Origin of the sequence: Streptomyces lydicus, assembly GCF_000717345.1 — a bacterium.
Taxonomy (GTDB): domain Bacteria; phylum Actinomycetota; class Actinomycetes; order Streptomycetales; family Streptomycetaceae; genus Streptomyces; species Streptomyces lydicus.
The window spans coordinates 1-57,671 of the sequence record NZ_JNZA01000037.1; the positions used below are offsets into that span (position 1 = coordinate 1).

The 57,671-nt window shown below is 73.5% G+C and carries 35 protein-coding genes and 1 pseudogene (1 of these 36 running past the window's edge); 8 read left to right on the forward strand and 28 right to left on the reverse strand.

Annotated elements, in window-relative coordinates; translation table 11 throughout:
* The first annotated feature begins 140 nt into the window (after positions 1–140).
* The gene (locus tag OO62_RS28940) at positions 141–1,469 is read left to right on the forward strand and encodes a cation diffusion facilitator family transporter (RefSeq protein WP_228332499.1); all 1,329 of its coding nucleotides are present in this window, start codon (positions 141–143) and stop codon (positions 1,467–1,469) included.
* 109 nt (positions 1,470–1,578) lie between these two features.
* Here OO62_RS28940 and OO62_RS28945 read toward each other — a convergent pair whose 3' ends face one another.
* Complete coding sequence (locus OO62_RS28945; RefSeq protein ID WP_398741614.1) at positions 1,579–3,513, reverse strand: S9 family peptidase; 1,935 nt, start codon at positions 3,511–3,513, stop codon at positions 1,579–1,581.
* A 69-nt stretch (positions 3,514–3,582) separates the two neighbouring features.
* Between OO62_RS28945 and OO62_RS28950 the strand changes: the two genes are divergently transcribed.
* Positions 3,583–4,416 (forward strand): class I SAM-dependent methyltransferase, encoded by an 834-nt coding sequence (locus OO62_RS28950; protein WP_033270590.1) that lies wholly within the window; start codon positions 3,583–3,585, stop codon positions 4,414–4,416.
* Between the two features lie 165 nt (positions 4,417–4,581).
* Complete coding sequence (locus OO62_RS28955; RefSeq protein ID WP_051733689.1) at positions 4,582–5,649, forward strand: hypothetical protein; 1,068 nt, start codon at positions 4,582–4,584, stop codon at positions 5,647–5,649.
* 79 nt (positions 5,650–5,728) lie between these two features.
* Here OO62_RS28955 and OO62_RS28960 read toward each other — a convergent pair whose 3' ends face one another.
* The 25 genes and pseudogenes from OO62_RS28960 to OO62_RS29080 form a co-directional block, all read right to left on the reverse strand.
* Positions 5,729–7,021, reverse strand: coding sequence for a cytochrome P450 family protein (locus OO62_RS28960; protein ID WP_033270591.1), 1,293 nt, complete (start codon positions 7,019–7,021; stop codon positions 5,729–5,731).
* Positions 7,022–7,113: 92 nt separating this feature from the next.
* Entirely contained in the window at positions 7,114–7,818 is a 705-nt protein-coding gene (locus OO62_RS28965; RefSeq protein WP_033270592.1) for a TetR/AcrR family transcriptional regulator, read from the reverse strand.
* Positions 7,819–7,992: 174 nt separating this feature from the next.
* Positions 7,993–9,345 (reverse strand): SGNH/GDSL hydrolase family protein, encoded by a 1,353-nt coding sequence (locus OO62_RS28970; protein WP_033270593.1) that lies wholly within the window; start codon positions 9,343–9,345, stop codon positions 7,993–7,995.
* A 79-nt stretch (positions 9,346–9,424) separates the two neighbouring features.
* On the reverse strand, positions 9,425–9,658 hold the full coding sequence (locus OO62_RS28975) for a hypothetical protein (RefSeq protein ID WP_033270594.1): 234 nt from the start codon (positions 9,656–9,658) through the stop codon (positions 9,425–9,427).
* Between the two features lie 86 nt (positions 9,659–9,744).
* Complete coding sequence (locus OO62_RS28980) at positions 9,745–11,352, reverse strand: ABC transporter permease (RefSeq protein ID WP_033270595.1); 1,608 nt, start codon at positions 11,350–11,352, stop codon at positions 9,745–9,747.
* Between the two features lie 4 nt (positions 11,353–11,356).
* Positions 11,357–12,277, reverse strand: coding sequence for an ABC transporter ATP-binding protein (locus OO62_RS28985; protein WP_033270596.1), 921 nt, complete (start codon positions 12,275–12,277; stop codon positions 11,357–11,359).
* A 2-nt stretch (positions 12,278–12,279) separates the two neighbouring features.
* Positions 12,280–12,717 carry a hypothetical protein gene (locus OO62_RS28990; protein WP_228332500.1) on the reverse strand — a complete coding sequence of 146 codons (438 nt, stop codon included), beginning with the start codon at positions 12,715–12,717 and terminating at the stop codon, positions 12,280–12,282.
* Between the two features lie 46 nt (positions 12,718–12,763).
* Complete coding sequence (locus tag OO62_RS28995; protein ID WP_033270597.1) at positions 12,764–13,933, reverse strand: sensor histidine kinase; 1,170 nt, start codon at positions 13,931–13,933, stop codon at positions 12,764–12,766.
* A gap of 138 nt (positions 13,934–14,071) precedes the next feature.
* Positions 14,072–14,746, reverse strand: coding sequence for a response regulator (locus OO62_RS29000; protein WP_033270598.1), 675 nt, complete (start codon positions 14,744–14,746; stop codon positions 14,072–14,074).
* Positions 14,747–14,850: 104 nt separating this feature from the next.
* Positions 14,851–15,078: an MbtH family protein gene (locus tag OO62_RS29005; RefSeq protein WP_129322997.1), complete on the reverse strand. Its 228-nt coding sequence runs from the start codon at positions 15,076–15,078 to the stop codon at positions 14,851–14,853.
* A gap of 69 nt (positions 15,079–15,147) precedes the next feature.
* Entirely contained in the window at positions 15,148–16,092 is a 945-nt protein-coding gene (locus tag OO62_RS29010; RefSeq protein ID WP_051733690.1) for an ArsR/SmtB family transcription factor, read from the reverse strand.
* Positions 16,093–16,111: 19 nt separating this feature from the next.
* Positions 16,112–17,017, reverse strand: coding sequence for an enduracididine biosynthesis enzyme MppR (gene mppR, locus OO62_RS29015; protein WP_033270621.1), 906 nt, complete (start codon positions 17,015–17,017; stop codon positions 16,112–16,114).
* Positions 17,014–18,261 carry an enduracididine biosynthesis enzyme MppQ gene (gene mppQ, locus OO62_RS37145; protein WP_051733691.1) on the reverse strand — a complete coding sequence of 416 codons (1,248 nt, stop codon included), beginning with the start codon at positions 18,259–18,261 and terminating at the stop codon, positions 17,014–17,016. The genes mppR and mppQ overlap by 4 nt, the downstream gene beginning before the upstream one ends.
* A complete protein-coding gene (gene mppP / locus OO62_RS29025; protein WP_033270600.1) occupies positions 18,261–19,391 on the reverse strand; it encodes an enduracididine biosynthesis enzyme MppP in 1,131 nt (376 codons plus the stop codon). The genes mppQ and mppP overlap by 1 nt, the downstream gene beginning before the upstream one ends.
* 202 nt (positions 19,392–19,593) lie before the next feature.
* A complete protein-coding gene (gene gntD / locus OO62_RS29030) occupies positions 19,594–20,643 on the reverse strand; it encodes a guanitoxin biosynthesis L-enduracididine beta-hydroxylase GntD (protein WP_318533619.1) in 1,050 nt (349 codons plus the stop codon).
* A gap of 88 nt (positions 20,644–20,731) precedes the next feature.
* Positions 20,732–21,907: an acyltransferase family protein gene (locus OO62_RS29035; RefSeq protein WP_051733692.1), complete on the reverse strand. Its 1,176-nt coding sequence runs from the start codon at positions 21,905–21,907 to the stop codon at positions 20,732–20,734.
* A gap of 217 nt (positions 21,908–22,124) precedes the next feature.
* On the reverse strand, positions 22,125–23,309 hold the full coding sequence (locus OO62_RS29040) for an acyltransferase family protein (protein ID WP_051733693.1): 1,185 nt from the start codon (positions 23,307–23,309) through the stop codon (positions 22,125–22,127).
* A 210-nt stretch (positions 23,310–23,519) separates the two neighbouring features.
* Positions 23,520–24,857, reverse strand: coding sequence for an MFS transporter (locus tag OO62_RS29045; protein ID WP_051733694.1), 1,338 nt, complete (start codon positions 24,855–24,857; stop codon positions 23,520–23,522).
* An 18-nt stretch (positions 24,858–24,875) separates the two neighbouring features.
* Positions 24,876–26,201: a serine hydrolase domain-containing protein gene (locus OO62_RS29050; RefSeq protein WP_033270602.1), complete on the reverse strand. Its 1,326-nt coding sequence runs from the start codon at positions 26,199–26,201 to the stop codon at positions 24,876–24,878.
* 15 nt (positions 26,202–26,216) lie between these two features.
* Positions 26,217–37,169, reverse strand: a complete 10,953-nt coding sequence (locus OO62_RS29055) for a non-ribosomal peptide synthetase (protein WP_051733695.1) — start codon at positions 37,167–37,169, stop codon at positions 26,217–26,219.
* Positions 37,166–45,418 (reverse strand): annotated as a pseudogene (locus OO62_RS29060) (amino acid adenylation domain-containing protein); the annotation flags it as partial. The pseudogene OO62_RS29060 and the gene OO62_RS29055, both read right to left, overlap by 4 nt.
* Before the next feature lie 74 nt (positions 45,419–45,492).
* Positions 45,493–46,512 carry a phenylpyruvate C(3)-methyltransferase gene (gene mppJ, locus OO62_RS29065; RefSeq protein ID WP_033270603.1) on the reverse strand — a complete coding sequence of 340 codons (1,020 nt, stop codon included), beginning with the start codon at positions 46,510–46,512 and terminating at the stop codon, positions 45,493–45,495.
* Between the two features lie 200 nt (positions 46,513–46,712).
* A complete protein-coding gene (locus tag OO62_RS29070; RefSeq protein WP_051733697.1) occupies positions 46,713–48,248 on the reverse strand; it encodes a glycosyltransferase family 39 protein in 1,536 nt (511 codons plus the stop codon).
* A 54-nt stretch (positions 48,249–48,302) separates the two neighbouring features.
* Positions 48,303–49,802 (reverse strand): ArnT family glycosyltransferase, encoded by a 1,500-nt coding sequence (locus tag OO62_RS29075; RefSeq protein ID WP_051733698.1) that lies wholly within the window; start codon positions 49,800–49,802, stop codon positions 48,303–48,305.
* Positions 49,803–49,939: 137 nt separating this feature from the next.
* Entirely contained in the window at positions 49,940–51,139 is a 1,200-nt protein-coding gene (locus OO62_RS29080) for a glycosyltransferase (protein WP_051733699.1), read from the reverse strand.
* Between the two features lie 264 nt (positions 51,140–51,403).
* Here OO62_RS29080 and OO62_RS29085 point away from each other — a divergent pair, with 264 nt between their 5' ends.
* The 4 genes from OO62_RS29085 (at position 51,404) to OO62_RS29100 (ending at position 54,993) form a co-directional block, all read left to right on the forward strand.
* The gene (locus OO62_RS29085) at positions 51,404–52,309 is read left to right on the forward strand and encodes a hypothetical protein (protein WP_033270604.1); all 906 of its coding nucleotides are present in this window, start codon (positions 51,404–51,406) and stop codon (positions 52,307–52,309) included.
* A gap of 71 nt (positions 52,310–52,380) precedes the next feature.
* Complete coding sequence (locus OO62_RS29090) at positions 52,381–53,457, forward strand: hypothetical protein (protein ID WP_129322842.1); 1,077 nt, start codon at positions 52,381–52,383, stop codon at positions 53,455–53,457.
* 38 nt (positions 53,458–53,495) lie between these two features.
* Positions 53,496–53,876 carry an effector-associated constant component EACC1 gene (locus tag OO62_RS29095; protein ID WP_051733700.1) on the forward strand — a complete coding sequence of 127 codons (381 nt, stop codon included), beginning with the start codon at positions 53,496–53,498 and terminating at the stop codon, positions 53,874–53,876.
* Positions 53,863–54,993 (forward strand): caspase, EACC1-associated type, encoded by a 1,131-nt coding sequence (locus tag OO62_RS29100; RefSeq protein WP_129322843.1) that lies wholly within the window; start codon positions 53,863–53,865, stop codon positions 54,991–54,993. Before OO62_RS29095 ends, OO62_RS29100 begins: the two co-directional genes overlap by 14 nt.
* A 42-nt stretch (positions 54,994–55,035) precedes the next feature.
* Here the strand turns inward: OO62_RS29100 and OO62_RS29105 are convergent, their stop codons facing one another.
* Positions 55,036–55,485: a DoxX family membrane protein gene (locus OO62_RS29105; protein WP_033270607.1), complete on the reverse strand. Its 450-nt coding sequence runs from the start codon at positions 55,483–55,485 to the stop codon at positions 55,036–55,038.
* Positions 55,486–55,677: 192 nt separating this feature from the next.
* Between OO62_RS29105 and OO62_RS29110 the strand changes: the two genes are divergently transcribed.
* Positions 55,678–56,913: an amidohydrolase family protein gene (locus OO62_RS29110; RefSeq protein WP_033270608.1), complete on the forward strand. Its 1,236-nt coding sequence runs from the start codon at positions 55,678–55,680 to the stop codon at positions 56,911–56,913.
* Positions 56,914–57,020: 107 nt separating this feature from the next.
* Here the strand turns inward: OO62_RS29110 and OO62_RS29115 are convergent, their stop codons facing one another.
* Positions 57,021–57,671: the 3' portion of a GntR family transcriptional regulator gene (locus OO62_RS29115; RefSeq protein WP_033270609.1), read on the reverse strand. 138 nt of this gene lie beyond the right edge of the window; 651 of the gene's 789 nt are visible here — the last part of the coding sequence; its start codon lies beyond the right edge, outside the window — the gene reads right to left on this strand; its stop codon occupies positions 57,021–57,023.

Consider the following 57,671-nt stretch of genomic DNA (forward strand, 5'->3'; position numbering starts at 1 on the left):
GACCACCGAGATCTACACAGAGTAGATCGTCGGCAGCGTCAGATGTGTATAAGAGACAGCTCTTGCGACGGTGTCGCACCTGGTCATCGGGCGTATGACCGTTGTAGCCGCAATGCGATCGGCGTGCCACGGTAGGCCGTATGGCAGGCAACCACCCGCATCCGCACGGCCCTGATCGCCACGCCCCCCTCGCCGCCGGCGCCCCCGACGGGCACGACGGCTACGGAGACCCCGCCGGTCACGACAGCCGCCACGAGCACCTCACCGCCGGTGGCCACGCCAATCACGGCCCCGCCGGCCACGGCAGCCACCACGAGCCCCCCGCCGCCGGTGGCCACGCCGACCACGGCCCCGCCGGCCACGGCAGCCACCACGCTCCCGGCGCCGGCCACCCGCACGGTGCGGCGCACGGGGGACCGGAGGAGGCGCATCCGCATCCGCATCCGCGTCCCCATTCGCATGCGCACGGGCGTGGCGGGTGGTGGGCCCGGGTGTGGCATCGGGTCGGGCATGTGGTCGTTCCGCACAGTCACGAGACCGTGGACAAGGTCGATGCGGCGATGGAGACCTCACGCGAGGGCATGCGCACGCTGTGGCTGTCGCTCGGTGTGCTGGGGCTGACCTGTGCGGTGCAGGCGGTGATCGTCGCGGTGTCCGGGTCCGTGGCGCTGCTCGGTGACACCCTCCACAACGGTGCCGACGCCCTCACCGCGGTGCCCCTGGGCATCGCCTTCGTCCTCGGCCGCCGGGCCGCGAACCGCCGCTACACCTACGGCTACGGCCGTGCCGAGGACCTCGCGGGTATCGCCATCGTGCTGACCATCGCGGTCTCCTCTCTCCTTGCCGCCTACGAGGCGGTCGACCGTCTGCTGCACCCCCGTGAGGTGACGCACCTGTGGGCGGTGGCCCTCGCCGCCGTGGCCGGGTTCGTCGGCAACGAGTGGGTGGCCCGCTACCGCATCCGCACCGGCCGCCGGATCGGCTCCGCCGCGCTGGTCGCCGACGGGCTGCACGCCCGGACCGACGGCTTCACCTCCCTCGCCGTGCTCCTCGGCGCCGGCGGCGCCGCCCTCGGCTGGCGCCTGGCCGACCCGCTCATCGGTCTGCTCATCACCGCGGCCCTCCTCGTGGTGCTGCGGGACGCGGCCCGCGAGGTCTACCGGCGCCTGATGGACTCCGTCGATCCCGCGCTCCTCGACACCGCGGAGCGCACCCTGCGCGCCGTGGACGGCGTGCGCGGCATCGGGCAGGTCCGCATGCGGTGGATCGGGCACAGCCTGCGTGCCGAGGCCGAGATCGTCGTCGACTCCACCCTGACGGTGGTCCAGGCACACGCCCTCGCCGTCGCCGCGGAACACGCCCTGATCCACGCGGTGCCGCGGCTCACGGCCGCGACCGTGCACACCGACCACACCGCCGCCGCGGGCACGGACCCGCACGCCGCCCTCGCCCATCACAGCGCCGCCTGAGCGAGGGCTTGTTCTTCTCCTCCCGGGGTGTCCGGTTCTGCTGTCGGGCTTTCCTGTGCTGCGTGTCCTCCGTGTCCTCCGTGCCCTCCGTGGGCCGGTGGGCCCTGGGTCAGGGCTGCTGGGCCGCGGGGGGCTCGTGGTGCTCCGTCTTGGGCTTGAGGTGGCGTTGGGCGAAGTCGAGTTCCAGGCGGACCTGCTTGATGCGCTCCTCCACCACGAGGGAGCCATGACCGGCGTCATAGCGGTAGACCTCGTGCGGGTGGCCGCGCTGCTCCAGCCGCTTGACGTAGTTCTCGACCTGCCGGATCGGGCAGCGGGGGTCGTTGACGCCCGCGGAGATGTAGACCGGGGCCCGGACCGCCTCGACGTACGTCAGCGGGGACGACGCCTCGAAGCGCTCGGGGACCTCCTCGGGCGTGCCGCCGAGGAGGGTGCGGTCCATCGCCTTGAGGGCCTCCATCTCGTCGTTGTACGCCGTGACGTAGTCCGCGACCGGGACCGCCGCCAGGCCCACGGCCCACGCGTCCGGCTGCGTGCCGAGGCCCAGGAGCGTGAGATAGCCGCCCCAGGAGCCGCCGGCCAGTACCAGGCGCTCGGGATCCGCCAGGCCGGACGAGACCGCCCACGCGCGCACCGCGGCGATGTCCTCCAGCTCGATCAGGCCCACGCGGTGCTTGAGGGCGTCCGTCCAGGCCCGGCCGTAGCCCGTCGAGCCGCGGTAGTTGACGCGGACGACGGCGAAGCCGTGGTCCACCCAGGCCGCCGGGGACGAGGCGAAGGCATCGCTGTCGTGCCAGGTCGGGCCGCCATGGATGTCGAAGACCGTCGGGAAGGGCCCGTCGCCGGACGGCTGCTGGACCAGGGCGTGGATCCGGCCGCCGGGGCCCTCCACCCACACGTCCCGCACCGCCACCGAGGCGGGCGCCGCCGCGCCGGGCGGGTCCAGGACGACCTTGCCGCTGGTCGAGCGGACCTCCGGGGGCTGGGCGGCCGACGACCAGAGGAACTCGACGGTGCCGTCCGGCCGCGCCGTCGCGCCCGCGACCGTGCCGGCCGGGGTCTCGACCCGGGTCAGGGGCGGGCCGGCCGCGCCGGACAGGTCGAAGCGCCACAGTTCGCTGCGCGCCTGGTATTCGTGCTCCACCAGCAGTGCGGAGCCGTCCGGATACCAGTCGGCGCCCACATCGCCGGGGAGGTCGATCTCCAGCGGCGTCTCCACGCCCGTCAGCGGGTCCCAGATCATGGGCTCCCAGCGGCCCCGCCGCTGATGTCCCACCAGCAGCCGGGAGTCACCGTCCACCGGCGCGAAGCCCATCACCGACAGGCCCAGCTCCTCGGTCCCGCCGTTGGTGTCGTCCAGCTCCGCGACCGTGGAGCCGTCGGGGCGCACCACACGGATCGCGGAGTGCATCGCGTCGCCGTGCTCGGTGTGCTCCAGGGCGATCAGCGAGCCGTCGTGCGAGAGGTCGCCGACGCCCGCCGACTCACGGTGGCGGTAGATCTCCACCGGCGGCTGTCCCGGCCGGACGAGGTGGACCGTCGAGCCGTCCTCGTCGGTCGAGCGCCCGACGACCGCCGTGCCGTCCCGGCCGATCGCCAGGCCGCCCGGGTACGAGGGGTCGAGGCCCGGGGTGGCGGGCTCGTCCGGGCCGCCGGCGAACGGCTGCCGCATCCAGACGCCGAACTCGTCCCCGTCGGTGTCCGAGAACCACCAGATCCACTCGCCGTCCGGCGACAGGGTGCCGTCCGTCGTGCCGTTCGGCCGGTCCGTGACCTGGCGCTGCCCGCCGGTCGCCCGGTCCCAGGCGTACAGCTCGAAGGTGCCGGTGGCGTTCGAGACGAACAAGGAGCGGTCCGGGGCGTCCTCGGCCCAGTCCGGCAGGCCGATCCGCGGGGCGCGGAAGCGCTTCTCCCAGTCCGGCACGGCGTCGCCCGCTATCGGGGCGGCCTGGCCCGACACCGTCACGGAGGAGCGGCCGGCTTCGGTCGTCGGAGGGTTCGGCTCGGTGGAGTGGTCGGGGCCCGCGGTCGTCTCGTCAGTCATGGGCCCATTCTGCGCCCGGCAGCCCAAATGCGTTGGCGAGGGCCCCAAGCCTGTGGATAACTTCGTGATATGCGAAGACACAACGGCCCCGACGACTGGCGAGAGGCCAATCGCGCCAGGTGGGACGAGCGGGTCGCCCTCCACACCGCGAGCGATTTTTATGACCAGGACCGGTTCCGCCGGGTCCGGGATGTGCTCAGGGCATTCGAGACCGCCGAGGTCGGTGACGTCACCGGCCGGTCCCTGCTGCACCTGCAGTGCCACTTCGGCCAGGACACCCTCTCGTGGGCGCACCGCGGCGCCGCCCGCGTCGTCGGCCTGGACTTCTCCGAACCGGCCGTCGAGGCCGCCCGCGAACTGGCCGCCGAGCTCGGCTACGGCCCGGACCGCGCGGCGTTCGTCGCCGCCGACGTCTACGACGCCGCCGAGGCCGTCCCGGACGACGCCTACGACATCGTCTACACCGGCATCGGCGCCCTGAACTGGCTCCCGGACCTGGAGCGGTGGGCCGACACCGCCGCCTCGCTCGTGGCCCCCGGCGGCTTCCTCTACCTCGCCGAGTTCCACCCGCTGTGCGACGCCCTGGACGACGAGACCGGCTCGCGCATCGTCCACGACTACTTCAGCCGCGACGCCTGGGTCGACGAAGTGCCCGGCAGCTACACGGACTTCGACGCGCAGACGGTCAACAACCGCAGCGTGGAATGGCAGCACCCGATCGGCGAGGTCGTCTCCGCCCTGGCCGGCGCCGGCCTGCACCTGGAATTCCTGCACGAGCACGACATGACGATGTTCCAGCGTTTCGGCACGCTGCGGCGAGCCGACGACGGCTTCTACCGGTTCCCCGGCGACCGCCCCCGCGTCCCGCTGATGTACTCGCTGCGGGCCCGCCGCCCGCGCTGACACCCGCCGGGGGCACCACAGGTCGGCCCCGCACGGGGCGGCTAATCTGTCCGCCCGGCGCTGCCGCGCGTCGTCACGGGCGGCGGTCGCCGGTCGGACAGGGAAGAGCCAACGCCGTGCGGCCGGGCGCCGCACGGAACGGAACAACGGGGGTCAGTTGTGCGGATGCCGATACGTCTCGCGGGTGCCGCGGGCATGGGCGCGCTCCTGCTGCTGGCGGTGGGATGCGCGGGCGGTGACACCGGCCGGAAGCCGGGAGCGGCGGAATCCGTCACGCCCGCCCAGCCGCTGCCGATGAAGCCCACGCCGCGCCGGGCCACCTGGACCGGCTCCGACCACACGGCGCATCCCCTGCGGCTCACGCCCACCCGGCTGGCCCGCGGCTCGGACTCCGACCTGTCGCACATCCGCCTGGACGACGACCTCAAGGGGATGGTGCCGTACTACCTCACCTTCTCCTACACCAACACCGGCAAGGCCACGGTGAAGAACCTGTCCCCGGAGCGGAACTTCTCCGTCAACAGCTCGGACGGCCAGGCCGCCCAGGCCGTCTCGCTGTTCCGGACCGACCCGCTCGCCACCGGCTCCGGGCTGCCGCCCGAGTGCCGTGAGAGCGGCACGTCCGAGCTGGCGGCCGGTGCCACCTCCGCGATCTGCCAGATCTTCATGCTGCCCAAGAGCCGGCCGCCGGCCACCGTCTCCTACAAGGACGACGGCGGTGACACCCTCATGTGGCAGGTCGGCGGCGCCAAGGGCGGCTCCAATGGGCTGCTGGCCCCGGACGTGCCCGCCGACGGCATCACCACGGACAGCCGCGACCGCCCCGTGTCGCTGCGCATCACGCCCAAGGGCGTGCGGACCGGCTCGCTGGCCGACCTGAGCCGCTTCGACCTGGACGCGGACCAGAAGAAGATGATCCCGTTCTACGTCACGATGCAGTACCGCAACAGCGGCAAGTACGACGTGCTGCCGAGCATGAGCGACGGGGTGACGCTGCGGACCGCCGGCGGCCGGACCGTGCGGAAGATGACGCTGCTCGACATCGGCGGCCCCGGGGTCGCCAAGTGCCCCGAGGCCGTCCCCTACAAGATGGTGAAGCCGAACGGCGTGGTCACCGAGTGCTCCGTCCATCTGCTGCCGAAGGGCGACGCCCCGGCCGCCGTCGTCTTCACCGGTGCGGGCGCGGGCTCCCCGTCGGTCACCTGGCGGGCGCAGGTCGACGGCGGGGAGTAGGCGACGGCGGCGGCAAGTCGGCTGCGGTGGGCCGCAGTTGACCGTGCGGGGCGGTGCGTGGCGCCGATCCGGTGGCGGCTCAGCGCAGACGCAGCGGCAGCGCATTCAGCCGCCAGCTGCCCGGTACCGGTGTGCGCTCCAGGGCGTCCGGCGCGACGGCCAGCGACAGCTCGGGGAAGTGCCTGAGCAGGGCGCCGAGGGCGACCTCGCCCTCCTGCTTGGCGAGCGTGGCGCCCAGACAGTAGTGCGCCCCGTGGCCGAACCCCACATGGTTCTCGGCGTGGCCGGCGGGGTGCCGGGTCAGGTCCAGACGGTCGGGTTCGGTGTAGTGGCGCGGATCGCGGTTCGCCGACACCAGGATGAGCTGGACGGCGTCCCCCTTGCGGATCCGGACGCCCGCCAGCTCGACGTCCTCGGCGGCGTAGCGCAGCTGGGTCATGTGCACCGGGCCGCACCAGCGCATCAACTCGTGCACCGCGCGCGGCAGCAGCGCCGGGTCGTCCTTGAGCAGCCGCAGCTGGTCGGGGTGGGTGAGCAGGGCCGCCGTGCCGTTGCCGATGAGGTGCGCGGTGGTCTCGTGGCCGGCCAGGACGACGGTGAGGACCATGGTGACCATCTCGACGTCGCTGAGCCGGCTGCCGTCGTCGTCATGGGTTCGGATCAGCTCGCTGAGCAGGTCGTCGGTGAGCGCCCGGCGCCGCGCCGCGATCAGCTCGTGGATGTGGTCGATCATCGCCGGGAAGGACCGGCTCATCCGGTCCGGCTGCAGCGAGACCAGGTCGGCGCCCCAGGTGCGCCACTGCGGGCGGTCCTCCTCGGGGATGCCGACCAGTTCGCAGATGACGGTGATCGGCAGGGGATAGGCGAAGTGCTGGATCAGGTCGACGACGCCGTCCTCGGCGTGCTCCGGCAGCCGGGCCAGCAGCTCGTCGGCTATCTGTGCGACGCGCGGCCGCAGATCGGTGATCTTCCGCGCGGTGAAGGCCCGGGAGACCAGGCGGCGCAGCCGGGTGTGGTCGGGGGCGTCGTTGTTGAGGATCGAGCCGAGCAGATAGACGCGCAGGTGCTCGGGGAAACCCATCATGTCCATCAGCCGGGACAGCGGGGTGTCCTCGGGGTCCGCGTCCGGCGCCGAGGAGACCGGATTGTTCCGGAACCGCTGGTCCCGCAGGACCTCGCGGACCTCCTCGAAGCGGGTCACGAACCACACGGGGGAGTCGTCCACGAACCGCCCCCGCACGACCGGGCCCTGCTCGCGCAGCGCGCCGTAACCGGCGAACGGATCACCGATCAGCGCCGGATCCATCACGTTCGGTTCGCCCGGGTGCTTGCCGACGTGCTCGGTGAACGTGTTGCTGGGTAATGCCGACATCGTTCGTTCTCCTCGGGTTGGGAGTGGCGGTGTGGCGGGGCGGACCCGGCGCGGTGCCGTTGTGCGGGCGGGCGGCCGGGGAACGGCCGGGGTCAGCGGCGCAGTTGCCGGCGCATCTCCTGCTCGCTCAGCTCGGTCAGCTCCTCGTAGAGGGCGATGACGTCCGGAGCGGCGGCTGCGGCGGCGCGCTGCCGGCCGGCGCCGGCGGGGGTCTCCAGCGCGCAGTGGACGGCCCGGGCGAGGAGCTCGGTACGCACCTCCGCGGGCTCCGGGGCGCGGTCGCCGTGCAGCGCCTCGGACGTGACGAAGCCGGTGGCGATCGCCAGCAGGGTGTACCGCTGGTGCCGGACGTCGGTGTCGTCGCGCACCAGGCCGTGCGCGCGCAGCACCTCCAGATGGCGGCACAGGGTCCGGTCGCTGTGCGCCACCAGCTCCGCGAACTCCTGCTTCGCGGTGTCGTTGAGCCGGCCGAGGGTGTCGGAGTCGGCGGTGTAGACGGCGCGCAGCGCCGGCTCGCCCAGGAAGTCACGGAACAGCCCGCTGACCACCCGGCTGGGCAGGACCTCCAGCGGGTCGGCGCGCATCCGCGCCAACTGGCGCTGCCGGCCCCGGGACTGGACCTTCAGCACGACCGCCAGCAGCAGCGCGTCCTTGGTCCTCCAGTGCAGATACACCGTGCCCTTGCCGACCTTGGCGCGCCGGGCGATCTCGTCGATGGTCACCCGCCCGTACCCCCAGGCGAGCAGCAGCTCCTCGGCCGCCTCCAGGATGCGCTCGGCGCGCTCCGCGCGTTCCACGGTTCCCCCTCCGACTCCGTGACCAGATTTCGAATCTGGTCACGGAGTCAAAGGTAGGCCGGTGCCCGTCCGGGGGAAATGCGCTTTCCGGCCAGCCGGGGCCGGCACGGAAGGAAGCCCCGACCAGGGACGGGGGAACACCTGGTCGGGGCGGTCAGGGGGCGGGCGACGGGGTCAGAGGGCGTTCAGCCGGACGGCGGAGGCCATCGCCAGATAGCCGGCGTCGCTGGGGTGCAGACCGTCCTGGGAGACGTAACCGGGGCGGGAGCGGGCGGGCTGCCGCGGGTCGGTCAGCACCCGGTCGGCGTCCAGGACGGCGTCGTAGGCGTGGCTGGTACGGATCCAGTGGTTGAGCTCCCGGCGGACCTTGTCGCCGGCGGGGGTGGTGAACGGGAAGACCGCGGCGGTGAGCGGCAGGATCGTCACGCCGATGGCCTTCACACCGTGCGCGTGCGCCTCGCGGATGAGGGCACGGTGGCCGTCGATCAGCTGCCGGGCGGTGACCGGCGGGCGGCCCTTGGCGCACCGGTCGCCGTCCCGCGGGCGGGACAGGTCGTTCGCGCCGAGGTGGATGAAGACCGTGCGCAGGGCGGCGCGTTCGCGCAGTTCCCGCTCGAAGCGGGCGATGCCCTTCTCGCCGTAACAGGGGGAGTCGTGCAGCAGCCGGTCGCCGGCCAGGCCGGCGTTGGTCATGCCCTGCGGGCGGCCGGCGGCGATGAGGCGCTCGACGAGCTTGTCGGAAAAGCGGTTGTCCGTGCCGGGGCTGGTTCCCACGCCGTCCATCAGGGAGTCGCCGAAGACCATCAGGGACGAGGTGGAGCCGGTCACCTCGGCGGCGGTCAGGTAGTACCAGGCGTGCGAGGTACGGCGGTCGAAGGCGGCGGCGGCCGGGCTGCGCAGCAGGTCGCCGGGGGCGCGGTAGGAGGTGGCCGTGGTGAAGCGGTGCAGGGTGGCCGGGCCGGTGGGGGCGGTGAAGCGCAGCGAGACGGTGAGCTTCTCCAGGTTGCTGGTGGGCAGGTCGACGGCGTCGGTGACGGTGTCCCGGCCGGTGGGGACGGTGACCGTGGAGGCGCCGTGGAAGGTGAGGGTGCGTACGGTGCCGGGGCGCGCCTTGGCGTCACCGTCCGACCGGGCGACGGTCGCACCGGCCAGGTGCAGCGGCCGGGTGCCGTAGGCGTTGGAGAAGCGCAGCCGCAGGGTGGGGCCGCCGACGCTCAGGCGGATCACCTGGCGCAGCGTCTCGTCGCCGAAGCCCTTCCGGGACCAGTTGGGGCCGTCCTGCGCGTCGTCCGTCGCCTGCTGCACGGCGGCCCCCCAGGTGGCGGTCCACTGCGGGGCCCGGGCGGCGGCGGGCGCGGCCCGTTCGGCGCGCGGCTGCGGCGCCACGGGGGCGCAGGCGCCGGTCAGTGCCACGGCCAGGGCCGTGGCCAGCGTCATCACGGCGGTGGCCTGAAGAGGGCGGGCGGCCGGGTGCGGGTGCCGGCCGGTTGCGCGGGGCGCGGTGGTGCGTCGGCGCCGGAATCGCATCGAAAGCTCCTTGGTTCTGTGCGGATCGAGTTCGTTGATCACCCCCGTTGTCGGTGTGTGCCGGGGCGCTGACGGAAGGTCAGCGGTCGCCGGCATCCGGGGAAGGTATCCCCGGACTGCCGGGCAGGTCATGGGAGTTGGCGCGGTGGAAGTAGGTCGCCACCGATAACAGGATCGCGTTGGCGCTGCGCAACTCGTCCAGCTCGTCCTCCAGTTCCGCGATGCGGCGTTCGGCCTGGAGGGGCCGGGTGTGGCGGGTGTGGTCGACGACGAGGCGGCGGCGGGCGGGGTGGCCGTGGGCGGGATCGGGCACGGTGTTCTCCTCTCTCGGGCGCGCGGGGTGCGCGGGCCCCGGCCCGTCGGCGGGGGACGGGGCGGTTGCCGACGGGGCCGACGGGCTCAGTCGCGGCTGAAGCGGCGCAGGACGCCGGCCATGAAGACGACGGTCAGCAGGGCGGCGGACACCACCACCGTGACCGGCGGCTGGACGGTGGCCAGTTCGCTGCTGTCGCGCAGCGCGCCCATGAAGTCGAAGATGGGCAGGCCGTTGGCGACGGAGTACCACAGCGGCACGTAGACCGCCTGGAAGAGCCGGTGGGTGCGGCTGAGGGTGCCCAGGGCCATGGCCAGGGACGGGATGAACAGGGCTCCGCCGGTCCAGCCCGCGAGGCCCAGCCAGTCGGCCGCGGCGATCAGCCGGATCAGCGGGCCGGCGCCGGCCACGACGGTGACGGTCAGACCCGCGGCCCACTCGGCGAGGATCCGGCGGCGCACCGCGGGATAGGCGCCCAGCATGCCCTCGACGCCGTGTTCGTGGCGCTGGGTGCCCAGCCGGGACCAGATCAGCACCGGCCAGATCCAGGACAGCGGCAGCATCACACGGATGATGCCGTGCAGCTCCGGCGCGGTGAGCCCGCACAGGAAGAGGAACCCGGCGCCCAGCCACCACCACCAGCGCACGCCCTGCAGCAGGATCCGCACCTCGCCGGCCCACAGCCGCAGGGACACCGCGCCCGGCTCCGGACGGGTGCGCAGCAGGGTGGCGACGGAGGGCCGCGACGCGGCGTCGTACGGGCCGACCTCGTCGATGAAGACCGGCTGGACGGTGCCGGCGGCCGGCTCCTGCTTCTCGGCGGCCGACCGGCCCGGGCGGCTGCGCGCGGGGTCGAAGCGGCCGAACCACAGCGCAGGGAGGACGGCGATCGCCGCGGCGATCAGCAGCAGCGTCACCCGGCCCAGCACGTACCCGGCGGTGGGCGTGAAACCGTCCCAGGTGAAGAGCCCGAGGGGCTTGTCGAGGTAGGTCAGGCCGAGGCTGAACGAGCCGTCGACCTCGATGTGCTGGGCGACCATGTCGGCGTACATCGACCGGACCACGCTGTTGACGCCGATGCCGTCGAGCGGCAGCCCCGGGCCCTGCCCCGCCGTGGAGACCACCATCCAGCAGCAGAACCACAGGATGTTGCCCAGGCCGGTGCGCAGCACCGGCAGCGACTCGAAGAGCAGCGCCAGGGCGGCGGTCATCGCCACCAGCGGCAGCGCGATCAGCACGAACGGCTGCCACAGGGCCAGCAGATCGACGTCGCGGGACTCGCCGCGGGCCAGCTGCATGATCAGCGCGGTGACGGCGAGCACGCCGAGCATCGACGTCAGCAGCATCAGATTGCTGAGGAACTTGCCCAGCATGTACGCGGAGGTGCGCAGCGGGGTGGCGGCGAGCAGCTGGCCGACGCGGGTGCTGCGGTCGCGCTCGATGGAGTTGCGGACGATGTAGAAGCCGCCGAGGGTGATCCACAGGCCGGCGGCCAGCGCGGTCACCATGCCGACGTAGGCACTGTTGTAGACCCCGCGGTGATCACCGATCTGCATGATCATCCATTTGGCGTCCGAGTCCGGCACCGCGACGTACCCCAGGGCGACGGCCGCGGCCAGCACCACGACGTACGCGGGACGGCGTACCCGGTCGCGGAAGTCGGCCACCGCGAGGCCGGTGAGCATCTGGAGCATCGCGTCACACCGCCCCGGCCCGCAGCGGCCGTTCGCCGAAGCCCCGGGCGGGCCGGCCGCCCTCGGACTGCCGGATGATGCCCAGGTAGGCGTCCTCCAGGTCGGGCGTCAGCTGCACGGCGCCCTCGTACGGAAGCTCCTTCGACAGCAGCCGGATGCGGACACCCTCGGTGGTGCGCACCAGCCGGCTGACGGTGTACTGCGCCTGCACCGCCGGTACGGACGACGGGTCGACCAGCACCTCCCACACCTGGCCCGCCACCGAACGCAGCAGGTCCTCGGGGGTGCCGCGGCGCTGGAGGCGGCCGCCGGCCATCACCGCGATGTCGGAGGCCACCGACTCGACGTCGGAGACGATGTGGGTGGAGAGCATCACGACCTTCTCGGCCGCCAGCTCGCTGAGCAGGTTGCGGAAGCGGACCCGCTCCTCGGGGTCGAGCCCGGCGGTGGGCTCGTCCACGATGATCACCTGCGGGTCGGCGAGCAGCACCTGGGCGATGCCGACCCGGCGCAGCATGCCGCCCGAGTACTTGCCCAGCGGCCGCTTGACCGCCTCGGTGAGGTTGACCAGCTCCAGGAGCTCGTCGATCCGGGCCTTCGCGGTCCGGGCCGAGACGCCCTTGGCGGCGGCCATGTAGCGCAGGAACTCGCGGGACGTCAGATTCGGGTACACGCCGAAGTCCTGCGGGAGGTAACCGAGCGCCCGGCGCAGCGCGTTGGGCCGGGCCACCGCGTCCTCGCCGTGGAAGAGGACCTTGCCCGACGTGGGGCGGGTGACGGTGGAGGCGATGCGCATCAGCGACGACTTGCCGGCGCCGTTGGGCCCCAGCAGGCCGAGCATGCCGGGCTCCAGGCGCATCGTCAGGTCGTCGACGGCGCGTTTGCCGCCCTTGTAGACCTTGGTGATGTCGACGAGGTCGAGCATGGTCAGTTCTTCCCGCTCAGGGTCTTCTCGCCGTCCTTGGTCACCGCGATGCCCTTGGGGACCTCGACCTTGAACTTGGCGTCGCAGATCGCGATGCCGCTGCAGCCGGCGTCGATGTCGAGGGTGTCGCCCTTGAGGGTCCACTTCAGGTGCTCGCTGCCCGCGGCGGAGTCGAACCAGCGGGTGACCTTGATGTCCTTGCGGTCGGCGGCGACGACCTTGGTGGCGACCTCGTGCGTGGTCAGCTTCAGGGACTTGCCGGCGTACGCGAAGGTCTTTGCCTCCGGCTTCGCCTTCGAGGCGTCCACGGAGCAGCCGGTGAGGCCGAAGGTGGCGGCGACGGCCGCCACCGCGACGACGAGCGTGGCGGGCCGCTTCGAGATGGTGCCTGAGAACATCGGTTCCTCCAGGGAGACGGGGTGCTGCACTGCAGTGAGCATCCCGTTTCCCGGCGGCCGCCACATCTGCCGATCGGCAGATATCGGCTCAGCGGATCGCGGGCGCCGGCAGCAGGCAGCGCACCCGCCACCCCGGGCCGTGCGGGCCCGCCTCCAGCCGGCCGCCGAGGGCGCCGACCCGCTCCTCCAGGCCCGCCAGGCCGGTGCCGCCGCCCTGCCGGGTGCCCGCGGGCGCCCCGGGGCCCGCGTCGTCGGCCACCGCGATCTCCACCGCCCGGTCGGCGGTCCGGCCGGCGAACACCTCGACCCGCCCCGCCTGCGGAGCGTGCCGCCGTACGTTGGTCAGCGCCTCCAGCACCACCCGGTACGCGGTGTCCTCGGCCTCCCGCGAGAGGGTGCCGGCCACCTCGTCCTCCAGGGACAGCGCCACCTCGGCCGCGGCCATCGACGAGAACCGGCCGACGAGCTCGGGCAGGTCCGCCAGGCCGTAGAGCCGGGTGGGCGGCGGCTCGCCCCACTTGCGGCCGTCCGCCTCCCGCAGCGTGGTCACCGTCTGGTCCATGGAGTCCAGGGCCCGCAGCCCGGCCTTCTCGATGCGCTGCAGCAGCGCCCGGGTCTCCTCCGGGCTCGCGTCGCCGAGCTGCGCCGCCTGGGCCTCCAGCACGATGCCGGTCACCTCGTGGGCGACGAAGTCGTGCAGGTCGCGGGCCACTTCGAGGCGCTGCTCGCGCCGGGCCGACACCACGGCATGCGCCCGGCGGTTGTCCAGCGACCGCAGATACAGGCCGATGCCCGTCGCGACGGCGGCCGGGAAGAGGGCCACCGAGGTGGCGAACACCGACTCCTTCAGGCCCGCGGCGGGCGCGTGCAGGGTGAACCGCAGCGGCAGCAGGACCGCGGCGGCGCCGGTCAGCGCGCCGGCGAAGGCCACCCGGCGCCCCGGCACATGGCGCACCACCCGCTCCAGCAGGACGAGCAGCGCGACCGTCTCGAACGGGTACCACAGGATCACCAGGCCGGGCTGCCCGAAGTAGCCGCCGTCCGCGGCGAGGGAGAGCAGCGCGGCGCCGCCCGCCGCCTGCGCCAGCGAGATCCGGCCGGCCGGCCAGGCCAGGATCGCCACGGCCAGCGTCACCGCGGCCAGCACCGCCAGCAGCCAGGCACTCGGGGGCGATATCACGGCGGGGGCGAGCATCAGCGCCGCGGCCACTCCGGCCCACCGGCCGCGCCTTTGCCGGGGAGGAATGTCGTCATTCATGGGGCGAGGCTACGCACATTCCCCGGGCCGCGGGACGCGAAGCACAGGACGGAAATCGCGGCATCTGCCGTTCGGCAGATTTCCCTGCGGACGGCTCCGGACCGGCGCCACGGCGACCGGCCCGGAGCCCGCGGGAAATCAGCCGGGAGTCTGCCCGGTGGCATATCCCAGCTCCCAGGCCCGCACCGCGACGCCGACGCGATTCCGCACCTGGAGCTTGCGCTGAATGCTGGCGACATGCGTCTTGACGGTGCCCGCCGAGATGAACAGCTCCCGTGCGATATCGGAATTGGTCTTGCCCTCGGCGACCTTTCCGGCGATCTCCACCTCACGCTCGGTCAGCACCGTGTCGCGCTGCCGCCGGGGCCGCCGGCCGCCGTTCGTCGGACCGGTGACGTGCTGGAGCAGCCGGACCGTGATCGAGGGGCTGATCAGGCTGTCCCCGGCCATCGCGGCCCGCACCGCCTCGACCAGCAGGGTCGGCCCGGAGCGCTTGAGCAGGAAACCGGAGGCGCCGAAGCGCAGCGCGGGATAGACGTATTCGTCGAGGTCGAAGGTCGTCACGATCACGATGCGGACCGGGTGGGCGGCGGCCGGGTCGGCCAGCCGGCGGGTCACCTCCAGGCCGTCCATCCGCGGCATGCGGATGTCGACCAGCGCGACGTCCGGGGTGAGCGTGCGCCCCAGTTCCACGGCCTCCACGCCGTTCGCCGCCTCGCCGACCACTTCCATGTCGGGCTGGCTCTCCACGATGCGGCGTATTCCCCGACGGACCATCTCCTGGTCGTCGGCAATGAGTAGACGAATAGTCACGTGCAGGAATTCTGCCGTACGACGGGGAAGAACGGGACTTCTTCCCCGGGACCGCCGGTGAACTTCTCGGAAGGCCGGCGGTCCCGGAGAAAGAACCTGGTAGGTCAGACCGACTCGGCGGTCGTTTCCATCGCCTTCACCAGGCTGCGCGGCCGCATGTCGGTCCAGTTCTCGGTGACGAAGTCCAGCGCCGTCTGGCGGTCGGTCTCCGCGAGGGCCACCGTCCAGCCCGCGGGCACCTCGGCGAAGGCCGGCCAGAGCGAATGCTGGTCCTCGTCGTTGACCAGCACCAGATACCTGCCGTCGGGGTCGTCGAAGGGGTTAGCGCCCACTGTCGTGTCCTCTCCTGTCATGGGTGCGGGGGCGGCCGCCCGCCGGAGCGGGGCCGGCCGCCCGGACGGTCAGACCGCCTGCCGGTCGGTGCCGGGGCCGATGCGATTGAACTGCACGGACCGCACCCGCTGAGCGGGTACGCGCGAAACCGGTACGGAAAGCGGGGCGACGAGGTGTTCGCTGCTGCGGAGCAGCGCGGTGCCGAGGGGCGTGAGGGCGTGCAGCGCGGTGTTGCGGTTGCGGGACGTGGTCACCAGCCCGGATCTTCGCAGCACCGCCGCGTGCTTGCTGGCACCGGCCAGCGAGATGCCCAGCCGGTCGGCCAGCTCACCCGTCGAGCAGCCCTCGGTGAGCGCTTCGAGCGCGGCCGCCCTGGTGTGCCCCACCAGCGCGCCCAGCGCCTGCTCGTCGTGCTCCGGCGTCCCCCAGATGTCCCCTCGCGACGAGGCCTTCACCGGGAAGACCAGCGCCGGCATGGCGTCCTTGCCGACCGCCGTGACGAACGAACAGGACTGCTCCGACAGGAAGAACGACGGGCACAGCAGCAGCCCGCGGCCGTCCAGATGGACGTCGCGGTTGGGTCCGTGGCGCACCTCCAGCACCGGCGCGCGCCAGCGGACCTTGGGGTGCACCGACCCGAGCAGCCGCTCGACGCCGTGCGAGATGGCCACCCTGCCCCAGCCCTCGCGGGCACCGTCGAGGTGCCCGCGGATCTGGCTCCAGTGCGGCAGCACGGCCACCCGGCACAGCTCGGCCAGCAGCCGGGCGCCGGTGCGCTCCTCGCCCGCCGTCACATGGTCGGGATCGGGTCCCGAGGTGAAGGCGTCGGCAAAGGCGGCAGGTAATTCGTCCAGGGTGCGGAACTGCTGCGACAGCGCCGTGAACCGGGCCGCGTCCCGGCCCAGTTCCGCCCGGACGCTGCGGCGCCATTCGTGGAAGGCGACGTCTCCGTTGCGGCCGAAGAGGTACAGCGCGAAAGCGCTCTCGGCGAGCGGCCCGAGAGTCGCCAGCATGCGGGTATGGGCTATGTCCTCAACTGTGAAATGGATCCTCAGCACTTGGTCCCCCGTGGTCATGGCTGATGCCGTTCGATACCGAGTAGTCGCTGAGCAGCCGGCCTCCGTGCAAGGTCTCCCCGTACGAGAACACGTGGCCGGCGACTGTCTCCAACGGTGCGAGCGCCTGGAAATCATCCCCCAGACCGGCAAAGAATGTGAGATCTCCTGATCCGGTCCAGATCGGGGAGAATTCCACGTCGCTGACCTCGGAGGCGACCAGCTTCGGCCGCGGTCCGTCTCCGGAGGGCACCCACTCCGGGAACATCAGCGTGTGTGCGAGCGGCACGTCGTGCAGTGCCGGCCGCTGGTCGGTCGAGCGCTCCACGGTCACCGACGCCTCGACGACCCGCCGGCCGTTGACGGTCAGTGCGCCGTCGAAGCGGCCGCCCGGTGCCAGGCGGGAGCCCGCCTTGCCGACCGTGATCGGCCAGCTCTGGTGGACCACCCCGAACTGCTTGGGCATCCCCTGCACCCAGCCGCGCATCATGGGCACGGCCTGGTCCACCCAGGCGTACGGGGCGCGGGCCATCGGGCGGCCCTCGAACTCGCAGCTGAGGAGGATCAGGAACTCCCCGAACTGGCAGTGCCCGGGGTCGGTCAGCTCCGCTCCGTCCGCAGAGCACCACTGCCAGGTGGCGAACACCGCGGCCGCGGCCCCCGGGTCGGCCCCCGGCTCCAGGCCCGGTGGCAGGAAGCGGCGGGCGGCGTCCGGGTCGACGCGGTAGTCGACCATGATCACCTCGCCGGAGAAGTGCCACGGCGGCGGGGTGAGCATCGCCGACTCGCCGGTCGGCGAGAGCGGCAGGCTGTAGCCGACGGGACCGGTGCTGCCCGGACCGGCCGCTGAGGGCCTGCCGTGGGTCCCGATGCTGGTCGTCACGATCTCACTCCGATCTCGGGCGCCGGCGTGCTGCCGGCCCATGCGGTGGTCAGCTGCTGTGCGGCCTGCTGCAATAAAGCGGGCGGGTTGAAGCTGTAGGCCAGCCGGACGCCCGTTCCCCGGGGCGTGCCGAAGCGCGAGCCCGCGGCGATCCTGACGCCGGCCCCGGCGGCACGGTCGAGCAGCCCGGGCTCGTCCTCGCCGTCCTTGAAGCGCAGCCACAGGAAGAACCCTCCCTGGGGCGTGCGAAGTTCCAGCCGGTCTCCCGCCGTCGCGCGCAACGTTCCCGCGAGGGCATCCCTACGGGCCCGCAACGCGGCCCGGAAGGCCGTCAGATGGCGGTCGTAGGCGCCGCTCGCGAGCAGGGTGCTCACGGCGAGGGACGTGGTGTGGTTGAGCGAGCCACCGCTGACGAACAGGCCGTGCGAGGCCAGCCGGGCGGCCAGCGCGCGGTCGGTGAGCAGCCAGCCCAGGCGCAGGCCGGGGCCGAGCGTCTTGGAGAAGCTGCACAGCCGGACCACCCCGCGGTAGCCGGCCAGGGCGGCCAGCGACGGCGGGGGAGTGCGGCCCTCGTCGAGGGACAGTTCCGCGTAGGCGTCGTCCTCCACGATCAGTACGTCGTGCCGGGCGGCCACCTCCAGCAGGGCGCGGCGGCGCGCCGGCGGCATGGTGCGGCCGGTGGGGTTGTGGTGGGTGGGGGTGAGGTAGATGAACGCGGTCCGCTCGCCGGCGGCCGCGGCCCGGGCCAGGGCGTGGTCCAGCGCCTCGGGCAGCATGCCCGAGTCGTCCGTGCCGACGTCGCCCAGCCGCAGCCGGCAGTCCCGGAAAATCTGTCGGCCCAGGTCGTAACAGAGCTCCTCCGCCAGCACTGTGTCGCCCGGGGCCGCCAGTGAGGTGGCCAGCAGGTAGAGGGCCTGGGACGTGCCGGACGTCAGCAGGACCTGTTCCGCGTCGCAGGGGTGGCCGTCCGCCGCGGCGGCCCGGGCGGCCAGCAGGGCGCGCAGCGGCTGCGCGCCCGGATCGTGGCCGTAGCCCAGCGCCGCCGCGCCGTACTCCGCCAGCGCCTGCCCGTACGCCTCCTTGAGGAGGTGTACGGGCAGCAGGGCCGGCTCGATGTAGCCGGGCCCCAGGTCGAGCACGCCGGCGGGGGCGACCTCCTGCACGACGCCGGGACGCCACTGCCGGACGTGCGACAGCGCGGACGCGGAGCCGTGCGGGAGCCCTGCCTGGTCGAGTCGGGTCATCAACGGTTTTTCAGGACGTGGCGCAGGGCGCGGACGGACTGGGCCAGCGGGTCCGTGGAGCGGGCCAGTGCCAGGCGCAGGGTGTGGTCGCCCTCGGTCGGGTTCGCCCAGTGGAACGGGCGGCACGGCAGCGCGTAGACGTTGTGCTCCCGCAGCCGGTCCCAGACCTGGGTGCCCGTCAGGTCGTCGATGCCGACCCGCTCGACGCTGGCGCGGCTGTCGGGGTCGGGAACGGTGACCCCGGGCAGCCCGGCCAGCTCGGCGCGCACCATGGCGCGGTTGCCGGCGATGAAGCGGTGCAGCTCCTCCAGGCCGCCGGCCGCCGCGTCCTCCGAGAAGCGCCGCACCATCGCCAGGATCAGCGGGGAGACGCCGAGCAGGATGTCGGAGTAGATCTTCTCGACCGGCAGCCCGAGGTTCTCGGAGTGGACCAGCATGCCGACCTTGAGGTCCAGGGTCGGCCAGAGCTTGCCGGTGTCCTCGATGACGACCCAGCGCACGCCACTGGCCTCGAGGACCTCGTAGTGGTCGTAGTGGGCACGGGTGTCGAAGCCGCGGAAGGACGTGTCCAGCGCCAGGATCACGCCGGCGGCGGCGCACTGCTCGGCGAGCCGGGTCAGGCGCTCCTTGGAGACGACCCGGCCGGTGGGGTTGTTCGGGGTGGTCAGGAAGACGCAGCCCACCGACGCGAGCAGGCTCGCGTCCAGGTCGTCGCCGTGCAGCGGGTCCTCGGCCAGCGGCACCAGCTTCAGGCCGTTGCCGCGCAGCAGGTCGGCGATGTTGTCGAAGGTCGGGTGGACCAGGGCCACCGTGTCGATGGTCTCCGCCAGCGAGCGGGAGAGGATCTCCATGGCGACCGAGGACGAGTAGCAGCTCAGCACCCGGCCGGGGGCCGAGGGGTAGCTGTGCTGGCCCAGGGCGGTGAAGAAGGCGGCGTGCGCCTCCTGTTCGAGCTCCTCGACGGGGCGCTTCTCGCCCTCGGCGAAGAGCAGCGGCAGATCGTCGACGATCTTGCTCTGGCCGGCCGTGAGCGCCTGCCGGGCGTGGCCGTCAGCGATGTTGAACTCGCTGTTCAGGGCCAGGAACTCCAGTTGGGTGAGGTTTCCGGTGTCACCTTCGGACTCCCCCATTGCGGCCTTTACTTGCTGCGTTCCGGACACAGGTACCTCGCAGAGACGTAAGGATTCCCAGTTGCGGGATGACATGGGCCCGCGCGGCGACCGCCACGGGAAGGCTCCCGGGCGGCGCCGTGCGAAATGCGGCGTGCGGTCACGCGGTTCCGACGGCCGGGGGTCAGCCGGCCGGCGGGTGCGGCCACGCCGCGGCGTGAGGTCAGTAGATGACGCGGGTGTGCGCGGCGAGCCTGGCCTCACGCGACTTGCGCAGGTCCCGGGCCACGTTGAGCCGGCGCAGCCAGCGGTCCGTACCGTCGAAGCGGGCACGGAACGGCTTGCGTCCGTGGACGACGCGGTAGTTGTCGATGAAAACGATGTCACCGGGGCTGAGGACGACACCGGACATGGCGTCGTCGATCGCGGCACCGATGGTGTCCAGCGCCTGCTGCTCGGCCTCGCCCTGGACGCCCTGCATGTAGTGCGGGTCGATCCGCAGGTACGGGGCGTCGGGGTCGCCGAAGAGCACGGCGACCGGCTCCGGCGACTCCATGGCCGAGGCCACCCGCTGCCGGCTGCGCTCGCGCAGCTCGCGCTCGCGGGCGCTCTCGTCCCCGGCCTGCCCGCCGGCGATGCGGTGCGCGTCGTCGGGCAGGATCCGGAAGCGCTCCTGGGAGAGGACCTCCCGGGTCTCGTCGTCGAGCACCACGTCGGCGATGTCGCAGGCGGTGGTCTCGACGCCGTCCGGATTGCGCAGGCACATCAGGCCGAGGTAGTCCGTGCGCAGCGGGTGGAAGGCGTCCTCGGTGTGCCAGGTCAGCGTCTCCTCGCTGCCCCAGCCGATCTGCTCGTGCTCGAAGCCCTGGACGGGGTAGACGTCGTGCATGATGAAGCCGTCCTGCTGGGTGGCCCACCCGATGGGGTCGCCCAGCAGATTGGCTATCAGGTAGAACGCGATGTCCTGCCGCAGCGAGGTGGACGGCACCGGCTTGTGCCGGCGGTCCGCCGGGGTCTCCCCGAGCGCCGCGTCGTCGACGGACAGGCCGCTGACGACGAGGATGCCGGACTTCTCGGTGCTGCGGTACTCGTGCAGCGCCCGGCGCACCCGCCGCGGCAGCTCGTCCGCGTAGAGCCGGCTCTCGGCCTGGAACTCGGTCGATTCCACGGTGTCGTAGCGGCGGCTGAGTTCGTCGGCCACTGCTTCGATTGCGGCGACGTCGTCATCCTGCAGATGGTGCGTGAGCACTGCACGTCCCTCCAGATAGGGCACCCCGATTGATCGAATCCGGTGCCGAACGCCTGGTCAGAAGAGATCTTTGCCGGTTTCGAGCGGGTGTTCCAGAACCTTTACTTCCCAGCTAAATTGCCCCGTCCTTCACAGGGAGCGCACTGGCCACTTCAGTCACAGGAGTCTTGGTCCGGGCCCGCGACCAGCGGCGCATCGCCTGCTTCTCCACCCCGTTGTGCAGCAGCCACGCGAGCAGCAGCGAGACCGCGAAACCGGCGGCGATCAGCGCGATGCCGGTCGGCACGCTCCAGGTGTGGCCGACCAGTTCGCCCTCCTCCTCGGTGTGGCCGAGCAGCAGGTGGCCGTACTTGAGGACCAGGTTGTGCAGCAGGTAGAAGGCGAAGGAGAGCTCGCCGAACCAGACCATGACCTTGCCGCCGAACAGGGTGCCCCGGCCGTCGGCGTCCGCCACCGCGCAGGCGGCGGTCAGCAGGGCGACCGGCAGCACGGTCACCGCGCTCAGCCGGAACAGGTACGGCACCTGCTGGGCGGCCCAGTACGCCGCCACCACCAGCAGCGCGGCCGGCAGCACCGGCAGGCGTATCCACTTGCCGGTCAGCACGATCCGGGCCATCAGCATGCCCAGTACGCACTCCAGCAGCCGGAAGAGCGGGAAGAAGTAGGCGAACCAGTACTGGCTGACGGACACCCCGCCGAGCGGCATCTGCGGGGTGTCCGGCAGCGCGGTCAGCGCGATCGCGGGGACGGCGGCCACGCCGACGACCGCGGCGCCGACCCAGTACCACAGCCGGGCCGGAGCGATCTTGTTCACCAGGACCAGCAGGGCCGGGAACAGCGCGTAGAACACCACGTCCACCGCCAGCGACCAGCTGACGCTGTTGCCGGTGTCGGTGAACGCCGGGTCGGGCACCCAGGACTGCACGAGGAAGAGCTGGGTGACCGACGGCAGCAGCCCGACGCTCAGCCCGACCGACGTGATCAGCACCAGGGCGAGCACGTACGTCGCCAGGTGGTTGGGGAAGACCCGGAAGAAGCGCCGCCGCCAGAACTTGCGCGGGGTGTCCGTCGGCCGGTACGACCACGTGATCACGAAGCCGCTCAACACGAAGAAGAACGACACCGCGACATAGCCGGTGTTCCCCATCGCGTCGAGGAAGCCCCAGCTCGCCTTCGCGTCGCTGAAGACCCCCTCGAACGCGGCATGGGTGAGGAAGACCGGCAGCATGGCGATGAAGCGCAGCCCGGTCAGGGATCTGAGGTTCGGGTTGGATGGTCGTGTCTGCATGCGGACCCCTCGCCAGATGGGCGACAGGTGGTGCGGGCGGGACGGTGCGCTGCAACGGCGGCCGCACCACCGTCTGCTGTTGGATGACCCGGGTGCGGTCGCCGGCACCGGACCTCCACGGCGCGCGCGGACTTCTGGCAGCGGTCAGCCTTGCTCCCCCGTTGTGCGGGAAGTTTGGCCGAGACCTTTCGCACACTCCACACGTTTCACTTCGCAGCTAAGTTGCCGGCACCTTCGCCGGCGGGCGCGGTGCCGCCTGGCGCCGCGGACGGGACCACCGACGCATCACCGGCTTCTCCACGCCGTTGTGCAGCAGCCAGGCGAGCGCCATCGACACCACGAACGACAGCGCGATCATCCCGATGCCGCCGGCGGTGCCCCAGGTCCGGGGCAGCACCCCGCCGTCCGCGTCGCGCGGGCTGAGCAGGACGTGCCCGTACGCCAGGATCACCTGGTGCACGAGGTAGAAGGCGAAGGAGAGCTCACCGAGCCACACCATCGCCCGGCTGCCCAGGGGAGTGCCCCGGCCCTCGGCGTCCGCCACCGCGAGGGCGGCGGTCAGCAGCGCGAGCGGGACGACCAGCACCGCGCTCAGCCGGTAGAGGAAGGGCAGCTGCTGGGCGACGACGTACCCGACGGCCACCAGGGCCGCGGCGGGCAGCACGCCCAGGCGTATCCACTTGCCGGTCAGGACGATCCGGGCCATCAGCATGCCCAGCACGCACTCCACGGCGCGGGAGAGCGGGAAGAAGTAGGTGAACCAGTACTGGCTGCGCGAGACACCGCCCACCGCCATCGCCGGGGTGTCCGGCAGCAGGGTCAGCGCCACCGTGGGGAGGGCGACGACCAGCAGGGCCACCGCACCGGCCGCGTACCACAGGCGAGTTGGCTTGATCTTGTTCACCAGGAGCAGCAGCACCGGGAACAGCGCGTAGAACGCCACATCGGCGCCCAGCGACCAGGTGACGGTGTTGCCGGTGTCGATGAACAGCGGGTCGGGCACCCAGGCGTGCACCAGGAAGAGCTGGGCGACCATGCCGGGAACGTCGAACGCGGTGCCCGCCGCCAGCATCAGCGCCACCGCGAACACATAGGCCACGAGGTGGTTGGGGAACACCCGGAACGCCCGCCGCCGCCAGAACCGGCGGGTGGTGTCGGTGGAGCGGTACGACCAGGTGATGACGAAGCCGCTGAGGATGAAGAAGAACGACACCGACGCGTAGCCGGCGGAGCCCATCGCGTCGAGGAAGCCCCAGCTCTTCCTCGGATCGGTGAAGACGCCCTCGAACGCCGCGTGGGTGAGGAAGACGGGTAACAACGCCACGAACCGTAAGCCCGTCAGGGACCGCAGGTTCGGGGTCGGTGGTGTCGGGCGTGCGGTGTGGGGGGTGGTGGTCGGCATACGGGACCCTTCGCCGGCCGCGCGGCGCACCGCCGAAGTGGCCCGGACGGGTCCTGAGGACCGACCCGGGACCCCCGCACCGAGGTCGCGCGGACATCTCCAGTTGGTGATCTCCGAGCATCGCCGGAACCCCGCGGTGGTTCCATGTCCTTTACCGTGGAGTCAAGTTGGCAGCTCACCGGCCGGTCCGGCGCACCGGCTGCGGGCCGGTCAGGAGGCGCGGGGTCCGGGGGCCGGGAACCGCCGCAGGGTGGGGCTGGCGGTCGCCGCGAGCGCGACCAGCACCAGGCAGCCGGCGCAGAGCAGCACCGCGGCCGTGCCCCCGCCGGCCAGACCGGTCAGCGCCCCGCCGAGCGCCGGGCCCGCCACACCGGCGCCGCCGGAGCAGAACCCGGCGACCCCGCTCATCCGGCCCCGCAGCGCGTCCGGCGTGACCGTCAACTGGTACGTGAGGACCGTGGTGTTGGCGAGCGGTGCGAAGAAGGCCATGACGGCCAGCAGCGCACCCTGGGGCAGGCCGGTCGGCACCACCGCCATCAGGGCGGCGCCCAGGGCCGCGGTCCAGGTGAAGCCCAGGAGGATCACCGGCGGCCGGGCCACGGCGTGCAGCCGGGCCGCGAAGAGCCCGCCGAGCAGCCCTCCGGCGCCGAAGCAGGCCATCGTCAGGCCCAGTTCGCCCGGGCCGACCCGGTCCTCGCCGGACATGGCGAGCAGCACGATCAGCAGGGCGCTGAAGACCAGGTTGGTGACCATCATCCACGCCATCGTCGTGCGGATCACCGGCTGCCCCAGCACCCAGCGGAACCCGGCCGCGATGTCCCGGCCGGCCGGCTCCCCGGCACCGTCCGCGCCGTCCGTACCGTCCGCCTCACCCGTACCGTCCGCACCGTTGGCGGCCGGCGTGCCCGCCCCGGCCGCCGTGCCGGCCCGCCCGCGCGGCAGCCGCAGGAAGCACAGCGCCACCGACGACAGCGCGAACATCACCGCGTTGGCCAGGAACGGGCCGAGCGGCAGCGCGGAGAAGAGGAAACCGGCGACGCCCGGCCCCACCAGGGTGGCGACGTACGGGCGGGCCGCGTTGCGGGCCACCGCCGTGGACAGCTGATCGGGCGGCACCACCTGCGGCAGTGCCGCATGCTCGGCCGGGTCGAAGACCGAGCCGAGGAGCCCCTCCAGCACCACCACCAGCAGCACGTGCCAGAACGCGTACCGGTCCAGCAGCAGCGCACCGGCCAGGCTCGCCATGCCCAGCACCCGCAGCAGCTGGCAGCCCAGCATCAGCGCGCGGCGGTCCCAGCGGTCGGCGATCATCCCCGCCGGCACCACCGCGACCATGTGCGCGGCGGCCAGCGCGGAGGACGCCAGCCCCAGCTGGAGGGGCGAGCCGTGGCGGGCCAGGATCAGCAGCGGGACGGCCACCGCGGCCACTTCCATGGCCAGTTCGGACATCAGCTGGCTGGACCACAGGATGTTGTAGGCGCGGTTGCGGGACAACGGCACGGCCGCGCCACCGCGGGCCGCCGCCGTCTCCGTGGGGGCGGTGGTCATCCCGGTTCCGTCCCTGTCTCAGGCTCGGGGGGCGAGGCGCCCGGTGATCTGGAGGTAGTCGATGCGCCCGGTGGCCGGGTCGGGCACGAAGCGGCCCGGGGAGCGGGCGCCGCTGCCCAGCTCCCGCATGACGAACCGCAGGTCCGGGGTGCACAGCAGCTCGGAGTGCGGGGCGCCGCCGAAGCTCAGGAGCAGCCCGCCGCCGTCCTCGCGCAGCACCTCGAACGTGGTGTCGCCGTTGGTGTAGCGGCCCAGGCAGCCGTCCGGGGGCGGCGGTGCCGCGGCGCCGGCCGGCGGCTCCGGGTCCGGCCGGTCGCCGACCGCCAGGCCCAGTTCCCGCAGCCGGGGCACCAGGTCGTCCCACAGCGCCTGGCCGGTGTTGGCGTTGGTGGTCAGGGCGACCGCGGAACCGTTGACCGGGTCGAACCGCAGATGGCAGGAGGTGCCGTCACCGGTGCCGTTGTGCCCGTAGACGTCCTCCGCGCCGTCGTCGAACCGCGCCCAGCCCAGGCCCCAGCCGTCGGCCATGCCGTACGGCCCGACGGCCATCGAGGCGAGCTGGTCGAAGCACATGTCGTCGGCGGTCGCCCGGTCCAGCGGCTCGGGATCCGGACAGCCGGCGAAGTACAGCCCGGCGAACGCCAGGAGGTCCCCGGCGCTCAGGGCCAGCGCGCCGTTGGGCATCTCGACCTCGGGCAGGTCCTGCTCGGGCACCGGCACGATCCGGCCGCGGGCCGCCTGCACGGCGTGCCCGGCGGCCACCGGCCGCCCGGTGCGCTCCGGCCCGGCGACGAACGCCGGCCGCAGCCCCAGGGGTTCGAGCAGGACCGCGCCGATCGCCTCCTGCCAGGTCATCCCGGTCACCGCCTCGATGAGCCGGCCCACGACGACGTAGCCCACGTTGGAGTACGAGAAGACCGTGCCCGGCGGATGGGTCAGGTCCGTCCTGCGGCAGTGCCGGGCCACCCACCCGGCGCGGTCCCCGCCGGCCTCCGCGGTGCCCTCGGCCACGTCGGACGGCAGGCCCGCGGTGTGGCTGAGCAGCTGCCGGAGGGTGACCAGGGCGCCCGCGCCGAACTCCGGCAGCTGGTCGATCAGCGGCTCGTCGAGGTCCACGTCCCCGTCGGCCACCAGGATCATCGCCAGCGCCGCGGTGAACGGCTTGGTCAGCGAGCCGACCGGGAAGGCGGTGTCCGGCCCGACGGGCGCGCCGGAGGCGGTGTCGGCCACCCCCGTGTGCACCAGGAACCGCGCGCCCTCGTGGAAAACGGCGAGCTGCGCGCCGGGCACCCGGTGGCGGGCGGTCAGCTCGGTCAGGATGCCGTGCAGTCTGTCGTGGTCCATTGCGTTGTCCATGCCTCATCGCTCCGATATGTGCCGGGCGATGGCGCGCAGCGCGTCGGCGAAGTCCTCGGCCACCTTGTCGATGGTGGCCCTGTGGTGAACGTTGCGGGAGAAGTACCAGGTGAAGCGGAGCCGCCCGGCCTGGACGGCGCCGACCACCTCCACCGGGTGCCCGGTCAGCTCGTCCGGCCGCTGCTCCCTGCCGATGGGGTCGCCGAACGCGTGGTAGAGCTCGCTCTCCCCGGCGCGCTGGGCGTCGTCGGCCTGCCCGTGGTAGTTGAACACCACCTGCGCCGGGGCCCGGTCGGCGAGGGCGGCCCCCGGGGTGCCGGCCGGGCCGAGCCGGCGCAGCGCGCCGTAGCCGAAGCCGTTCCCGGGCAGCGACCGCAGCTGCCGGCGGACGGCCTTGATCAGCGCCGGCCAGTCGTCGCGGTGCTCGCCCACGTCGAGGGCGACGGGGTACTCCGTGGTGAACCAGCCGACGGTCCGCGACAGGTCGACGTCGTCGAAGAGTTCCTCCCTGCCGTGCCCCTCGGTGTCGAACACCACCCGGCGCTCACCGGTCCAGCGGGCCAGCACCCCGGCCAGCGCGGCGTACAGCACCTCCTGGAAGCGGGTGCGGAACACCCCGGCGGACCGGCGCAGCAGCACCTCGGTGAGGTCCTCGGGCAGCTCCACCGTGACGGTCTGCACCGACTCGACCAGCGGCGGTCCGCCGCCGTCGCGGGGGATGTCGGTGGCGGGCGGCAGCGCCTGCCAGTACGCGGCCTGGCCGTCGAGCCCGCCGTCGGCGACGTGCCCGGCGAGCCGGTGCGCCCACTGCCCGAACGAGCTGCCCGGGGCGCCCAGCGACACCGGTTTGCCGTCGCGGGCCTGGACGTAGCCGGCCTCCAGGTCCGCCAGCAGGATCCGCCAGGAGACCCCGTCGACGACGAGGTGGTGGGCGGTGAGGAACAGCGTGGGCCGCTCCCCGGGCCCGAAGACGAACAGCAGGGCGGCGAACAGCTCACCGGCGGCCAGGTCGAGCCCGGCGTCGGCCGCCGCAGCCAACTTGTCCATCGCGGCGGCGCGTTGGCACGGCTCCAGCGCCGACAGGTCGTGCCGGCGCAGCACGTCCACCGATCGGGGCGGCGTGGCGTACTGGTGCCACGCTCCGTCCTCGCGGACGAAGCGGTGCCGCAGTGCCTCGTGGTGGCCGGTCAGCGCGGTGAGCGCCTGCCGCAGCGCCGCCTCGTCGGTCTCCGGGTGCAGCTCGACCACGACCGACTGGGTGAAGTGGTGCGGGGCGAGCGGCCCGGCGGCGAAGTAGTCGTGCTGGACGGGGGTGAGCGGGATCGCCGCACCGCCGTCGTACGCCACCGGCGCCGGCGCGGACTCCGCGGGCCGGGCGGCGGCCCGTTCGGCGGCCAGCGCGGCCAGCGGCCGGATGCTCTGGTGGACGAACAGGTCCTTGGTGGTGACCGCGAGGCCGGCCTGCCGCATGCGCTGGACGGCCTGGATGCTCAGCAGCGAGTCGCCGCCCAGCCGGAAGAAGTTGTCGTCCGTCCCCACCCGGGAGACGCCCAGCACCCCGGCCCAGATCTCCGCCAGCGCCCGCTCGGCCTCGGTCTCCGGCGCGCGGTAGGCGGCGGGCGCCCCGTCCTCGTCCGGGTCCTCGGGCTCCGCGGCGGACGCGGCGTCCCGCAGGGCCGCGGCCCGCCGCTCCTCCGCCGCGTCCGCCGGCGCGAGGCCGTCGAGCGCGTGGTGGTCCTCCAGGACCGCGGCGAGCAGCTCCTGGAAGCGGGCGGCCAGCCGCTCCACGGTGCCGGGGTCGAACAGCGCGGTGCTGTAGCCGACCGCGGCGCGCAGCCCGTCCGGCTGGTCGACGAAGTCGAAGCTGAGGTCGTGGCTGACCTCCCCGCTGACGAACGGGACCTCGGTGACGGTCAGCCCGGGCAGCTCCGGCGGGGCCGACCGGTCCGCCTCCAGCCCGACGAACACCTCGACCACCGCGTTGCGGCTCGGGTCGCGGCGCGGCCGCAACACCTCCACCAGCCGGTCGAACGGCACCTCCTCGTGCTCGAAGGCTTCCAGGACGGTGGACCGGACCGTGTCGAGGAGGTCGCCGAAGGTGCGGCTCTCGTCGACGGTGGTGCGCACCGCCACGGTGTTGACGAACAGGCCGACGAGCCCCTCGAGTTCCTGCCGCGAGCGGCCCGCCGACGGGGTGCCGACGACGATGTCGCGCTGACCGGTCCAGCGGGCCAGCAGCAGCTGGACCGCGGCGGTGAGCACCATGAACAGCGTCGCGTCGTGCCGGCGGGCCAGGTCCTTCAGGCCGGCCGCCACCCGCGGCTCGATGTCCAGGAGCAGCATCCGGCCGGCGGAGCTGCGGACCGCCGGGCGCGGCCGGTCGGTGGGCAGCGCCAGCGGCCGTACGTCGGCCAACTTCCGCTGCCAGTACGCGAGATGGCCGTCGAGGGCCGGGCCGGACAGCATCCGGCGCTGCCAGACCGCGTAGTCCGCGTACGTCACCGGAAGCGGCGGAAGGGCCGGTTCCGTGCCGTCCAGGGCCGCGGCGTACAGGACGCCGAGCTCCTCGCAGAGCACCGCCATCGAGCCGCCGTCGGTCGCGATGTGGTGGATGACCAGCAGCAGCAGATGATCGCGGGCCCCGAGCCGGAACAGTTCGGCGCGCAGCACCGGCCCGTCGGTGAGGCTGAACGGGCGGGCCGCACTCCGCTCGACGTGCGCGCGCAGCGCGTCCTCACGCCGCTCCTCGGGCACCCCGGTCAGGTCGGTGAGCGCACAGGCCACCTCGCCCGCCGGGTGCACGATCTGCCGGGCGCCGCCGTCGGCCGCCGCGTAGGTGGTCCGCAGCGCCTCGTGCCGGGCGACGAGCCCGGTCAGTGCCTGCCCCAGCGCCGCGCGGTCCGGCTCACCGCCGAGCCGCAGCCCGGTGACGATGTGGTACTCGCTGCTGTCCGGGTCGAAGTCGTGCAGGAACCACTGGCGTTGCTGGGCGGACGACAGCGGCAGCGGTGTGCCGCGGTCGGCCGGCTCCAGCGGGACGTCGACGGCCGTCGAGGGCGACTCCTCGGCGAGGACGGCGGCCAGCGCGGCCACCGTCGGGGTGTCGAAGAGCTGGCGGGGCGAGGGGGCGAGCCCCAGCGCCGCCCGGATCCGGGAGATGACCCGGATGCTGAGGATCGAGTCGCCGCCCAGCTCGAAGAAGTTGTCGTGCACGCCGACCCGTTCGACGCCCAGGACCTCCTGCCAGATCCCGCAGAGCAGCAGCTCGGTGCCGCTGGACGGCGGGGCGTACGGGCGGGCCGGGTCCTGCGCGCCGGCCGGGGCCGGCAGGGCGCGCCGGGAGACGGTGCCGCTCGGCGTCATCGGCAGCGCGTCCAGCACCACGTACGCGGTGGGGACGGCGGGCGCGGGCAGCCGTTCGGTGGCGAACGCCCGCAGCTCGGCGGGGTCGGGGGTGCCGCCCGCGGCGGGCACCACGTAGCCGACCAGCCGGGCCGGACCGCCGTCGTCCTTGCGCACCGCGGCGGCCGCCGCGGCGACCGAGGGGTGCCGGGCCAGTACCGCCTCCACCTCGCCCAGTTCGACCCGGAAGCCGCGGATCTTGACCTGGTCGTCGACCCGGCCCAGGCATTCGAGGTTGCCGTCGGCGCGCCAGCGCGCCAGGTCGCCGGTCCGGTACATCCGGGCGCCCGGCTCCGGTGCGAACGGGTCGTCGAGGAACCGCTCGGCGGTCAGCTCCGGGCGGCCCAGATAGCCGCGCGAGACGCCGTCGCCGCCGATGTAGCACTCGCCGACGACGCCGGTGGGCACCGGCCGCATCCGCCCGTCCAGCACGTAGATCCGGGTGTTGGCGAGCGGCCGGCCGACCGGGACGAAGGCGGCGTCGCCCAGCGGGTCGCGGCCGAGCTGGAAGACCGTGGAGTCGACCGTGGTCTCGGTCGATCCGTACGCGTTGACCAGCACCGTGCCCGGTGCGAGGCCGGCCAGGATCTCGGTGGCGGCGTCGGCCGGCCAGCCCTCGGAGCCGACCATCAGCACCCGCAGCTCCTCCGGCCGGACACCGCGCCAGGTCAGCTCGGCGACCACCGCGCGCGCCAGCGTCGGCACCGTCACCATCAGCTGCGCCCGGCTCTCCAGCAGCAGGTCGGTCAGCGCCACCTGGTCGGCGACGGCGTCCTGCGGGCAGATCACCATCGTGCCGCCGAAGAGGGCGGAGAGCAGGAAGTCGCTGAAGAACAGGTCGACGGAGATGCTGGAGACCGACAGGGCGCGCGGCCGCAGCGCGGCCAGCCCGTAGCGCCGGTCCCAGGCGTGCACCATGTGGTGGACGTGCCGGTGCTCGACCATCACGCCCTTGGGGCGCCCGGTGGTGCCCGAGGTGTAGACGACGTACGCCAGGTCCTCCGGCGTCACCGGGACGTACGGCGGGCGGGCCGGCAGCTCCTCCAGCAGGGGCAGATCGCGGTCCAGGCACACGGTGACCGCGTCGTGCCCGGCGGTCCGGTCCAGCAGCCGTTCCTCGGTCACCACGACCGGTACCGCGGCGTCCTCCAGCATCACCCGCAGCCGCTCCGCCGGATAGGCGGGGTCGAGCGGGACGAAGGCGCCGCCGGCCCGCAGCACGCCCAGCAGCGCCACCACGGCGTCCACGCCGCGGTCGGCGCACACCCCGACCAGCGTGCCCGGGGCGACGCCTAGGCCGACGAGGTGGTGCGCCAGCCGGTTGGCGCGGGCCTCCAGCGCGGCGAAGGTCAGCTCCCGTCCGGCGTCGCGGACCGCCACCGCGTCGGGGGTGCGGGCGGCCCGTTCGGCGAACAGCTCGTGGACCGGCCGCGGCGGCGGGAACGCGGCGGTGGTGTCGTTCCACCCGTCGAGCAGCCGCGCGCGCTCCTCGGCGTCGAGCAGCGGGAGATCGTCCACCGGGGTGTCCGGCGCGGCGGCGATGCCGTCGAGCAGCGTCGCCAGGTGCCCGGCCATCCGCCGCGCGGTCGCCTCGTCGAACAGGTCGGGGTCGTAGCCCAGGTTGAGGTGCAGCTCGTCGGCCGCGTACGCGGTCAGGGTGAGCGCGTAGTTGGTGACCTCGTCGCCCTGGAAGGTGCCGAGGGCGAGGCCGTGCGCGGCGGCGGCGTCCTCGTCGTAGGGGTAGTTCTCGAAGACGACGATGCTGTCGAAGAGGTTGGTGCCGGCCGGTACGCCGCTCCAGCGCTGGATCTGCGCCAGCGAGACGTGCTCGTACTGCCGGGAGTCGAGCTGGTCGCCCTGGAGGCGGCGCAGCCAGTCCACGGCCGGGGTGCCGTCGAGCCGGGCCCGCACCGGAACGGTGTTGATGAACAGGCCCGCCATCGACTCGGCGCCGGGGAGGGTCGCGGGACGGCCCGAGACGGTGGTGCCGAAGCACACGTCGTCGGTGCCGCCGTAGCGGGCCAGCAGCACCGCCCAGGCGCCCTGGACCAGCGTGTTGACGGTCAGCCGGGCCGCCCGGGCGGCCTCGGTCAGCCGTCCGGAGCGGGCCGCGGACAGCCGCAGCCGGACCTCGCGGGAGGAGCGGGTGCCGTGCGCCTTCACCGGCAGCCGGTCGAAGGGCAGCGGGGTCGGCACGCCGAAGCCGTCGACCACCGACCGCCAGTGCGCCTCGGCGGCCTCGCGGTCCTGCTCTGCGAGCCAGCGCACGTAGTCGCGGTACGGGCGGCGGGCCGGGGCCGCCGGGGGCGGGCCGCCGGTCAGCGCGGCGTAGCGCGCGCACACCTCGGACAGCAGGCCGGCGAAGCTCCAGCCGTCCATCAGGATGTGGTGCGAGGTCCAGTACAGCTGCACCGCGGTGTCGTCGAGCCGGGCGATGGTCAGCCGCAGCGGCGGGGCCTCGGCGAGGTCGATGACGGTGTCCGTGCGCCGCTCCCACAGCTCGTCCAGGGCGGCCTGCCGGTCCTCCTCGGAGCGCGCCCGCAGATCGAGGTGGGTGACCGGCACCCGGACGCCCGCGCGGACCACCTGGAGCGGCTCGGCGACGTCCTGCCAGACCACACAGGTGCGCAGCGCCGGGGTCCGGTCGACGACCTGCTGCCAGGCATCGGCCAGCGCCCCGGGGTCGCCGACCCCGTCGATCCGGACGCCGAAGTGCCCGGTGTACGGGTCGCGGCCGGACTCGCTCAGCGCGTGGAAGAGCATGCCGCTCTGCATCGGCGTCAGCGGGTAGATGTCCTCGACGGTGCGGCCGTCGCCGGCGATCCGGTCGACGGTGGCCTGGTCGAGGGCGGCCAGCGGGAAGTCGGACGGGGTGGCGCCGCCGGAGCCGGGCGCGGCGCAGTGCGCCACGATCGCCTCCAGCGCGGCCATGAAGGCTCCGGCCAGCCGCTCGACGGTTTCGGTGCGGTGCCGGTCGGCGGAGTAGGTCCAGTGGAACTCCAGCCGGCCGCCGGTCACCTGGCCGTTGATCTCCAGCAGCTGGGGCCGGGCCTGTGTCGCGGCCCGCTCGGCGCCCTCGCTGTCCAGCAGGGCGCGGGCCAGCCCGCCGGGGGCGGCGTCCACGTCCATCTGGCCCAGGTAGTTGAAGCTGACCTCGGGTTCCGGGGTGTCGGCGAGCGGGCTGCCTGGCCCGGTGAGGTGGCGCAGCGCGCCGTGGCCCAGGCCGTTGCGCGGCACCGCCCGCAGCTGCTCCTTGACGCTCTTGAGGACCGCTCCCCAGTCCCGGTCGGCGGGCATCCGCAGGGCGACCGGGAAGACAGTGGTGAACCAGCCGACGGTACGGGTGAGGTCGACGTCGTCGAAGAGGTCCTCGCGGCCGTGGCCCTCCAGGGCGACCAGCACCCGGTCGCCGCCCGCCCAGTCGGCGAGCACCCGGCCGAGCGCGCTCAGCAGCACGTCGTTGATCTGCGTGCGGTACGCCTCGGGCACCTGCCGCAGCAGCGCGTCGGTGCCGTCCGCGGAGAGCCGTACGGAGACCGTGCGGGCCGAGCCCGCGGTGTTCTCGCCCTCCGGCGCCGGTCCGTCGAGGGGCAGCGGGGCGGCCCGCCGCGCCTCCTCCTGGACGCCCTGCCAGTACGGGAGTTCGTCGTCCAGGCCGCCCTCGGCGGTGTGCCGGGCCAGCCGGTGCGCCCAGTCGCGGAACGAGGTGGTGCGGGGTCCCAGGTCGACCGGCCGTCCGGCCGCCGCCTGGCGGTAGGCGGTCTCCAGGTCGGCCAGCAGGATCCGCCAGGACATGCCGTCGACGACGAGGTGGTGCGCGACGACGTAGAGCCGGGGCGGGCGGCCGGCGCCCAGGGTGAACAGCCGGGCCCGCAGCAACGGCCCCTCGGCCAGCCGGAACCCGCGCTGCGCCGCGTCGGTCGCGGCCGCCATCGCGGCGTCCTGCGCCTCGGCCGGTTCACCGGACAGGTCGGTGTGGACGAGGAGTTCACCGGTCTCCGCCGGGGCGTTGTGCAGCCGCCACCCGCCGTCACCGTCGGGCGTCGCGCGCAGGCGCAGCGCGTCGTGCTGTGCGGTCAGCGCGGCCAGGGCGGTGCGCAGCGCATCGTGGTCGGGGGTCTCGGCCAGCTCCAGGTACAGCGACTGGTTGAACTGCTCCAGGCTGTCGCCCAGGGTGGCGAAGAACCAGTGCTGGATGGGGGTGAGCGGCAGCTCCCCGGAGACCGGGCCCCGGTCCGCCGCCCGCGGGGCGGCGTCCGCCTCGGCGACGGCCTCGGCGGCCAGGTCGGCGATCGTCTGCCGCAGGAAGGTCTGCTTGGCCGTCACCCGCAGCCCGGCGGCCCGGGCCCGCGCCACGACCTGGAGGCTGAGGATGGAGTCGCCGCCCAGGTCGAAGAAGTTGTCCTCCACGCCGAGGTCGGTGACGCCCAGCACCTCCGACCAGATGCGCGCCAGCGTCTCCTCCGCCGGGGTGCGCGGGGCGATCCGGGCGTTGCTGCCGTCGCGCCGCAGGTCGGGTGCGGGCAGCGCCCGCCGGTCGACCTTCCCGTTGGCGTTCTGCGGCAGCCGGTCCAGCAGGACGAACACCGACGGCACCATGTGCTCGGGCAGCGCCTGCCGGGCGAACTCCCGGAGCCCGGCGCTGACATCGGTGTCCGCGGCGCGGGCCGGCACGGCGTACGCCACCAGGCGGCGGGTGCCCCGCTCGTCCTTGTGGACCGCGGCGGCCACCGCGGTGACCGCGTCGTGGCGGGACAGCACCGCCTCGACCTCGCCGAGCTCGATCCGGAAGCCCCGCAGTTTGACCTGGTCGTCGGTGCGGCCCAGGTAGTCCAGGTCGCCGCCGGGCAGCCAGCGGGCACGGTCGCCGGTGCGGTACATCCGGCTGCCGGGCGGGCCGTAGGGGTCGGCGACGAACCGCTCGGCGGTCAGCGCCGGCCGCCCGAGGTAGCCGCGGGCCAGCGCGGTGCCGGAGAGGTACACCTCGCCGGGCACGCCGGCCGGCACCGGGCGCAGCCGGTCGTCCAGCACCTGCACCCGGACGCCGGACAGCGGGCGGCCGATCGGCACGGACTCGCCCACGCCGTCCGGGTCCAGCGGCCGGCTCATGGTGGCGCAGACCGTGGACTCGGTGGGGCCGTACGCGTTGATCATGCGGTGGTGGGCGGACCAGGCGCGGGCCACCGCGGGCGGGCACGCCTCGCCGGCCACGATCAGCGTCAGGTCCGCCGGCAGCGTGCCCGGGGTGAGCGCGGACAGCGCGCCCGGCGGCAGCGTCACATGGCTGACCCGGTGCTCGGCGAGCACCCCGGCGAGCGGCTCGCCGGGCAGGATCCGCTGCTGGCCGACGACGACCAGCGCACCGCCCGCCAGCAGCGCCATCCCCAGCTCGGAGAAGGCCGCGTCGAAGCCGAGCGAGGCGAACGACAGCACCCGCGCGCCGGGACCCGTACGGAAGTGCGCCGACTGCGCGGCGACCAGGCCGTGCACACCGGCGTGGGTGACCACCACGCCCTTGGGGCGGCCGGTGGAGCCGGAGGTGTAGATGACGTACGCGGGGTGGCCGGGCAGCAGCGGGCCGGCCAGCTCGCCGGCGGTCAGCGGAGCGGTGGAGTGCCGGCCGGCGGCGGCGCGCACGCCCGGGTCGTCCAGGACCAGCGCGGGCGCGCCGAGGTCCGTGCCGCCGTCGAAGCCCGACGCGGTCAGCACCAGCAGCGGGCGGGCGTCCTGCACCATCATGCGGTGGCGTTCCGCGGGGTTCCTCGGGTCCAGCGGCAGATACGCGGCGCCGGCCTTCTGCACCGCCAGGATCGCCTCGACGGTCAGCGCGGAGCGGGGCAGCGCCAGCGCCACCAGCGTCTCCGGGCCCGCCCCGTGCTCCAGCAGCAGCCGGGCCCACCGGTTCGTGCGGGCGTCCAGCTCGGCGTAGCTGAGGGTCTCCTCGTCGGAGACCAGCGCGTCCGCCTCCGGGGCGCGGGCCACCTGCGCGGCGAACAGCTCCGGGGTGGTGCGCGCGGGGGCGCCGGACCCGGTCTGCGCCCAGTCCTCGGTCACCTCGCGCAGTTCGTCGTCCGGCAGCACGGCCAGCTCCGCCACCGGGGTGGCGGGACGCAGGGCAAGGTCCGCCAGCAGGGTCAGCAGCTGCGCCGCGATCCGCGCGGCGTCGTCCGCGTCGAACAGGTCGGTGTTGTACGTGAGATGGCCGTCGAGCCGGCCGTCGTGCTCGGTGAAGTCGAAGGACAGCTCCATGCTGGAGGTGACCACCGGCGGCGGCACCTCCTCGATCCGCAGCCCCGGCAGCCCGGTCGTGCCGCCCGGGGTGTTGTGCAGGTTCACCGCGACCTCGGCCAGCGGCGGCCGGCTGGGGTCGCGCTCGGGGCGCAGCGCCTCGACGACCCGCTGGAACGGCACGTCCTCGTGCGCGAAGGCGTCCAGGACCGTGTCGCGCACCGCCCGCAGCAGCTCGGTGAAGGAGCGCGTCTCGTCGATCCGGGCCCGCAGCACCAGGTTGTTGACGAAGAAGCCGATCAGGTTCTCGGTCTCCGGCCGGCCGCGGCCGGCCGCGGCGGTGCCCACCGCGAGGTCCCGCTGCCCCGTCCGGCGCGCCAGCAGCAGCTGCACCGCGGCGACCAGCGTCATGAACAGGGTGGCGCCGCTGTCCCGGCCCAGCTCCTTGAGCCGGGCGGTGAGCTGCTCGGGGACCGTGAAGGAGTGCAGCGCGCCGGCGCTGGTGCGCACCGGCGGCCGCTGCCGGGTCGTCGGCAGGTCGAGCGGGACCAGCCCGGCCAGCTCGCGGCGCCAGTGGTCGAGGCCCTCGGTGAGCCGCGCGGAGGTCAGCCGCTCGCGCTGCCACACCGCGACATCGGTGTAGCGCACCGGGAGTTCCGGCAGCGCGGCCGGCTCGCCGCGCAGTGCCGCGGCGTAGTGGGCGGTCAGCTCGCGCAGCAGCACGCCCATCGACCAGCCGTCGGTGACGATGTGGTGCAGGCCCAGCGCGAGCACGTGGTCGTCGGCCGCCAGCCGGATCAGCTGGGCCCGCAGCACCGGGCCGCGGCGCAGGTCGAAGGGGCGCCGTGCCTCCGCCAGCAGCAGGGTCGCGAGCGCGTCGTCCCGCTCGTCGCCGTCCGCCGCCGACAGGTCGACCAGCGGCAGCGGCGGCCGGACGGGCGGATGCACGGTCTGCTCGGCGTGCCCGTCACGGGAGTCGAAGGTGGTGCGCAGCGCGCCGTGCCGGGTGACGACCGCGGCCAGCGCCCCGCGCAGCGCGACCGGGTCGAGCTCGCCGCGCAGCCGCAGCACCCGCAGGGTGTTGTACTCGTTGCTGTCCGGGTCGAGTTCGTACAGGTACCACAGGCGTTCCTGGGCGGGCGAGAGCGCGACCGGCCCGTCGTGGTCCAGGCGCGGGACGCGGTCCGCGCCGCCGGCCGCGGGGGCCCGGCCGGCGAGCCGGGCGCGCAGCAGCTCCTGGACGTGGGCGGGCAGGGCGGCGGTGCGCGCGGCGCGCGACGCGGGGGCGGTGGGGTTCTCGGGCTGGTCCGCTGCAGAGCTGGTCATAGGGCGCCGCCTCCGACGGCTTCTTCCAACTGCGCCAGGATCGTGTCCTCCAGGCGCTCGGCTAGGGCGGCGATGGTGGGGGCGTCGAAGAAGTCGCGGGGTGAGACCTCCACGCCGAACGCACCGCCGATCCGCGACATCAGTCGCAGGCTGGTGACGGAGTCGCCGCCGAGGTCGAAGAAGTCGTCCTCGACGCCGACCTGCGGCAGGCCCAGCAACTCCGCCCAGATGACGGCGAGGGCCTCCTCGGTGGGCGTGCGGGGGGCGACCGGCTCGGCTGTGCCGTGGCCGGCCGGATCCGGCGCGGGCAGCGCCCGCACATCGACCTTGCCGGTCGGCCCCAGCGGCAGCGCCGGGAGCACGACGAGCGCCGAGGGCACCATGTAGCCGGGCAGTTCGCCCGCCAGGGTGCGCAGCAGCGCGGCGGTGTCCGGTGCCGCGTCCCCGGCGGCCGCGTCGTCCGCCACGACGTAGCCGACCAGCCGTTTGTGCCCGCTCCCGTCGTCCCGGGCGACCACCGCCGCCTCCGCGACGCCGGGCCGGCGCAGCAGGGCGCTCTCCACCTCGGCGGGCTCGACCCGGTAGCCGCGGATCTTGACCTGGTTGTCCACCCGCCCGGCGAACTCCAGTTGCCCCTCGGCCGTCCAGCGCACCAGGTCACCGGTGCGGTAGAGCCGGGTCCCGGGCGGGCCGAACGGGTCGGCGACGAAGCGCTGCGCGGTCAGATCGGGCCGGCCGAGGTAGCCGCGGCCCAGGCCCGCCCCGCCGAGGTACAGCTCGCCGGTGACCCCGACCGGGACCACCGCCAGCCGCTCGTCGAGCACGTAGAAGCGGGTGTTGGGCACCGGCGGCCCGAGCGGCACCCGGCGACCGGACGCCGCGGGGTCGACGCGGTGCAGCGCCACCGACAGGGTGGCCTCGCTGGGACCGTAGATGTTGAACAGCCGGCGGCCCCGCGCCCACTCGCGGGCGAGTTCGGGTGCCAGCACGTCGCCGGCGAGCCCCAGACTGCGCACGCCGGGCAGCGCGGCCGCGTCCAGCACCGCCGCGACGGCCGGCGGCAGGGTCAGCGCGGTGACCGCCTCCGCCCGCAGCTGCTCGGCGAGCCGGGCCGGGCTCTGCCGGGCCTCGGGGTCCGCGATCACCAGGGTCGCTCCGGACGCCAGCGTCAGGAAGACCTCCCAGACACCGCCGTCGAAGCTCATTGTGTAGAACTGCAGCATCCGGCTGTCCGGGCCGAGGTCGTACAGCCGGATCGCCTCGGTGACGATGTTGTACAGCGACCGGTGGGTGATCATCACGCCCTTGGGGCGGCCGGTCGACCCCGACGTGTAGGTGACGTACGCCAGGTCGCCGGCGTCACCCACGGTCTCCGGCGCCCCGTCCGGGTGCGCCTCGACGGCCGCCAGGTCCCGGTCCACGCACACCACCGTGGCGTCGGTCGGCGGCAGCCCGGCCAGCAGGTGTTCCTGGGTGAGCAGCACCGCGGGCCGGGACTCGGCCAGCATCGCGGCCAGCCGCTGCGCGGGGAACTCCGGGTCGAGCGGCACGTACGCGGCGCCCGCCTTGAGGGTGCCGAGGATGGCGACGACGACCTCCGCGCTGCGTTCCACGGCGATCCCGACCAGCGCCTCCCGGCCCACGCCCGCGGCGCGCAGGTGGTGCGCGAGCCGGTTGGCCCGCCGGTCCAGCTCGCGGTAGGTCACCTGCCGGCCGCCGTCGACGACGGCCACCGCGTCGGGCCGGGCCGCGGCCCGTTCGGCGATGACCGTGTCCAGCCGGCGGTCGACCGGGTACGCCGAGGCGGTGTCGGTCCAGCTCTCGACGAGGGTGTGCCGCTCGGCCGCGGTGAGCATGGGCAGCTCACCGACCCGCCGGTCGGGGTCGTGCGCGGTCTCCGTCAGCAGCGTGCGCAGATGACCGGCCAGCCGCGCCACGGTGCCGGCGTCGAAGAGCGCGGAGTCGTAGCGCAGCACCACGGTCAGCTCGTCGCCGCCGTAGACGATGGCGTTCAGCGGGTAGTTGGAGGTGTTGGTGGCCTCGATCGCCGCCAGCCGCAGGCCGTACTTCGCGGCGATGCCGACGTCGGCGGGGAAGTTCTCGAAGGCCAGCACGCTGTCGAAGAGCCCGCCGTCCGCGCGCTCCGGCGCCCACCCCTGGACCTGGGGCAGCGAGACCTGCTCGTGCGCCCGCGCCTCGGCCTGTCCGTCCTGCACCCGGCGCAGCCAGTCGGGCAGAGCGGCGTCCGGGTCGACGTCGATCCGCACCGGGAGGGTGTTGATGAACAGCCCGATCACCGACTCGGCGTCGGCCAGGTCGTCCGGGCGGCCGGCGACGGTGGCGCCGAACAGCACGTCCCGCTCACCGCTGTGGCGGGCCAGCAGCAGCGCCCACAGGCCCTGCACCACGGTGTTCAGGGTCACCCCGGCCCGCTTGGCCACGGCACCCAGCCGGGCGGTCTCCGCGGCCGGCAGCCGCAGCTCCAGCCCGGCGTCGGGCGTGGCCTGGCGGACGTCGGTGCGCGGCCGGTCGTACGGCAGCGGGGTGGGCGACTCCCAGCCGGTGAGCGCGGTGCGCCAGTACTTCTCGGCGGCCGTGCTGTCCTGCCCGGCCAGCCAGCCGACGAAGTCGGCGTAGCTGCCGCGTTCCCGGGGGGTGTGCGGTACGCCGTCGGCGAGCGCGGCGTACTCGGCGAGCACCTCCGCGAGCACCTGAAGGGCGCTCCAGCCGTCCAGCAGCAGATGGTGGAAGGTCCACACCAGCCGGAGCCGGCCGCCGCCGAGCCGGGCCAGGGCGAGCCGCATCAGCGGCGCGCGGTGCAGGTCCAGGGCCCGGGCGCGGTCCGCGGCCAGGTGGCGCGCCAGCTCGGCGCGCTGCCCGTCCTCGTCCAGCGCCGTCCAGTCGAGGTGGGTCACCGGTATCCGCACGTCGGAGCGGATGACCTGGAGGGGCTCGGCGAGGCCGTCCCAGACCAGGTCGCTGCGGAGCACCGGGGTGCGGGCGGCGACCCGCTGCCAGGCGTCGGCGAGCAGTTCCGGCTCACGGATGTTGTCCAGGGGCAGCTGGAACTGCTCGACGTACAGGCCGTGTTCGGCGTCCATCAGGTGGTGGAAGAGCAGGCCGCTCTGCATGGGCGTCAGCGGGTAGGCGTCCTCGGCCGGGCCGCCGGCCGCGGACAGCCGCGCCACCCCGGTCGCGTCCAGGCCGCTCAGCGCGAACGCCGGGCGGGCCGGTGCGTCCGGCGCGTCCGCCGGCTCCCGCTCCACCGTCACGACGGGGGCCAGCGCCGCGATGGTCTGCCGCCGGAACAGGTCCTTGGAGGTCAGCCGCAGACCGGCCCGGCGGGCGCGTACGGCGACCTGGAGCCCGGCGATCGAGTCGCCGCCCAGGGTGAAGAAGTTGTCGTGCACGCCGATCCGTTCGAGGCCGAGCACCTCGGCCCAGACGGCGGCCAGCGTCTCCTCGATCTCGCCGCGGGGCGCGACGTAGGGGGCGTCGCCGCCCGCGGCCGGCTCCGGATCGGGCAGCGCCCGCCGGTCGATCTTGCCGTTCGCGGTCAGCGGCAGCGCGTCGAGCAGCACGAAGGCCGACGGCACCATGTACTCCGGCAGGGCGGCGGCGAGGTGCCCGGCGAGCTCCCGCGGGTCGGGTGCGGCGTCCTGGGCGGCGACGACGTAGGCCACCAGGGACCGGCGACCGGGGGCCGGCTCGCGGACCGTGACGAAGACCTGCGCGAGGTCCGGGTGGCGGGCCAGCTCGCTCTCGATCTCGCCGAGTTCGATGCGGTAGCCGCGCAGCTTGACCTGGTTGTCGACCCTGCCGAGGAAGTCCAGCGTGCCGTCCGGCAGCCGTCGCACGATGTCTCCGGTCCGGTACATCCGCGCTCCGGGCGGCCCGAAGGGGCAGCCGACGAACCGCTCGGCGGTCAGGTCGGGGCGGCCGAGATAGCCGCGCGCCAGGCCCGCGCCGGCGAGGTACAGCTCGCCGGGCACCCCGACGGGCACCGGGCACAGCCGGTCGTCGAGGACGTAGACGGCGGTGTTGTACAGCGGGGCGCCGATGGACGGCAGCCCGGGCGGCGCGGTGGGGCCGAGCGGCTCCACCACCGCCTGGGTGGCGGCGACCGTCGCCTCCGCCGGCCCGTAGGCGTTCACCAGCGCGAACGGCAGTCCGGGCTGCGGCCGGCGGCGCAGCGCGTCACCAATGACCAGGACGGTGCGCAGCCGGGTGGTGGCGATCGCGGGGACGTCCAGCAGGGATTCGATGCGCGGGGTCGGCAGGTAGGCGACCGTGGTGCCGCGCTCGGCGAACCACTCGACCAGCGCCGTCGGGTCGTCCAGCGTCTCCTGGTCGGGCTGGTCCACCCGGGCGCCCGCGCACAGGTACGGCCACACCTCGCCGACCGCCACGTCGAAGGCCAGCCCGACCACGGAGGAACCACGGTCCTCGGGGCCGACGGCCAGTGCGTCGTTGTGCCAGGCGCAGTAGTCGGTCAGCGCGCTGTGCGGCACCGCGACACCCTTGGGCCGCCCGGTGGACCCGGAGGTGTAGACGATGTACGCGAGGTCGTCGGGGCCGGTCTCCACCAGGGGGTCGTGCCCGGGGCAGCGGGCCACGTCCGGCGCGGCCGCGTCGAGGTCGATGACGGCGGCTCCGGTCGGCGGCAGCAGACCGGCCTGCCGCCCGGTGGTCAGCAGCACCGGGGTGCCGGTCTCCGCCAGCAGGTTGCCGAGCCGCGCCGCCGGGGTCTCCGGCGCGGTCGGCACGTACGCGCCGCCCGCCTTGAGCACCGCGAGCATCGCCACGATCAGCTGCGGCCTGCGCTCCAGGTTCAGCACGACGGGCGTGCCCCGGCCGACGCCCAGCGCCGTCAGGTAGTGCGCCAACCGGTTGGCGTGCAGCTCCAGTTCGGCATACGTCAGGGTCCCCTCGCGGTGCGTGACGGCGAGCGCGTCGGGGGTCCGGCGGGCCCGCTCGGCGAACTGCCGGTGCACGGGGAGCGTGGTCGGCGGCTCGACGGCGGTGTCGTTCCAGACGGTCAGCAGCGTCTCGCGCTCGTCCGCCGTCAGCAGCGGCAGGTCGCGCACCTGGGCGCGCGGCGCGGTGCGGACGGCGTCCAGCAGCTCCCGCAGATGGCCCGCCAGCCGCTCGACGGTCGCCGCGTCGAACAGGTCGGTGTTGTACTCGACCATCACGTCCAGCGCGCCGGCCCGCTCGGTGAACTCCACCGTGAGGTCGAAGATCGCGGCCGGCCGCGGCAGCGCGACGGTCGCGGTGCGCAGCCCGGCGAACTCCTCGGCGCCGGCCGGGGCGTTCTGCAGCAGCAGCATCGCCTGGATCACCGGCGTACGGCTCGGGTCCCGCTCGGCGCCCAGCGCGTCCACGACCTGGTCGAACGGCACGTCCTGGTGCGCGAAGGCGCCCAGCACGGTCTCCCGCACCTCGCCGAGGAAGTCGCCGAACGGCAGCTCGCCGCGCACGTCGGAGCGCAGCACCACGGTGTTGATGAACGAGCCGACCAGGCGCTCCACCTGGGGGTGGTCGCGGCCGGAGACGGCGGTGCCCAGCGCGATGTCCTGCTGCCCGGACCAGCGCGCGAGCAGGACCTGCAGCGCGGCGGTCAGCGTCATGAAGAGGGTCGCACCGTGGGCGGCGCCGACCTCCTTGAGACCGGCCACCAGCCGGCGGTCGAGGGTGAAGCGGTGCGCCGCACCGGACGAGGTCTTCACCGCGGGCCGGGGCCGGTCGGTGGGCAGCTGGAGCGGGGCCACGCCCGCCAGCCGCTCGCGCCAGTAGGTGAGCTGCGGCGCCAGCCGGCCGTCGTCGGCGGTGGCGCGCTGCCAGGCGGCGTAGTCGCCGTAGCGGACCGGCAGCGGCTCCAGGGCGGCGGGCACCCCGCGGCACGCGGCGTCGTAGCGCAGGCTCAGCTCGTCGGCGATCAGCCCCATCGACCAGCCGTCGGTGGCGAGGTGGTGCAGGCCGATGACCAGCACGTGGTCGCGTTCGCTGCGGCGGATCAGCAGCACCCGCAGCACCGGCCCGGCGGCCAGGTCGAACGGCCGGCCGGTCTCCTCGGCCAGCAGCCGCTGCAGGGCGGCCTCCTGCTCCTCGCCGGTCAGCGCGGAGAGGTCCTCCAGGGTCAGCGGCACCGGGAAGCCCTCGGCGGGGGCGATCACCGCGGCGGGCCGGCCGTCCTCGGACACCACGGTCGTGCGCAGCGGCTCGTGACGGGTGATCAGCCCGGCCAGGGCGGTGCGCAGCGCGGCCGGGTCGAGGGGGCCGCGCAGCCGCAGCGCCGAGTGCACGTTGTACTCGACCTCGCCGGGGTCGAGCTCGTGGAACAGCCAGAAGCGCTGCTGGGTGAAGGACAGCGGCAGCGCCCGGCCGGTGCGCGGCACGGCCGGTATCTCCTCGGCCCGGGCCGCGCCCGCCGCCTCGGGCCGGCGGGCCAGCGCCCGGACGGTGGGGGCGGCGAAGAACTCCGCGGCCGACAGCCGCAGCCCCAGCGCGGCCCGCATCCGCGACAGGACGCGGACCACGGACAGCGAGTCACCGCCCAGGTCGAAGAAGTCGTCGTCGGCACCCACCTGTGCCACGCCGAGCACCTCGCGCCAGATGGCGGCGAGCGCCTCCTCGGCGGGCCCCTCCGGTGCGGTGTACTCCGCGTCGACGCTGTCCTGGCGGGTCGGCGCGGGCAGCGCCCGGCGGTCCAGCTTGCCGTTGGCGGTCAGCGGGAAGGCCGCCATGGCGTGGAAGGCGGTGGGGATCATGTAGCCGGGCAGGCGGGTGGCCAGCGCGGCGCGCAGCCGGGACGGCGTGGGGCGGGCGGTGCCCGACGGCACGACGTACGCCACCAGCCGGCGCTCCCCGGACGCCTCGTCGCGCACCACCACCGCGGCCTGGTCAACCGAGGCGTCCTGTGCCAGCGCGTGGGAGATCTCGCCCAGCTCGATCCGGAAGCCGCGGATCTTGACCTGGTCGTCGCTGCGCCGCAGGTACTCCAGACCCCCGTCGGGCAGCGGCCGCACCAGGTCGCCCGAGCGGTACATCCGCGCGCCGGGCGGCCCGAACGGGCAGGCCACGAAGCGCTCGGCGGTCAGCCCGGGACGCCCCGCGTAGTTCCGGGCGAGCCCGGGTCCGGCCACGTACAGCTCGCCCTCGGCGCCCACCGGGACCGGCCGCAGGTCCTCGTCGAGGACGTGGAAGGTCAGGTCCGGAATGGCCACGCCGACGGCGCTGCCGGGGGCGTGCGCGGCGAGCTCGCGGTCCAGCGCGAGGAAGGAGGAGTGCACCGTGGTCTCGGTGATCCCGTACATGTTGACCAGCGTCGGGCCGCCGGCGGTGCCGTCGGGGTGCCGCTCGTACCAGTCGGCGAGCTTGCCGAGGTCCAGTGCCTCACCGGCGAACACCACGTACCGCAGGGCCAGTCGGTCGCCCAGCTCCGGGTTCTCCCGGTCGGCGGCCATCAGCTGGTAGAACGCCGACGGCGTCTGGTTGAGGACGGTCACCCGCTCCTCGACCAGCAGCCGCAGGAAGTCGGCGGGGGCGCGGGTGGTGGCGTGCGGGACGACCACCAGCTTGCCGCCGTGCAGCAGCGCCCCCCAGATCTCCCAGACCGACACATCGAAGGCGAAGGAGTGGAACAGCGGCCAGACGTCTTGCTCATCGAAGCCGTACCAGTGCGCGGTGGACGACAGCAGCCGCCCCACGTTGCTGTGCGGGACGACCACGCCCTTGGGCCGGCCGGTGGAGCCGGAGGTGTAGATGACGTAGGCGGGGTTCTCCGGCGACCGCGGGGCGGCCGGGGCGGACGGCTGCCGCGCCCCGGTCCGCTCCCGGAGGTCGGCCGCCTGCCGCTCCCACTCCTCCATGACCAGCCAGTCGGTCCCGGCCGCGCCGTCCGCGGAGTCCGTCCCGGCCGCGCCGGCCAGCTCGTCCCGCAGGCCGGCGGTGGTGATCGTCGTCACCGGCCGCGCGTCGCCGAGGATGTAGGCGATGCGGTCGGCCGGGTACTCCGGGTCGATCGGGACGTAGCCCGCGCCGGACTTCAGCACGGCGAGGAGGGCCACGACCAGGTCGGCGGAGCGGGGGAGCAGCAGCGCGATGAACCGCTCGGGGCCCGCGCCCCGTGCGGCCAGCACGGCGGCGAGGCGCTCGGCCCGGGCGTCGAGCTCGCGGTAACTCACCGCCCGGCCCTCGAAGACGACCGCTGTACGGTCCGGTGTCCTCGCGGCCTGCTCGGCGAACAATTCATCCAGGCGGCGATCGCGCCACTCACCCATGGAAAACCCCCTCAGCCGACGTGGTCGATGTGCGTGTGCGGTTACTCGAGTTCGAAGACCACGGAGACCGACAGCGAGTCGATGGCGTGCTTCTTCACACAGCGCCAGCCACCCTCCTCGAATACCCCGTCCCATTCGTCGAGCGTCGGCAGGTAAACGCCCATCATGTCGTGCCCGACCTCGAATCCCAGGGTGAATATCGGGAGTTCGCGGTCGGGTATGCCGACGGTCCGGGTCGCGTCGCCGAGCAGGAAGCGGCGTACATTCGGGAACGCCTCGCGGATCTTCCGCAGCGTCTGCACGCAATTCTCGCGGGGCCAGAAGTCGTGCCCCATCATGAAGCAGGTGAGCAGATCCACCTTCGCGAACTGGTCGGACGCCTCCGCCGGCACCTGGTCGATGGTGCGGGCGTCACCGCGTACGAAGGAGATCTGGTCGCCGAATCCCTTGGCGGCCACCTCCTTCTCGGCCATGCCGATCGCGCCGTCGGCGATGTCGATGCCCAGTCCGCGCACGCCGGGGAACCGGCGGGCGATCTGGATCAGCCGCTCACCGCTGCCGGACCCCAGGTCGGCGACGGTGGTGGGCTCGTAGCCCAGGCCGTCGACGGCGGACCAGAACGCCGGGTCGAAATAGCGCTCGCTGATCTCCCGGCAGGCATAGCTGATGGCCGCCGCGTCGCGCTGGTAGAAGTCGCCGACGCGGTTCTCGTTCGGCAGCACCTGGGGCATCCGGCGGAAGAGTTCGCCGCTGCCCTGATTCAGCCAGTGGAACAGTGAACGGTGGTGGTCGGCCTCGTCGAAGTACGGTCCGGTGACGATGGTTTCGCCCTCGCGCCGCACGATTCCCACACTGGCCAGTGCGGTGAACATTCCGGTCACCGCGGGCTTGTGCAGATCGTGCCGCGCGGAGAAATCGGAAACGTCCAGCTTGCCGTTCTCCCGCAGCTCGTCAAGAGCTCCGAGCTCCCACGCGGCGCCGATGGCCGATGAAGCCAGCGTCGAGTTGAAGATGTCTGCCACGGCGCGTCGCGCCTGCGCCTCGGAAACCTCGGTACTCATATCACGCCTCCACCCCTCGAAGGGGTCGTCCGCAAATCGATTGGGCGTACGCAGTCCAGCGATTTCCAGTCTCGGGTGAACTCTCCGGCTGATCCACGACTTTTACCGTGCAGCGAAGCAGGTCGGCAGACGGCCCGGTCCGAAAGCGGAAACTTTCGAACCGGGCCGCGGGCGGTGCGGGGTCGGAGACCGGAAAACCGCTACAGATAGGCGTTGTAGTGCCGGTAGGCCGGCCACAGTGCGGACCACGGCTTCTTGCGGTCGTGGCACACCGTGATCGCCACGCCCTGCTCGGGGTTGTCGATGCCCAGCCGGTTGTCGACGTGGTCGACGACCTTGCAGGAGGCGAACCCGGCGTCGAGCAGGGACCGTTCGATGTTGCCCACCGCGACCACCACATCGGCGCTCTGCGGCGGCGGTCCCCACTTGTGCAGCTCGTTGTGGCCGCTGTAGACGGCCGGCAGCCCGTGCCCGTAACGGTCCAGCGCCCCGGCCTCACCGAAGTTCTCGGTGAGCACCACCGCCCGGGAGCGCTCCCCGGCCGGCAGCGCCCGGTAGGCCGCCTCGGTCTGCTGGACCAACCGGGGCCAGCCGACCGTCTCCAGCGGCATGCTGGCCACCTGGAAGTCGCGCAGCCCGCTCTTGGGGATCACCGGCAGCGACAGCAGCATCTGCGCCGCCGCGCTGAGCACCAGCGAGACCGCGAGCACCGACAGCCGCAGCTTGCGGCGCCCCGCCCACCGGTCGGCCCGCACGCACCCGGCGGCGAGCAGCGCGACCAGCAGCCCACCGGTGTAGTCCGGCCGCCCGCCCTCGATGAGGTACGACGCCGCGGTGGCCGCCAGGTACCCGACGCCCAGCGCCCGGACCGGCTTCCACTCCGGCACCCGGAACAGCTTCACCAGCCCGATCACGCACAGCACGAACAGCGCCGGGCCGAACAGCAGGATCAGGTTGGTGGCGAACATGGCCCGGTTGGCCTCGCCGTCGGTGCCGGCCAGCCCCTCCGCCATCTGGAGCTGCGGGAAGTCGTGGGTGACCTGGTAGATCAGGTTCGGCGCGCCGATGACCAGCGCCAGCGCGATGCCCGCGTACAGCCGCCGGTCGGCGAACACCTTGCGCGGCCCGACCAGCGCCACGCCCAGCAGCAGCGCCACCGGCAGCAGCAGCACGATGTACTTCGCGTACAGCGCCACGCCGACCACGACCCCGGCCCACAGCCACCACTTGCCCTCGCCGCGCAGCAGCACCCGCAGCGCGAACAGCAGCACCGCGGCCCACGCCACGGTGTCGAAGCTGGTGGTGAGGATCCAGTGGCCGAAGCTCAGCACCATCGTCGAGGTGGCCACCCCGAACGCGGTCAGCGTCTGCGCCCGCCGGGAACCGCCCAGTTCGGCGGCGATCATCGCGCCGAGCGCGGTGACCGCCGCGGCGCACAGCACCGCCGGCACCCGGATCGCCCACATGCTGTCGCCGAAGACCGCCATCGCGGCCCGTACGGCCATCGGCAGCAGCGGCGGCTGGTCCACGTAACCCCACGCGAAGCCGTGCTCGCCCAGCAGGCGGAAGTACAACTCGTCGGCGTGGTAGCCGTATTCACCCGCGAACGCGAACAGCAGCACCGCCAGCCCGGCCACCACCACCGCCACCGGGCGCCAGGCCACCGGCTCGGGCCGCAGCCCGCGCGCGCCGGCCCCGGCCGCTGCCCTGGTATCCCTGTCGAGGGACGTCGTCATCACGCCTCACTTCCCGCTGAGTTGTCGGTTCGCACCCGCCCCGGCCGGGGCACCTCAGCCGCTCAAGTAGTGGTAGGCGGGCCACAGCCGGGCCCAGGAGTCCTTGCGGCCGTGGCAGACCGTGACCGGCTTGCCCTGCTCGGCGTTCGCCACGCCGACGCCGTTGTCGATCCGGCCGACGACGCGGCAGGAGCGGAACCCGGTGTCGAGCAGGGACCGTTCGATGCCCACCGCGACCACCACATCGGCGCTCTCCGGCGGCGGGCCCCACTTGTGCAGCTCGTTGTGGCCGCTGTAGACGGCCGGCAGCCCGTGCCCGTAGCGGTCCAGCGCCCCGCTCTCGCCGAGGTTGCCGGCGAGCACCACGGCCCGCGCCCGCTCCTGCGGCGACAGCGCGTCGTACGCCGCGCGCACCCGCTCCGCCAGCCGGGGCCAGCCCACGCTCTCCAGGGAGATGTTGTTCAGCGGGACGAACGGGGAGTTCTGCGGCAGCACCGGCAGCGCCATCAGCACCTGGAGCACCGCACCGGCCGCCAGCCCGGCGCACAGCAGCGCCCGGCGCAGCCGGCGTCGCCCCATCCACCGGTCGGCGGCCACCGCGCCCGCCGCGAACAGCCCGATCAGGAAGCCGCCGACGTAGTCGGGCCGGCCCCCGCCGTAGATCGTCAGCGCCACCCCGACCGCGAACGCCGGCGCCAGTGCCCGCACCGGCCGCCACGCCGGGTCCCGCACCAGCTTCACCAGCCCGGCCACCCACACCACCGTCAGCACCGGCCCGAGCAGGATCACCAGGCTCGGCAGGAAGATGATCCGGTTCATCGGCCCGTCGGTGGCCCCCAGGGCGTCGGCCATCTGGAGCTGCGGGAAGCCGTGGGTGGCCTGGTAGACCAGGTTCGGCGCGCCGACGACCAGCGCCAGCGCCGCGCCCGCGTACAGCCCGCGCGACCGGAACACCGTGCGCGGCCCGGCCAGCGCCAGCCCCACGGGCAGCGCCACCGCCGGCAGCGCCACGATGTACTTGGCGTACAGCGCCAGGCCCAGCACCGCCCCGGCCCACAGCCACCACTTGTCCTCGCCGCGCAGCAGCGCGCGCACCACGCACAGCAGCAGCGCGGTCCAGGCGAGCATGTCCAGGGTGGTGGTCACCATGATGTGGCCGACGCTGAGCACCAGAAACGAGCTGCCCAGTCCCAGCGCGGCCAGCGTCTGGGCCCGCCGGGTGCCGCCCAGTTCGGCGGTGATCAGTGTCCCGAGCACCACCACGGCACCCGCGCACAGCGCCGCCGGCACCCGGATCGCCCACACCGAGTCACCGAGCACCTGCGCGGTGGCGTGCACCAGCGCCGGCACCAGCGGCGGCTGGTCGGTGTAGCCCCACGCCCAGCCGTGCTCGCCCAGCAGCCGGAAGTACAGCTCGTCCACGTTGTAGCCGTACCTGCCGGACACCGCGAGCAGCAGCACGACGACGCCGCTCGCGACGCCGGCCGCCGGCCGCCAGGCCGGCCGTACGGCAGGGCCGGTGTCCGCCCGCACCTCTTCAGGGACCGTCAGCACGTCTCCCGCCGCCTCCCGCACTCCGCCTGCCCGTCGTCGCCGGTCCCCGTCCGCCGGTCGGCGTCCGGGTCCCGGTGAGATCACCGCTCGGAGTCTGCGGTCCGGCCCCACGGCCCGCCACGAGTTTGCGTTGTCAGCTAAGCAGCGCGCTCACCTCGTGCTTCGCGCGCCGCGGCGGTGCGGGCCACCGCCTGTTCCTGGCGCGCCGCGGCGCCCCTGCGCCGGTAGATCAGCGTGTCGACGAGCAGGAACCGCGCCAGGAACACCACCACCAGGCTGACCACGGTCGCCGGCACCGGCCCGATCCCGGCCTGCTCCACCAGCACCATCATCAGCGGGATCCGCGCCAGCAGGTCCGCGTTGCTGAGCGCCGCGAACCCCAGCAGCCGGCCCGCCCAGTGCCCCTGCTTCGCGCTGCGGTAGACCAGGAAGTCCAGCAGGACGAAGTTCCACAGCACCCCCAGCTGGTTCGCCAGCACCTCCGCCACCGCGTAGTGCAGCGACGTGGCGCCGGTCAGCGCCCACAGCGCCAGCAGGTTCGGTACGAACCCCGAGACCCCGATCAGCCCGAAGGCCACCATCCGGGCCCGCTTGTCGCTGCTGCGCAGTTCCGCGAGGTGCCGCAGGAACCGCAGCCCCTCGCGCACCGTCGACTTCGACTCGCCGGCGAACCGCTCCCCGAACTCGTACGGCACCTCGGCCACCCCGCGCGGCCGGCAGCGCACCGCGAGCTCCAGCAGAATCTTGTACCCCAGCGGCCGCAGCCCGCCGTCCTGCCCGGCCCCGTCCTCGCGCCCGGCGCGCTCGATCGCCTCCCGGCGGATGGCGAAGAACCCGCTCATCGGGTCGGAGACGCCGCGCAGCAGGCGCGGGAACAGCGCCTTGGTCACCGCGGTCGACACCCCCGACACCGCCATCCGGTACCCGCCGTCCAGACCGCCCCGGCTGCCGCCGTCCGCGTACCTGCTGGCGACCACCAGCTCCGCCCCGGCCCGTTCCCCCGCCTCCACCAGCTCCGGCAGCAGCCGCGGCGGATGCTGGAGATCGGCGTCCATCACCACGATCCACGGCGCGCTGGTCCGCGCGATCCCGGCCACCACCGCCCCGCCGAGGCCCCCTTCGGGCTCGTCCCGGTGCAGCACCGACACCGGCATCGGGCACCGCACGGCCGCCTTCTCGATCACCTCCGGGGTGTCGTCCGTCGAGTCGTCGACGAACAGCACCTCGACGTCCCACTCCGCCGGAAGCGCCGCACACACACCGTCCAGCAACTCATCGATGTTCCCCGCCTCGTTGAACGTGGGCACGATCAACGACACCGCCGGCACGGATGCCATGGCTCCTCCTGAGGGGTCCGCAACTGTCACCACAGCAGTCACAAGAGCCCAGGAGAAACCGGAACTCATCATGTTTTACGGAGAAGTCAACCTGGTCCCGGGCGCGTTGGCGGCCCTGACCGCCGTACGGAAGACGGGCATGTCCCCCCATGGCACCCATCTCCCGGGTGAGAGTGCGCAGTTCCCCCGCAACGGAAGGTGAGCTGTGCCACAGTGGGAGCTCTGGTATCGGTACCGGCCTCAACGGCTGTTGATCGGGGGAAAATGATCACTGGTAGCGGGACGCCCCTCCCGGGTTGGCGCGGCGGCGACGGAAACGCCGCCTACCTGGACAAGACGCTGCGCCACGAGCCCATCGAGATGGCCCTCAACGAGAGCGTCAGCGGAAAGACGATCTTCCGGCTGTGGCTGCGGGCCACCCTCGCGTCGATCGTCGTCTCCGCGATCCCCGGCTTCATCGGCATCCTCACGCTCATGGCGAGCGTGGGCCAGCAGTCGTCGGACTCGTTCGGCTACGGCGGGTCCGACGCCGGATCCAGCGGCAGCTCCGGCTCCGGCTGGCTGGTGTTCGCCTCCTTCGCCTCGTTTGTCGTGTTCTGGGTCGTCCTGCTCATGAGCCGGCTGCCCGAGCCGGTCGCCGAATGGCGGGTCCTGCTGGCCGACCGCCCCGACCGGGCACCCGCGGTCTACGCCACGATCGTCCAGACGCTGAGCTCCCGCCGCTACCCCCTCGCCCCCAAGGGCCTGGGCACCCGCGTCACGCTCAACGACCCGCCGTACACCGCCTACGTCTCCGTCTTCAACTACGGCAGCAGCCTCTACCTCGGCTGGATGATGTGGCGTTCGCGCCGCGGCACGGAGCTGATGGGCCAGTTCATCGGGGACTTCTTCCGCACGCTCAAGGGCGAGAACGGCATCGAGCACCAGCTGCTGCGCAGCGAGGGCGCCCGCGCGATGCGGGAGGCCGTCCACCTCGCCTGCCGCGAGGGCCTGATGGTCGCCGTCGACGGAACACCGGTCGCGACCGCACCGGCCGCCGCGCCCGCCGCGGGCGCCACCCCGCCGCCCCCTGCCGTCCCGCCCGTCGTTCCGCCCGCCCCCACCAAGGTGCCGCAGCCCGCCCCCGAGGCGCAGCCGCGGCCCGCCGGCGAGGCCGACCCCGCGGGATGAGCGTGCTGTCCACCACCGGGCCCTCGGGAGCATGGGCCTGGGCCGGGCTCCGGCTGGAACCGGAACCGGCGATGTCCGAGAACGGCGCCCACCTCGGCCTGCCCGAAGACCAGCGGCGCCTGGAGGCCGCGACGCTCGAACAGGTCTGGCTCTCCCGGCAGTGGCTGCCGGACGGCCGGGCCTTCGAGCTGCGCTACGCCACCGCCCCGGACGCCGGGGTGACCTGCACCCTGCTGTGCCGGACGCACGGAGCGGACGCCCGGTCGGCGTCCGCCGCCGCGCTCGCCCTGCGCGACGCCCTGGCCGACACGCCCCGGCACGTACGGGCCGATCCGGTCGAGGACAGCGCCGAACTGCACGCGGCCCTGGTCCCGTTCGCCGGGACGCCGGCCGGCCTCGCCGAGGTCCGCAAGCGCCTCTCCTGGGCGTGGCTGCAGCGCCGCGACACCGACTTCCCGCTCGGCGTGGCCTTCACCCCGCTCGTCGGGGAGGCCGTCAGCTGGGAGCCGGTGTGGGAGGCGCTGGCCCGCGAGCGCACCCGCACGGTGGTCGGCATCTGCCTGGAGCCGTATGCGCCCCCGCAGGAGCTGCTCGGCTACCTCCGCTACCTCACCCAGGAGTACGGCCGGCTCGCCCAACCGGGCCGGCCCAGCCCGGTGTTCACCCAGTACATCGCGCCCGACCCGTTCGCCGTGCACGCGGCGGCTCGCTACGGGGAAGCGCTGGCCGCCTGCGCGGGCCGCGCCTACCGCCTGCGGATCTCGCTCGCCGGCGAGGCGGCGGCCCCGCTGCCGCTCGCCGAGTTGCTCGCCGCCACCGTCGCACCGGCCACCGCCGCCCCCAGCGGCGCGGTCGCCCGCGTGGTGCCGCCGCACGAGGCGGCGGCCGCCTGGGCCGGCCTCTCCGGGATGCAGCACACCTGGCTCGACACCACCTACCGGCAGGAGGTGCCGCAGCCGCTCGGCGGCTGGGAGCAGATCCTCGCCGACCTGGTCGACGTACCGCAGGCGTCGGCCGCCTTCCGCTTCCCGTACGAGATCCCGGGCCGCCCCCCGCTGTTCAGCACGGCGCGGCGGGGGGCCGGGCCGGCCCCCGGCGGGAGCACCGCCCCCGCCGGCGGCCGCGACCCGTACGCCCCGCGGTTCTGACCCCCGCCCGCCCCCGACCTCCGGAGCACCGCACCGTCATGACCACTCTCACCTTTGCCTTCGACGGACCGGCGGACGACGCCGACGGCCTGGCCCAGTCGCTCGCCGAGTGGCTGAACGACGACGAGGACCTCACCGGCTCGGCCCGGCTGCGCATGGTCCCGCCCGCACCCGGCCACCAGGGCGGGCTCGCGGACGCGGCGGAGGTGCTGGGCGCGGTCGGCCCGGTACTGGAGGCGGTGGTCAGCGCCGTGGCGGTGTGGCTCGCCCAGCGGGCCAGGTCCCGGCGGATCAGCTTCAAGGTGACCCGGCCGGACGGCACCGCCCTCGAACTCTCGGCCGGCAGCCCCGAGGACGCCGCCGCCGTGGAGCAGCAGCTGCGCCGCTTCCTGGAGCCGGGTTCCGGTGACGGGAGCTGAGCCACCGGCCGTCTCCCCGGTGCCCTGGCCGCCGCTGGTCCCCTCGCCGCGGCGGTCGGCCGCCGTCCTGGTGGGCACCGCCACCCACGTCGTGCCCAGCACCCTGCTGCCGCTCCCGCAGGCCGCCGGCAGCGTCGCCGCGCTCGCCGACGCGCTCACCGGCCCGTCGGGCGGCTTCGATCCCGCCGCGGTCCACCGCCGGGTCGACCCGCGGACCCCGGCCGACGTCTTCCGGCTGCTGCCGGCGCCCGCCGGCGACCCCCTCGACGTGCTGCTCTTCTACTTCGCCGGCCACGGGCTGCGCGGCGCGGACAAGCGGCTGTGCCTGGCCCTGCCCGGCTCGGTGGACGACGGCCGGCGCACCGAGCGCACCGCACTGCCGGTCACGGCCGTCTTCCAGGCCATGCGGCAGGTGCGCGCCGAGTACCGGATCGCCGTCCTGGACTGCTGCTTCGCCGGGCTGGCGCTGGACGCGCCCGACGCGTCCGACATCCACCTGCTGGTCGCCGCCGGCCGCGGGAAGCGGGCCTTCACCCCCGAGGACCACACCCGCACCGGCTTCACCACCGCCCTGCTCCGCCTGCTCACCGAGGGCGTCCCGGACGGACCCGAACACCTCGACCTCACCACGCTCTACCGGCACCTGGCCGTCACCCTCCCGGCCGCCCGCCTCCCCGAGCCCCTGCAACGCGCCTTCAACGCCACCGGCGACCTCGCCCTGTTCCGCAACCCGGCCCACGGCACCGCGCACACCCGCCCGGGGCTGCTCGCCCGCGCCCGCTTCGCGGACCAGGTGAAGGCCCTGGGACTGGCCGGCCGCCCCAGGCGCCTCGCCCAGGCGGCCCGGCTGTTCGAGGCCGTCGCCCGCGACGCCGCCGCGCACCTCGGGCCCGTCGACCCGGACACCCTCCGCTTCCGCCACGTCCACGCCTCCGCCCTCGGCGAGGCCGGCGACCCGTACACCGCCTGCGCCCTCCTGGAACGGACCCTCACCGACTGGCAGCCGCTGGCCCCGCCGGACGACCCCGCCCTGGCCGCCGCCCGGGCCAGCCTCCACCACTGGCGCACGGCCCTGCCGCACCCGCGGCCCCCGGACCACGAGGCGAGCCTCACCTGATACCTGACGGCGCGCGGCCGCTTCCCCCCCCGGCCGCGCGGGCTACCGGAAGAGCCCGAGGGCCCCGTCGAGCGACCAGCTCTGCCAGCTCACGGCGCCCAGGGCCGCCAGCGAGATCAACGCCATCATCAGGTTCTGTCCCTGCTCCGCCCAGTCGTGGATCATCAGCACCAGGTAGACCAGATTGAGCGCCGCCCCCGCGACCAGGGCGATCGGGGACAGCAGGCCGAGGACGAGCCCGAGACCGAGCGCCAGCTCCGCGTAGGCGACGACGTACGCCATCAGCCGGGGGCGGGGCTTCACCAGCCGGTCGAAGCCCGTGCGGACCACCCGCCAGCGGTGCTTGTCGGCGATGCCCGCCGCCCAGGTGATGCCGCCACCGGCGAACCAGGTCTTCTTGTCCTTGTGGCGCCAGCTCTCCAGCCACCACAGGCCCAGCCCGATGCGGAGGACGGCGCACCACTCGGCACCGCTGAGCCAGATCGTCTGCATGCTGCCCCCTTCGACCCGCCACCTGGAACTGACACTCCGTCAGTTCAGCGGACGCCGGCCCGTCCCCGCAAGGGGTGGAGTTCCCGGCATCGCCTTGTCGTCGCACGGCCGACCCCATAACCTCGAAACTGATGGATCGTCAGAAACCGTGCAACCGGGCGGGACGCGCCGCCACGCAGTTGGGGGTACAGGGTGATCAGCAACGAGAGCGGCACAGCGGAGCTTCCCAAGGTCATCAGCGTGGACGATCACGTGATCGAGCCCGCGCACCTCTTCGAGACCTGGCTCCCGAAGAAGTACCGGGACCAGGGGCCGAAGCCCTTCACCGCCGGCATCGGTGGGCTGGAGTACGTGGCCGGCAAGTACCGCTTCAGCACCGACCCGGACGGCCAGATCACCGACTGGTGGGAGTACGAGGGCCTGCTCTTCCCGTACAAGCGCATCATCGCCGCCGTCGGCTTCTCCCGCGACGAGATGACCCTCGACGGGATCACCCGCGAGCAGATGCGCCGCGGCTGCTGGGACCCCAAGGCCCGGCTGGCCGACATGGACGTCAACCACGTCGAGGCGTCGCTCTGCTTCCCGACGTTCCCCCGTTTCTGCGGCCAGACCTTCGCCGAGGCCGCGGACAAGGAGGTCGGCCTCGCCTGCGTGCGGGCGTACAACGACTGGATGGTGGAGGAGTGGTGCGGGGACAGCGGCGGCCGGCTCATTCCGCTCTGCCTCATCCCGCTGTGGGACATCGACCTGGCGGTCGCCGAGATCCGCCGCAACGCCGCCCGCGGGGTCCGGGCGGTCACCTTCAGCGAAATCCCCACCTACCTCGGACTGCCCTCCATCCACTCCGGGTACTGGGACCCCTTCTTCGCGGCGTGCCAGGAGACCGGCACGGTCGTGAACATGCACATCGGCTCGTCCTCGCAGATGCCGGCCGCCTCACCGGACGCGCCGCCCGCGGTCCAGGCGTCCCTGAGTTTCAACAACGCCATGGCCTCGATGATGGACTTCCTCTTCTCCGGCGTCCTGGTGAAGTTCCCCCGCCTCAAACTGGCTTATAGCGAGGGTCAGATGGGCTGGATTCCGTACGCCCTGGAACGCGCCGACGACGTATGGGAGGAGCACCGCGCCTGGGGCGGGGTGCAGGACCTCATCCCCGAGCCTCCGTCGACGTACTACTACCGGCAGGTCTTCTGCTGCTTCTTCCGCGACAAGCACGGCATCGACGCGATCGAGAAGGTCGGCGTCGACAACGCGACCTTCGAGACCGACTATCCGCACGTCGACTCCACCTGGCCGCATACGAAGCAGGTCGCGGCCGACCACGTGGCCGGCCTCCCGCAGGACGTGACCTACAAAATCCTCCGCGGCAACGCCATTCGGATGCTGGACCTTCCGTTCGACCGCGATCGGACGGCGGCCGGCGCCTGACGCCGATATCGGCGGCGGGATTCCTGCGGCGGTGGGAACCGGGAATTCCGCACGCGAGCCGGCCGCGCCCGGTTTTCTCGCCTTCCTTGTGCCGGGCGGCCCGGCGCTCACCACCTTTCCAGGGGAGTGGTGAACAGCAATTCCGTGCGATCGCCGGGCAGGATGACGTCGGAAACGTCCACCGCGCGGTCATCGATGTCGTACGAGGTTTTCCGGAGCACCAGCACCGAGGTGCCGGACGGCAGCTCCAGCTCTTCCGCCTCTTCGGGGGTCGGCGGGCGGGCGGTGACCCGCTCCTCGACGCGGTCCACCTCGATTCCCACGGTGCGGAGCTGGTGGTGCGTGCCGCCCGGCCACGGCTCCTTGGTCTCGTCCAGAAGGTCGGGATTCCCGGCGATCCGGTCGTGGACGAGATACGACGTCGCGAGCTGGAAAGGGGCCGTCTCGGCCGCGTACCGCGTGCGGTAGCTGCGTTCGAGGAGGGTGGCGCCTTCCGCGATGCCGAAGGCCCGGGCGAGTTCCTCGGTGGCCGTGACCTCGCGGTAGGAGGCGGAAAAGACCAGATCCTCGCCCCGCAGGCCGGTTTCGTGCTCGGTGGCGCCCGTCTCGGCGCGCTCCTTCAGCGGCACCCGGGCACGGTTCTTTTCCCACTGGTGCCGCATATTCGTGCGCAGCGTCTTCGTACGGGGACGGCGCACGAACAGCCCCGCTTCATGCCGTCTCTCGATGAGCCCTTCGTCGTGGAGAACCCCCAGTGC

Coding starts and splice junctions, on each gene's coding strand:
- OO62_RS28940 (WP_228332499.1), top strand. CDS start 141: ATGGCAGGCAACCACCCGCATCCGCACGGCCCTGATCGCCACGCCCCC.
- mppJ (WP_033270603.1), bottom strand. CDS start 46,512: ATGAGTACCGAGGTTTCCGAGGCGCAGGCGCGACGCGCCGTGGCAGAC.
- OO62_RS29080 (WP_051733699.1), bottom strand. CDS start 51,139: ATGGCATCCGTGCCGGCGGTGTCGTTGATCGTGCCCACGTTCAACGAG.
- OO62_RS29090 (WP_129322842.1), top strand. CDS start 52,381: ATGTCCGAGAACGGCGCCCACCTCGGCCTGCCCGAAGACCAGCGGCGC.
- OO62_RS28980 (WP_033270595.1), bottom strand. CDS start 11,352: ATGCTCCAGATGCTCACCGGCCTCGCGGTGGCCGACTTCCGCGACCGG.
- OO62_RS29070 (WP_051733697.1), bottom strand. CDS start 48,248: ATGACGACGTCCCTCGACAGGGATACCAGGGCAGCGGCCGGGGCCGGC.
- OO62_RS29095 (WP_051733700.1), top strand. CDS start 53,496: ATGACCACTCTCACCTTTGCCTTCGACGGACCGGCGGACGACGCCGAC.
- OO62_RS29085 (WP_033270604.1), top strand. CDS start 51,404: ATGATCACTGGTAGCGGGACGCCCCTCCCGGGTTGGCGCGGCGGCGAC.
- OO62_RS28970 (WP_033270593.1), bottom strand. CDS start 9,345: ATGCGATTCCGGCGCCGACGCACCACCGCGCCCCGCGCAACCGGCCGG.
- OO62_RS28955 (WP_051733689.1), top strand. CDS start 4,582: ATGCCGATACGTCTCGCGGGTGCCGCGGGCATGGGCGCGCTCCTGCTG.
- mppP (WP_033270600.1), bottom strand. CDS start 19,391: ATGGGGGAGTCCGAAGGTGACACCGGAAACCTCACCCAACTGGAGTTC.
- OO62_RS28990 (WP_228332500.1), bottom strand. CDS start 12,717: ATGCTCACTGCAGTGCAGCACCCCGTCTCCCTGGAGGAACCGATGTTC.
- OO62_RS29050 (WP_033270602.1), bottom strand. CDS start 26,201: ATGGACCACGACAGACTGCACGGCATCCTGACCGAGCTGACCGCCCGC.
- OO62_RS28995 (WP_033270597.1), bottom strand. CDS start 13,933: ATGAATGACGACATTCCTCCCCGGCAAAGGCGCGGCCGGTGGGCCGGA.
- OO62_RS29045 (WP_051733694.1), bottom strand. CDS start 24,857: ATGACCACCGCCCCCACGGAGACGGCGGCGGCCCGCGGTGGCGCGGCC.
- OO62_RS28960 (WP_033270591.1), bottom strand. CDS start 7,021: ATGTCGGCATTACCCAGCAACACGTTCACCGAGCACGTCGGCAAGCAC.
- OO62_RS28945 (WP_398741614.1), bottom strand. CDS start 3,513: ATGACTGACGAGACGACCGCGGGCCCCGACCACTCCACCGAGCCGAAC.
- OO62_RS29010 (WP_051733690.1), bottom strand. CDS start 16,092: ATGCTGGCGACTCTCGGGCCGCTCGCCGAGAGCGCTTTCGCGCTGTAC.
- OO62_RS29105 (WP_033270607.1), bottom strand. CDS start 55,485: ATGCAGACGATCTGGCTCAGCGGTGCCGAGTGGTGCGCCGTCCTCCGC.
- mppQ (WP_051733691.1), bottom strand. CDS start 18,261: ATGACCCGACTCGACCAGGCAGGGCTCCCGCACGGCTCCGCGTCCGCG.
- OO62_RS29035 (WP_051733692.1), bottom strand. CDS start 21,907: ATGCAGACACGACCATCCAACCCGAACCTCAGATCCCTGACCGGGCTG.
- OO62_RS29055 (WP_051733695.1), bottom strand. CDS start 37,169: ATGACCAGCTCTGCAGCGGACCAGCCCGAGAACCCCACCGCCCCCGCG.
- OO62_RS29040 (WP_051733693.1), bottom strand. CDS start 23,309: ATGCCGACCACCACCCCCCACACCGCACGCCCGACACCACCGACCCCG.
- OO62_RS28950 (WP_033270590.1), top strand. CDS start 3,583: ATGCGAAGACACAACGGCCCCGACGACTGGCGAGAGGCCAATCGCGCC.
- OO62_RS28985 (WP_033270596.1), bottom strand. CDS start 12,277: ATGCTCGACCTCGTCGACATCACCAAGGTCTACAAGGGCGGCAAACGC.